General features: G+C 40.9%; 52 protein-coding genes and 2 pseudogenes (2 of these 54 cut by a window edge). 16 read left to right on the forward strand and 38 right to left on the reverse strand.

What is annotated here, in order from left to right:
• The 5 genes from panB to mazG all read right to left on the reverse strand — a co-directional run.
• On the reverse strand, window positions 1–544 hold the 5' portion of the coding sequence (gene panB / locus EXE29_RS06665) for a 3-methyl-2-oxobutanoate hydroxymethyltransferase (protein ID WP_120364264.1). 266 nt of this gene lie to the left of the window's left edge; 544 of the gene's 810 nt are visible here — the first part of the coding sequence; it begins with the start codon at window positions 542–544; the stop codon falls past the left edge of the window.
• 42 nt (window positions 545–586) lie between these two features.
• Window positions 587–1,075, reverse strand: a complete 489-nt coding sequence (folK, locus tag EXE29_RS06670) for a 2-amino-4-hydroxy-6-hydroxymethyldihydropteridine diphosphokinase (protein ID WP_117007884.1) — start codon at window positions 1,073–1,075, stop codon at window positions 587–589.
• Window positions 1,072–2,532: a polynucleotide adenylyltransferase PcnB gene (pcnB, locus tag EXE29_RS06675; protein WP_120364263.1), complete on the reverse strand. Its 1,461-nt coding sequence runs from the start codon at window positions 2,530–2,532 to the stop codon at window positions 1,072–1,074. Before pcnB ends, folK begins: the two co-directional genes overlap by 4 nt.
• Before the next feature lie 134 nt (window positions 2,533–2,666).
• Complete coding sequence (locus tag EXE29_RS06680; protein WP_106986105.1) at window positions 2,667–3,065, reverse strand: ComEA family DNA-binding protein; 399 nt, start codon at window positions 3,063–3,065, stop codon at window positions 2,667–2,669.
• A complete protein-coding gene (gene mazG / locus EXE29_RS06685; RefSeq protein ID WP_106986104.1) occupies window positions 3,043–3,837 on the reverse strand; it encodes a nucleoside triphosphate pyrophosphohydrolase in 795 nt (264 codons plus the stop codon). Before mazG ends, EXE29_RS06680 begins: the two co-directional genes overlap by 23 nt.
• 94 nt (window positions 3,838–3,931) lie before the next feature.
• Between mazG and EXE29_RS06690 the strand changes: the two genes are divergently transcribed.
• Complete coding sequence (locus EXE29_RS06690; RefSeq protein ID WP_120364262.1) at window positions 3,932–4,702, forward strand: SDR family oxidoreductase; 771 nt, start codon at window positions 3,932–3,934, stop codon at window positions 4,700–4,702.
• Between the two features lie 55 nt (window positions 4,703–4,757).
• Here EXE29_RS06690 and EXE29_RS06695 read toward each other — a convergent pair whose 3' ends face one another.
• The 15 genes from EXE29_RS06695 to EXE29_RS06765 form a co-directional block, all read right to left on the reverse strand.
• Window positions 4,758–5,396 (reverse strand): 4'-phosphopantetheinyl transferase family protein, encoded by a 639-nt coding sequence (locus EXE29_RS06695; protein ID WP_106986102.1) that lies wholly within the window; start codon window positions 5,394–5,396, stop codon window positions 4,758–4,760.
• Window positions 5,397–5,502: 106 nt separating this feature from the next.
• Window positions 5,503–6,912 (reverse strand): ribosome biogenesis GTPase Der, encoded by a 1,410-nt coding sequence (gene der, locus EXE29_RS06700; protein ID WP_117007880.1) that lies wholly within the window; start codon window positions 6,910–6,912, stop codon window positions 5,503–5,505.
• 174 nt (window positions 6,913–7,086) lie between these two features.
• Window positions 7,087–8,235, reverse strand: a complete 1,149-nt coding sequence (bamB, locus tag EXE29_RS06705; RefSeq protein WP_120364261.1) for an outer membrane protein assembly factor BamB — start codon at window positions 8,233–8,235, stop codon at window positions 7,087–7,089.
• On the reverse strand, window positions 8,232–8,930 hold the full coding sequence (locus EXE29_RS06710) for a YfgM family protein (protein WP_106986099.1): 699 nt from the start codon (window positions 8,928–8,930) through the stop codon (window positions 8,232–8,234). Before EXE29_RS06710 ends, bamB begins: the two co-directional genes overlap by 4 nt.
• A gap of 29 nt (window positions 8,931–8,959) precedes the next feature.
• Window positions 8,960–10,255: a histidine--tRNA ligase gene (hisS, locus tag EXE29_RS06715; RefSeq protein WP_106986098.1), complete on the reverse strand. Its 1,296-nt coding sequence runs from the start codon at window positions 10,253–10,255 to the stop codon at window positions 8,960–8,962.
• A 3-nt stretch (window positions 10,256–10,258) separates the two neighbouring features.
• Entirely contained in the window at window positions 10,259–11,377 is a 1,119-nt protein-coding gene (gene ispG, locus EXE29_RS06720; protein ID WP_106986097.1) for a flavodoxin-dependent (E)-4-hydroxy-3-methylbut-2-enyl-diphosphate synthase, read from the reverse strand.
• Between the two features lie 24 nt (window positions 11,378–11,401).
• Window positions 11,402–12,190 carry a helix-turn-helix domain-containing protein gene (locus EXE29_RS06725; protein WP_120364260.1) on the reverse strand — a complete coding sequence of 263 codons (789 nt, stop codon included), beginning with the start codon at window positions 12,188–12,190 and terminating at the stop codon, window positions 11,402–11,404.
• The gene (gene pilW / locus EXE29_RS06730) at window positions 12,181–13,005 is read right to left on the reverse strand and encodes a type IV pilus biogenesis/stability protein PilW (protein WP_120364259.1); all 825 of its coding nucleotides are present in this window, start codon (window positions 13,003–13,005) and stop codon (window positions 12,181–12,183) included. Before pilW ends, EXE29_RS06725 begins: the two co-directional genes overlap by 10 nt.
• Before the next feature lie 15 nt (window positions 13,006–13,020).
• Window positions 13,021–14,256: a dual-specificity RNA methyltransferase RlmN gene (gene rlmN / locus EXE29_RS06735; protein ID WP_117007872.1), complete on the reverse strand. Its 1,236-nt coding sequence runs from the start codon at window positions 14,254–14,256 to the stop codon at window positions 13,021–13,023.
• 123 nt (window positions 14,257–14,379) lie between these two features.
• Window positions 14,380–14,811 carry a nucleoside-diphosphate kinase gene (gene ndk / locus EXE29_RS06740; protein ID WP_106986093.1) on the reverse strand — a complete coding sequence of 144 codons (432 nt, stop codon included), beginning with the start codon at window positions 14,809–14,811 and terminating at the stop codon, window positions 14,380–14,382.
• Between the two features lie 110 nt (window positions 14,812–14,921).
• Complete coding sequence (iscX, locus tag EXE29_RS06745; RefSeq protein ID WP_106986114.1) at window positions 14,922–15,122, reverse strand: Fe-S cluster assembly protein IscX; 201 nt, start codon at window positions 15,120–15,122, stop codon at window positions 14,922–14,924.
• Window positions 15,123–15,257: 135 nt separating this feature from the next.
• Complete coding sequence (locus tag EXE29_RS06750; protein ID WP_106986092.1) at window positions 15,258–15,809, reverse strand: phosphatase PAP2 family protein; 552 nt, start codon at window positions 15,807–15,809, stop codon at window positions 15,258–15,260.
• A gap of 54 nt (window positions 15,810–15,863) precedes the next feature.
• Window positions 15,864–17,147, reverse strand: a complete 1,284-nt coding sequence (locus tag EXE29_RS06755) for a glycosyltransferase family 4 protein (RefSeq protein WP_120364258.1) — start codon at window positions 17,145–17,147, stop codon at window positions 15,864–15,866.
• 101 nt (window positions 17,148–17,248) lie between these two features.
• On the reverse strand, window positions 17,249–19,066 hold the full coding sequence (locus tag EXE29_RS06760; protein ID WP_120364257.1) for a sensor histidine kinase: 1,818 nt from the start codon (window positions 19,064–19,066) through the stop codon (window positions 17,249–17,251).
• A gap of 287 nt (window positions 19,067–19,353) precedes the next feature.
• Complete coding sequence (locus EXE29_RS06765; protein WP_120364256.1) at window positions 19,354–20,169, reverse strand: XAC2610-related protein; 816 nt, start codon at window positions 20,167–20,169, stop codon at window positions 19,354–19,356.
• Between the two features lie 180 nt (window positions 20,170–20,349).
• Between EXE29_RS06765 and EXE29_RS06770 the strand changes: the two genes are divergently transcribed.
• Both EXE29_RS06770 and EXE29_RS06775 read left to right on the forward strand, forming a co-directional pair.
• On the forward strand, window positions 20,350–20,637 hold the full coding sequence (locus tag EXE29_RS06770) for a hypothetical protein (RefSeq protein ID WP_106986087.1): 288 nt from the start codon (window positions 20,350–20,352) through the stop codon (window positions 20,635–20,637).
• Window positions 20,637–21,848 carry a hypothetical protein gene (locus tag EXE29_RS06775; RefSeq protein ID WP_106986086.1) on the forward strand — a complete coding sequence of 404 codons (1,212 nt, stop codon included), beginning with the start codon at window positions 20,637–20,639 and terminating at the stop codon, window positions 21,846–21,848. The genes EXE29_RS06770 and EXE29_RS06775 overlap by 1 nt, the downstream gene beginning before the upstream one ends.
• A gap of 750 nt (window positions 21,849–22,598) precedes the next feature.
• On the opposite strand, the gene ilvC is transcribed toward EXE29_RS06775, so the two are convergent.
• The 3 genes from ilvC to EXE29_RS06790 all read right to left on the reverse strand — a co-directional run bounded on the left by ilvC (window position 22,599) and on the right by EXE29_RS06790 (window position 25,942).
• Window positions 22,599–23,615 (reverse strand): ketol-acid reductoisomerase, encoded by a 1,017-nt coding sequence (ilvC, locus tag EXE29_RS06780; protein ID WP_106986085.1) that lies wholly within the window; start codon window positions 23,613–23,615, stop codon window positions 22,599–22,601.
• 111 nt (window positions 23,616–23,726) lie between these two features.
• A complete protein-coding gene (gene ilvN / locus EXE29_RS06785) occupies window positions 23,727–24,218 on the reverse strand; it encodes an acetolactate synthase small subunit (protein ID WP_106986084.1) in 492 nt (163 codons plus the stop codon).
• The gene (locus EXE29_RS06790; RefSeq protein ID WP_106986083.1) at window positions 24,215–25,942 is read right to left on the reverse strand and encodes an acetolactate synthase 3 large subunit; all 1,728 of its coding nucleotides are present in this window, start codon (window positions 25,940–25,942) and stop codon (window positions 24,215–24,217) included. Before EXE29_RS06790 ends, ilvN begins: the two co-directional genes overlap by 4 nt.
• 700 nt (window positions 25,943–26,642) lie before the next feature.
• On the opposite strand from EXE29_RS06790, the gene EXE29_RS06795 reads away from it, so the two are divergent.
• From EXE29_RS06795 to EXE29_RS06830, 8 genes are all read left to right on the forward strand, one after another.
• The gene (locus EXE29_RS06795; protein WP_106986082.1) at window positions 26,643–26,999 is read left to right on the forward strand and encodes a DUF4124 domain-containing protein; all 357 of its coding nucleotides are present in this window, start codon (window positions 26,643–26,645) and stop codon (window positions 26,997–26,999) included.
• A gap of 178 nt (window positions 27,000–27,177) precedes the next feature.
• Complete coding sequence (leuS, locus tag EXE29_RS06800) at window positions 27,178–29,799, forward strand: leucine--tRNA ligase (RefSeq protein WP_106986081.1); 2,622 nt, start codon at window positions 27,178–27,180, stop codon at window positions 29,797–29,799.
• A gap of 207 nt (window positions 29,800–30,006) precedes the next feature.
• On the forward strand, window positions 30,007–30,564 hold the full coding sequence (locus EXE29_RS06805; RefSeq protein WP_106986079.1) for an LPS-assembly lipoprotein LptE: 558 nt from the start codon (window positions 30,007–30,009) through the stop codon (window positions 30,562–30,564).
• A 12-nt stretch (window positions 30,565–30,576) separates the two neighbouring features.
• The gene (gene holA, locus EXE29_RS06810; protein WP_120364255.1) at window positions 30,577–31,560 is read left to right on the forward strand and encodes a DNA polymerase III subunit delta; all 984 of its coding nucleotides are present in this window, start codon (window positions 30,577–30,579) and stop codon (window positions 31,558–31,560) included.
• Between the two features lie 173 nt (window positions 31,561–31,733).
• Window positions 31,734–33,062, forward strand: a complete 1,329-nt coding sequence (locus EXE29_RS06815) for a MacA family efflux pump subunit (RefSeq protein WP_117008115.1) — start codon at window positions 31,734–31,736, stop codon at window positions 33,060–33,062.
• Window positions 33,063–33,064: 2 nt separating this feature from the next.
• The gene (locus EXE29_RS06820) at window positions 33,065–35,044 is read left to right on the forward strand and encodes a MacB family efflux pump subunit (RefSeq protein ID WP_120364254.1); all 1,980 of its coding nucleotides are present in this window, start codon (window positions 33,065–33,067) and stop codon (window positions 35,042–35,044) included.
• Window positions 35,045–35,054: 10 nt separating this feature from the next.
• The gene (locus EXE29_RS06825) at window positions 35,055–36,470 is read left to right on the forward strand and encodes an efflux transporter outer membrane subunit (protein WP_120364253.1); all 1,416 of its coding nucleotides are present in this window, start codon (window positions 35,055–35,057) and stop codon (window positions 36,468–36,470) included.
• A 431-nt stretch (window positions 36,471–36,901) separates the two neighbouring features.
• The gene (locus EXE29_RS06830; protein ID WP_120364252.1) at window positions 36,902–37,834 is read left to right on the forward strand and encodes an IS5 family transposase; all 933 of its coding nucleotides are present in this window, start codon (window positions 36,902–36,904) and stop codon (window positions 37,832–37,834) included.
• 74 nt (window positions 37,835–37,908) lie between these two features.
• On the opposite strand, the pseudogene EXE29_RS17900 reads toward EXE29_RS06830, so the two are convergent.
• The 8 genes and pseudogenes from EXE29_RS17900 to EXE29_RS06860 form a co-directional block, all read right to left on the reverse strand.
• A pseudogene (locus EXE29_RS17900) lies at window positions 37,909–38,179 on the reverse strand (RHS repeat domain-containing protein); the annotation flags it as partial.
• Window positions 38,180–39,153: 974 nt separating this feature from the next.
• A pseudogene (locus EXE29_RS06840) lies at window positions 39,154–41,028 on the reverse strand (RHS repeat-associated core domain-containing protein); the annotation flags it as partial.
• 30 nt (window positions 41,029–41,058) lie between these two features.
• A complete protein-coding gene (locus EXE29_RS17905; RefSeq protein WP_458363382.1) occupies window positions 41,059–41,829 on the reverse strand; it encodes a hypothetical protein in 771 nt (256 codons plus the stop codon).
• Window positions 41,830–41,874: 45 nt separating this feature from the next.
• Window positions 41,875–42,015 (reverse strand): hypothetical protein, encoded by a 141-nt coding sequence (locus EXE29_RS17910; RefSeq protein ID WP_434061878.1) that lies wholly within the window; start codon window positions 42,013–42,015, stop codon window positions 41,875–41,877.
• A gap of 7 nt (window positions 42,016–42,022) precedes the next feature.
• Window positions 42,023–42,700: a hypothetical protein gene (locus EXE29_RS06845; RefSeq protein ID WP_106986073.1), complete on the reverse strand. Its 678-nt coding sequence runs from the start codon at window positions 42,698–42,700 to the stop codon at window positions 42,023–42,025.
• Between the two features lie 8 nt (window positions 42,701–42,708).
• Window positions 42,709–44,592 carry a hypothetical protein gene (locus EXE29_RS06850; RefSeq protein ID WP_120364251.1) on the reverse strand — a complete coding sequence of 628 codons (1,884 nt, stop codon included), beginning with the start codon at window positions 44,590–44,592 and terminating at the stop codon, window positions 42,709–42,711.
• 2 nt (window positions 44,593–44,594) lie between these two features.
• Window positions 44,595–47,390, reverse strand: a complete 2,796-nt coding sequence (locus tag EXE29_RS06855; protein ID WP_171406255.1) for a type VI secretion system Vgr family protein — start codon at window positions 47,388–47,390, stop codon at window positions 44,595–44,597.
• A gap of 219 nt (window positions 47,391–47,609) precedes the next feature.
• A complete protein-coding gene (locus EXE29_RS06860) occupies window positions 47,610–48,389 on the reverse strand; it encodes a tRNA threonylcarbamoyladenosine dehydratase (protein WP_106985179.1) in 780 nt (259 codons plus the stop codon).
• 178 nt (window positions 48,390–48,567) lie between these two features.
• Between EXE29_RS06860 and EXE29_RS06865 the strand changes: the two genes are divergently transcribed.
• Window positions 48,568–48,819, forward strand: coding sequence for a hypothetical protein (locus EXE29_RS06865; protein ID WP_106985178.1), 252 nt, complete (start codon window positions 48,568–48,570; stop codon window positions 48,817–48,819).
• Window positions 48,820–48,881: 62 nt separating this feature from the next.
• On the opposite strand, the gene orn is transcribed toward EXE29_RS06865, so the two are convergent.
• A complete protein-coding gene (gene orn / locus EXE29_RS06870; RefSeq protein ID WP_106985177.1) occupies window positions 48,882–49,439 on the reverse strand; it encodes an oligoribonuclease in 558 nt (185 codons plus the stop codon).
• 122 nt (window positions 49,440–49,561) lie between these two features.
• Here orn and rsgA point away from each other — a divergent pair, with 122 nt between their 5' ends.
• The 4 genes from rsgA to secB all read left to right on the forward strand — a co-directional run bounded on the left by rsgA (window position 49,562) and on the right by secB (window position 51,891).
• A complete protein-coding gene (gene rsgA / locus EXE29_RS06875) occupies window positions 49,562–50,620 on the forward strand; it encodes a small ribosomal subunit biogenesis GTPase RsgA (RefSeq protein WP_120364249.1) in 1,059 nt (352 codons plus the stop codon).
• A gap of 94 nt (window positions 50,621–50,714) precedes the next feature.
• Complete coding sequence (locus EXE29_RS06880) at window positions 50,715–51,122, forward strand: rhodanese-like domain-containing protein (RefSeq protein WP_106985175.1); 408 nt, start codon at window positions 50,715–50,717, stop codon at window positions 51,120–51,122.
• Between the two features lie 18 nt (window positions 51,123–51,140).
• A complete protein-coding gene (grxC, locus tag EXE29_RS06885; RefSeq protein WP_106985174.1) occupies window positions 51,141–51,395 on the forward strand; it encodes a glutaredoxin 3 in 255 nt (84 codons plus the stop codon).
• Window positions 51,396–51,435: 40 nt separating this feature from the next.
• Window positions 51,436–51,891: a protein-export chaperone SecB gene (gene secB, locus EXE29_RS06890; RefSeq protein WP_106985173.1), complete on the forward strand. Its 456-nt coding sequence runs from the start codon at window positions 51,436–51,438 to the stop codon at window positions 51,889–51,891.
• 151 nt (window positions 51,892–52,042) lie between these two features.
• Here the strand turns inward: secB and EXE29_RS06895 are convergent, their stop codons facing one another.
• The 6 genes from EXE29_RS06895 to EXE29_RS06920 all read right to left on the reverse strand — a co-directional run.
• Window positions 52,043–52,849, reverse strand: a complete 807-nt coding sequence (locus EXE29_RS06895; protein ID WP_120364248.1) for an enoyl-ACP reductase FabI — start codon at window positions 52,847–52,849, stop codon at window positions 52,043–52,045.
• Between the two features lie 125 nt (window positions 52,850–52,974).
• A complete protein-coding gene (locus tag EXE29_RS06900) occupies window positions 52,975–53,787 on the reverse strand; it encodes a TatD family hydrolase (protein ID WP_120364247.1) in 813 nt (270 codons plus the stop codon).
• 3 nt (window positions 53,788–53,790) lie between these two features.
• Window positions 53,791–54,744 (reverse strand): RsiV family protein, encoded by a 954-nt coding sequence (locus EXE29_RS06905; RefSeq protein ID WP_120364246.1) that lies wholly within the window; start codon window positions 54,742–54,744, stop codon window positions 53,791–53,793.
• Between the two features lie 133 nt (window positions 54,745–54,877).
• Complete coding sequence (locus tag EXE29_RS06910; protein ID WP_120364245.1) at window positions 54,878–55,714, reverse strand: hypothetical protein; 837 nt, start codon at window positions 55,712–55,714, stop codon at window positions 54,878–54,880.
• Window positions 55,715–55,822: 108 nt separating this feature from the next.
• A complete protein-coding gene (locus tag EXE29_RS06915) occupies window positions 55,823–57,415 on the reverse strand; it encodes a peptide chain release factor 3 (RefSeq protein WP_106985168.1) in 1,593 nt (530 codons plus the stop codon).
• 218 nt (window positions 57,416–57,633) lie between these two features.
• Window positions 57,634–57,671, reverse strand: partial view of a GntR family transcriptional regulator gene (locus EXE29_RS06920; protein WP_120364244.1) — the 3' portion only. 646 nt of this gene lie beyond the right edge of the window; only the last 38 of its 684 coding nucleotides appear in the window; the start codon falls outside the window, past its right edge; it ends in the stop codon at window positions 57,634–57,636.

Consider the following 57,671-nt stretch of genomic DNA (forward strand, 5'->3'; position numbering starts at 1 on the left):
GAACGCATTCCAACAACAAAATCGCAGCGCCTGCATCAACCACAGCTTTACAGTCTGCAATAAGCTGATCTGCTGTTTCACGTGTACGGGCTTGGACTTTATAGCCACCAAATACGTGTACAGATTGAGGTGTTAAACCTAAATGCACACATACAGGAATCCCGTTACGTGTCAGCGTTGCCACAGTTTCTGCTAACCATGCCCCACCCTCAAGTTTCACCATGTGCGCACCGGCTTGCATAATGGTTTTTGAGTTTTCTAAGGCATCATTTAAAGTTGCATAACTCATAAATGGCAGATCAGTTAAAATAAAGGCATGTTGATTACCACGGCGCACTGTTGCAGTGTGGTATGCCATATCTTCAACAGTTACAGGCAAAGTCGAATCATGACCTTGAATGGTCATTCCGAGTGAATCACCTACTAAGATTGTATCAATTTCAGCAACTTCCATTGCTTTTGCCATACTTGCATCATAACAAGTTAAGCAAGAAAACTTTCGGCCTTCCGCTTTAAATTTTTTTAAGTGGCTTAGACTGATCATCTAGAATTTCCTCTTATGGCCATATTTTCAGCCAATAAAAATTTAAATTTTTGCCCAATTTCCTGCATCTAAGACAGTCAGACTGACTTGATCCAGAATGGGTAAAGTATTTAATTGTTGTCCATTTAACTGTAGATTTTCATCTAAATCGAGTAATGGAATCAGCACAAAATCACGTTCCATCACGCCTACATGAGGCACAATTAAACGCGGATGTTGAATATTTTGTTGGCCATAAATCAACAAATCTAGGTCAAGTGTACGCTCGCCCCAACGGCGTAGACGTACGCGACCAGACTCTTGTTCAAAGCGCTGTAATTCATCAAGTAATGCCAATGGTTCTAAATCGGTTTGCAATTGCACTACAGCATTTAAATAATTCGGTTGATCCTGCGGACCCATGGGCGGACTTTGGTACAGTTTAGAGACTTTAACCGTACCTAGTGTCGACAATTTATGCACAGCTTCGGTCAAAATTTGCAGAGAATCCCCCAAATTACTGCCTAAGCCAATATAGGTAATCACGCTCATTGCGTTGGTCCAAAAATCACCGTGCTCAAATCTCGTTTTACACGCTTACGTTTTAGAATTGGGTGATCTGCCGTAATTTGATCATTCCCCCCATTCACCGCCTGTGCTTTAAAGTCAGCTTGTTGCTTGGCTTTACGCGCACGACGACTACGAGGTTCTGGCTCATTCACCAAAGGTTCAATCTCAGCTTGTTGAACTTGATGTAATGGCTTAATGTCTTCTTGAGTAGCACCTTTACGGCGCCCTTTCGCACGTTGGCGATTGTAGTCCGCAATCGCACGTTCTTTTTCATCTGTGCTAAGTGTTTGGTAAGTATCCCACCACACACCCATGCCTTGAGTCGTTTGATCACCCGATTTTTCACGTAGCAATAAAAAGTCAAAACCCGCACGGAAACGTGCATGTCCAGACAATGCTTCAATTTGCTGCGGTTTTGGATTAAGCAAACGCGTCTGCATCTCCCAAACTTCACGAATAAAAGTTTCTGCAAAACGTGGAATAACAGTACGTGTCGCTTGACGTTTAAGCACATCTAAACCAGCCTGAGCACGAGCTTCAGCAACAACTACGCCTTTTTTCGCATAAAACTCACAACGCTCAAGGAAAGGCTTCCACAGCAACACTGCATAGAAAAATGCAGGATTGATGGTCTTACCAATTGAGATACGCTGGTCTGTGTTTTTGGCTGCGCGCTCGATAAATGGCGTGATATTTGGCTGGATATCCGCAAATAACTGATGCCAGATCTCGAATTCTATCAGCATTGGCATGACACGGTTTAAGTGTCCCATCGTGAAGAGTTTCTGGGACTCATCGTATAAACGATGTGGAGACACATCACGGAGTAATTGCGCAGTTTCAGGTGTAAAGACATCCAAAATGCTTTGATCGATAGAGAAGTTTAATTTCGCTGCAAAACGCAATGTGCGTAACATACGCACAGGATCTTCTTCAAAACGAAGCATTGGATCGCCCAATAAACTTAACTTTTTCGCTTTGATGTCTTCATAGGCATTACAAAAATCGAGCACGATACCTTTGCGTGGCTGGTAATACATGGCATTAATTGAAAAATCACGTCGTGCAAAATCTTGCTCAATGGTTCCCCAGTTATTGTCACGTAAAATCATGCCTGCAGCAGAAGTTACTGCTTTTTTCGGAGGTGCACGAAAAGTAGCAACTTCAATGAGTTCACGACCTGAATAGACATGTGCCAACTCAAAGCGACGTCCGATAATCCGACAACGTCGTCCGAAGACTTCTTTAACTTGTGATGGTGTGGCATTCGTCACCGCATCAAAATCCTTAGGATTCAGACCCAGCATTAAATCACGTACACCACCGCCGACGATATAAGCTTCATAGCCTGCCTTAGTTAAGGCATCAATCACATCTAATATGGAAGAAGGTAATTGTGCGGTAGATAAACCGCATTTGGACGCGCGCAAAGTTTGCAAAAGACGCTGTCTCCTACGTCTGGACGTAAAAATTTTAAGATGCCGTAATCATATCTCTAACACAATCAAAGGGCAATTTGATTCTATCAATCCAACCGTATTGCCTAGATTGGAATTTTCTACAATTGTAATATTTACAAACTTAAGCGCGCTCTATTTTTGGCATACAAAGCAGGCCCTATACCTTTGACTTGTTGGATTTCTTCAATGCTTTTGAACTTCCCGTTTTGGCTCCGATACGCAATGATTGCCTCAGCTTTTTTCTGACCAATACCGTGTAATTGTTGTAACTGCTCACTATTCGCAGTGTTTAAACTCACTTTGGCGCCTGAAGTATTCGCATGTAACGTAGGTTTAGCCAAATAATGCTGTGCCGTAGCATCTGGGGTTTTCAAGCGCTGATCATGTGCCTGTTGCGTCGCTTTCCACTGCGTGTAGTCTGCAGTTTCAGCTTTAGCCCAAGACATGCTCAGTGTCATCAAAATCATTAACCAAAGAAGAAGCTGTGCTTTATTCAATCCGCCCTGTTTCATGCTGTGCCTGCTGTTTTAAGTGTTGTTTTGCCTGTTCCCACAGCTGATCCATTTCAGCCAGTGACAGGTCTTCTATATTGTTATTGTGTAATGCAACCTGTGATTCTATATATGCAAAGCGTGAGCGAAATTTTTGAATCGTGCCCAACAATGCAATCTCACTAGAGATGCCTAGTTTACGACCAACATTCACCAGTGAAAATAAGCAATCGCCAAATTCATCTATAATTTCATCGGAATTTTGCGAAGCCAAAGCCTCTTGAAATTCTGCCAATTCTTCTTCGACCTTGCCATACGCCTCTTGCACATCTGGAAAATCGAACCCTATTTTGGCAACTTTTTTTTGGATCTCTTCTGCTTGATTCAATGCAGGGCCAGGTTTAATTGCATCTAAGCGGGATGCACTTTTTCCAGCACGTTCCTCTGCTTTAATTTTTTGCCAAAGCTTGGCAACATCGTCCGCATTGAGCTGGCTAAATTGCTCGGCTTGAAACACATGCGGATGACGACGAATTAATTTTTCTGAAATCGCATTCACGACATCATCAAAGGTGAAAGCCCCCATTTCACTATACATTTGCGATTGAAACACCACCTGTAAGAGCAAATCACCAAGTTCATTTTTGATCTCATCAATATGACCTTCACGAATTGCCGCTTCAACTTCGTATGCTTCTTCAATGGCATATTGAGTGAGGCTTTGTGGCGTTTGTTGTTGATCCCAAGGGCACTTCATCCGTAGCTCTTGCATAATATTCAATAAACGTTCCACATTTCACCTCAGTGTTTTTCATGTTGCTCAAGATTTCCTCATTTTATTTTGTTATGCTCAAAATCGCATAGGGAAAATAAGGAGAATCATAAAAGTGCAAAGTATATTTATTAGTGGGGCAGCACAAGGCATTGGTGCAGCAACCGCACAATTATTTTATCAACAGGGCTATAAAGTCGGTATTTACGACATTAACGTCGTACAAGCTCAACAACTGGCTCAGCAACTTGGCCCCCATGCCAAAGCAGGCTTACTCGATGTCAGCAATGCTCAACACTGGGAAAATGCGCTCGCAGAATTTAGCACTTGGGCAGGTGAGCTCAATATCTTGGTCAATAATGCAGGAATTCTCTACTCTGGCCCCTTTGAAGAGACTGAACTCAGTACTCACCTTAAAACCGTCGACATTAATATTAAGGGCGTTTTGACGGGTTGCTATTTAGCATTGCCCTATTTACGCCAAGCATCTTTTGCACGTGTGATTAATCTATCTTCTGCTTCTGCCATTTATGGTCAACCCGATTTAGTCAGCTATGCCGCATCTAAATTTGCAGTCCGAGGCCTGACCGAGGGTCTAGATATTGAATGGCAAAAATACGGGATTCGCGTGTTCGATATTATGCCTTTATTTGTACAAACCAATATGGTGAAAAACATGAATGCAGGGAGTATTCACAATATGGGGGTACACTTAAGTGCTACAGATGTTGCACGGCAAATACTACACACAGTCCAATTAAAAGATACGCCTTTTACCGTCACGCATCATACAGTTGGCCTAAAGGCCAAAGTCCTCATGACACTCTCCAATGTAAGCCCACAGTTTGTTAATCGAATGAGCAATCTTTGGATTAGCAAAAAATAGTTAAGCAATCCACTGCACAGCATCTTGCACGTGATTCAGACTTCATTTAAACAAACTAAAGGTGCGAATGAACTGCAATCACGGGCAGGCGAAAACCCTGACAAGAACGTTCTGTACGCCAAGCCACACTAAGCATAGCTTTTCCAATCACATAACATTGATAAGCAAACACCCCAAGTTCAGGATGACTACATATTCCACTGTTTTGTGTAGCATGAGCTTGTGTGTTCAGCTCATGTAAATTCAGGCGAATGCCGAGCCCTGATGCCTTTAATACAGCCTCTTTAATGGTCCAAACCTTAAACCAATATTCCGTATCCTCTGCTAAATCGCGCCAATGTTGTATTTCTTCGGGATGAAATGCGTGTTGAGCCAAAGCAGCAAAGCGCACAACACGATCAAGGTCTTCCACATCAACCCCCAAATCTGCCACACGATGGCTCGTGGCTAAGGCATAATGTTTTTGACTGTGACTATGATTAAAATAAAATTTCGGATGTTCAAGCAAATAAGGTTTGCCATATTCAGTCCGTGCAAAATCTGTATTTTGAATAGGTTGCTCAAGCACTGCTGATAAATAACGATTGCGCATTTCGGCTGTCATTACTTTGCGATGTTGTACTTGTTGCTGACGGTTCAGCTGTAAATCTGCTAATTGTACAATCTGCTGTAGATCAATCCGAATCTGCGCCATCAAGCTGACCTCAATTTCATGTGTGTAAACCAATTTAACTCACCAATCTCTAGTCTAGCCCAAAGCGCAAAAAGCCTGCAATTGCAGGCTTTTTGAGATCAACGAATTAACGTTTAAATTTCTTTTCAGCTTTCTTAAACTTCTGAACATAACGGCGTTTACGTGCCAAAGTACGTTCATCCACTTGAGATTTACGACCTTCAAATGGGTTTTCAGAGGTTTTAAATTCGATCTTCACTGGCGTACCTTCAAGCTTGTACACTTTACGGAACACGTTTTCTAAGTAACGACGGTAATCCGCAGGTGTTTTATCCACTTTGTTACCATGGATCACAATCGTTGGTGGGTTTTGACCGCCAATATGCGCATAACGCATTTTGATTGCACGACCTTGCACTTTCGGTGGATGGTGCGCATCTGTCGCATCATTCAAAATTTGGGTGATTTTTGCTGGTGAAACCTTCAAACGTGATGAATCATACGCACGGTGAATTGAAGGATAAAGATCGCCAACACCTGTACCATGCAAAGCAGAAATCAAATGAATTTTTGCCCATGGAATAAAGTCAAAACGACGCTCAACATCAAGTTTACATTGCTTACGATCATATTCAGACATATTGTCCCATTTATTAATCGCAATCACCATCGCACGACCCGCTTCAATGGCATAGCCAATCAAGTGTAAGTCTTGCTCAACAATCCCTTCACGCGCATCGACCACTACCACAATCACGTTGGCATCTTTCATCGCTTGTAAAGTTTTAACAATTGAGAACTTCTCAATCATTTCATCCACTTTACCTTTACGACGTACACCAGCAGTATCGATTAATGTGTATTTACGGCCATCACGTTCAAAAGGAATATAAATCGAGTCACGCGTTGTACCTGGTTGGTCAAATGCAACAACACGATCTTCACCCAATAAACGGTTTACTAGCGTAGATTTACCCACGTTTGGACGACCAATGATCGCAAGGCGTAAGCCTGTATCTTTGTCATGTTCTGCAGCATCTTCATCTTCAGGTACGTCTGTAAGGACTTCCTCAAGCATTTGTTGTACGCCACGGCCATGGCTGGCTGCAACCTGCAAAGGCTCACCCATACCTAACTTGTAAAATTCAACAAGTGCGGCTTCAGCATGTACACCATCAACTTTGTTAGCAACAAGATAAACTTTTTTACCTAATGTACGTAGCTCACGAGCAATCTGTTCATCAGATGCCAACAGTCCCGCACGAGCATCGACCACAAAAATGATCATATCTGCTTCGTTGATTGCAGTTTTTGACTGCTCAGCCATGTATGAGTCAATACCACCTTCATTTTCGCCAATACCACCAGTATCAACAACAATGAATGATTTATTTTGATACGTTGCATCACCATATTTACGGTCACGTGTAAGACCTGCAAAATCGGCAACAAGTGCATCACGGCTCTTAGTAATCTGGTTAAACAACGTTGATTTTCCGACGTTCGGACGACCAATGAGCGCAATTACGGGTTTCATAGATTAACCTTTATTCAAGATCAGCCAGCTAGGTCTGGTCTGAACATCAGAAAGTTTGGGAAGAATAAGAATTGGATTTAGGCCCAAAAATAAATAAAAACACGGGGTATTGAATAACAATCACCCCGCGTTCAAAAATACGGTTGGCTTATTTTAGCATAAGCCAACGAAAAATTAACGGTTCTGCCAAATGCTCATTGCACCCTTACGCGTCGCAACAAATAATTGATTGTCGATTACGCGTAAAGTACGGACATCACCGCTGGTTTTTGCACGGCCAATAATATTTCCTGTGCTCGGATCAATCAAGTGTAATACACCATCCAAATCACCCACCACAAGGTTTTGACCTAACATTACAGGGTTACTGAGTTTACGATTCAACAGCTGATCGTTTTCCCAAAGTTTATGACCTGTGGTAATTTCATAAGCCGTGATTTTGCCATCATTTTGCGCCACAAACACACCGTTACCTGAAACTTCTGGGCGCTGCGTACTGCTCGCATCTTCACTCCAAATCACTTGTTGGCTCACCATATCCATCACAGTCACTTGACCTTGATAGCTGGTTGTTACCAAAAATTGACCTGCAACTGTCGGCTCACCATCAATATCAACTAAACGCTGAATATCCGAACGGCCTTCCGTTACTGCCATACGACGTTGTAAACGCGGTGCGCCACTTAAAGCATCAATAGCATAAATATAAGCATTTGCTGAGGCAATCAATACATTTCGAGCATCCAGCGCGACAGGTGCTGCTTGGCCACGCAAACTAAACTGTACGTTTGGTAAGCTGTATGTCCACGCTTGTTTACCTGTATCAAGCTCATGCGCATAAACCGTACCATCGTTGGCTACGGTAATTACACGACCCGCATGAATCAACGACGGCGCAAGAATTGCACCAGACAATTGTGCTGTCCACTTTTGTTCGCCTGTCGCTTGATCCAAAGCAAACAATTGACCTTTCTGGTTACCCACAACAACAAGACCTTCGGCTGCTTCTACACCAGAACTCAAACCTTGTTTGCTGACATTTTTCTGCCAAAGACGTTGTTTACCTTGATAAGCCTCAACTTCGCCCTTTGGATTAATGACATACACTACACTGTTGTTTGAATCCAAACGTAAACGTAATGGGTCTGCTTCGCTGGTCGATGCAACACTGGTAGAAAATACAGAGCTCAGTGTTTGTGGATTGACTAATTTTGGTAAAGGATTTGGCTTTGGCTCTTCTACCTTTGGACCTTTACTTGCACATCCGGTTAGTGCAAGTGTTAAAACTGTCAATGCACACGCAAATTTGTATTTTCTATTCATTCAGCTTCTTCCACATGTGTATCTAATATCGGGCGTTCAATTTCTGGATCATCAACTAAAACGCCTACACTTTCGAGTTTAATTTGTAAAATTTGGCGTTCTTCTTTACGTTCTACCAACGCATCCCATGCACTTTGATATACTTTTTTAGCATTTTCAATATCATTTTTTGCAACATACACATCACCACGCGCTTCATCAGCTGTTGCTTTAAAGGCAGGATCAGTCACAGCTACTAAGGTTTTTAAGGCCTCATCATATTTCTTCTGTGCCAATTGTGCATAAGCCAAACGTAATTTCACGACTTGTACTAAGCCTTGATCATCTACTTTTGAGTTTTCAACTTTTTTCAATGCTTTTTCAGCACTTGCATAGTCTGACTTATCATAAGCCAATTTCGCCATCAGCAATTGTGCTTGAATTGCCTGAGCTGAGTCAGGTGCATCTTTTACAATTTTATCTGCAGATGTCGACAGTTGAGTAAATGCATCACCCTGTGCAGACTGCGCATCACCAATCAATTGTTGCACTCTGGCTGTTTCCACTTGGGACTCAGCCAGATTTTTCTTCTGCCAATATTCCCAACCGAAAAAGGCAATCAACGCAATTAAAATCCCGCTAATAATGGCAGAACCATACTTCTTAGAGAATGATTTCAAGTTATCAAGCTGTTCATCATCACTTAATGCGCTCATGTGATTCCCTTTTCCTTATCTGTTATGGCTTATTTTGAAGAAATTTGTTCGATAATAAATGGCACAATGGCTGAAACAGCAACTTCTGTTTGTGTCGCTGTTGCAAGCTCTTTCACCAATAATTGCTGAGCATCCCACTCTCGTTCACCCAGAATCACAGCGAAAATTGCACCCGATTGATCGGCTTTTTTCATTTGTGATTTCATTGAACCCTGTGAGCCTACTTTGAAGCGAATCGCCGATGTCGCAGCATCTAATTGGTCACGAATTTGCTCTGCAAGCACCAATGCTTTAGATTGATATGCAGGTTCAGAAACCAAAAATACTTCACAATCACGGACTGGTGTATTGTCTTCAACTTGTTCAAGAAGAAGCAATAAGCGCTCCATACCCATTGCAAAACCGACTGCTGGTACAGATTGATCTGGCTTGCCTTTCAACTGCCCAACTAGACCATCATAACGACCGCCTGCACACACTGTACCCTGTGAACCCAAATGCGTTGTAGTCCATTCAAATACAGTTTTGTTGTAGTAGTCTAAACCACGCACCAATTTTTGGTTAATCACAAAGCTTATACCAGCATCTGTTAAATACTGCTGTAACTGTGCAAAATGAGCCAAAGTTTCTTCACCCATAAAGTCATGAAGTTTTGGTGCATTTTCAAGAATGCTTTGTGTTTTTGCATCTTTAGAATCTAAAATACGAAGCGGATTGGTAGTCAAACGACGCTGTGAATCTTCATCTAAATCTGCTTTGTGTGCTTGAAGAAATTCAACTAAGGCTGCACGGTAGTTTGCACGTTCATCAGACTCACCCAAAGTGTTGAGTTCAAGTTGAACTTTATCTGCAACACCCATACGCTTCCAAAGACGCGCTGTCATAAGAATCAATTCAGCATCTTGATCTGGCGTTGAAACACCAAAAGTTTCTACACCAAATTGGTGGAATTGACGATAGCGACCTTTTTGTGGTTTTTCATAACGAAACATCGGGCCGACATACCACACTTTTGGCGTCGCACCACGCAAAAGGTTATGTTCTAGCATTGCACGCACACAACCTGCAGTCCCTTCAGGGCGCAAGGTTAAAGACTCAGGTGGCTGACCTTTGTCTAAAAAAGTGTACATTTCTTTTTCAACAATATCTGTTGCATCGCCAATTGAACGCTTAAACAAATTGGTTTGCTCAACGATAGGCAAACGAATTTGTTGATAACCGTATGCATCCATTAATGATGCTAAATGCTGTTCTAAACGTCTCCACGCAGGAGTTTGCGTTGGGAGAATATCGTTAAAACCTTTAATTGCTACAATTGAACTCATGACCTACTCAGAACTGGTGCGAATGATTTCTTTAGATTTCGCTTCTTCAAGCGCTAAAACACGTTGACGAACCATCGCTTCAATTTCGTCAACCAATTGATTGGTGTCGATTAAATGACTCTTTTCGCCATTACGATACACCAGTGAACGCGGACTTGCACCCACCACGCCAATATCAGCTTCTTTAGCTTCACCAGGGCCATTAACTTTACAGCCAATCACCGAGACATCCATTGGCGTACGTACATCTTCAAGGCGTTCTTCTAAAGCCTGCATCACAGAAATGACATTAAACTCCTGACGCGAACAACTCGGGCACGCAATAAAGTTAATGCCATTTGAACGCAAGCCCAGTGATTTTAAAATATCAAAACCAATTTTTACTTCTTCTTCAGGCTCGGCTGCCAATGAAATACGCATCGTGTCACCGATGCCTTCCATAAGTAAACCGCCCAATGCAATCGCTGACTTGACTGAACCTGTGCGGTAAATTCCCGCCTCAGTCACACCCAAATGAAGTGGATTATCAATTTGTTGTGATAACAAACGATAAGCATCCATAGTTAAAAATACATTCGATGCTTTGACCGACACTTTAAATTCATGAAAATTTAAGCGGTCTAAAATATCAATATGGCGCATTGCAGATTCAAGCAAAGCTTGGCCTGTAGGCTCACCATATTTTTTTTGAATATCTTTTTCGAGTGAACCTGCATTCACCCCAATACGCATAGAAATATCGTGATGACGTGCTGCGGCCACCACTTCACGGATTTTTGCTTCCGAGCCAATATTACCCGGATTAATACGGAGGCAATCTGCGCCAAAGTCGGCAACTGCCAGGGCAATTTTATAGTCAAAGTGAATATCGGCAACCAATGGCACATTCACTTGCTTACGAATTTCACCAAAAGCTGCTGCCGCTTCCATGCTCGGCACAGAAACACGCATGATATCTGCACCCGCATCTACACAGCGCTGAATTTGTGCAACTGTTGCATCTACATCACAGGTTTCAGTATTGGTCATGCTTTGAATACTGATTGGTGCGTCACCACCTACATACACCGAACCGACACGAATTTTACGAGTTGGGCGGCGCTTAATCGGATTTTCAATCATTGTTCGAATCTGCTCTGTTATGCCTTAACGAGATAAACGGAAGTCTGCTCGACCATTTACGGTATACGGCGACAATGAAATATTTTCATTATTGAGGCTTAGTGTCACGGCTTCTGCATCATCTAAACGAATTTGGAATGGTGATTCACCATGTAAAGTTAATGTCGTAGCTTGGCGACCCGTCGCCAGCACTTTACCCGTCGCATCAACAATATTCACTGAGGTTGGGCGACTAAAATTCAATTCTAATTGCTCGCCAGATACAGCCGATGAACCATCCATATTAATGACTTCTACGTCAGAAGTTTTAACTGGCGCACCTTCATTATCAGAAGATGTAGATGACATATTTTGTACAGCCATCACGATTGCCGCCAACACCACCAATACCACAATAGCCAACGCACCACGTTTCAACCACTTGCGATTACGATCGCGGTTAGAACCTGGCAATTTGCCCATAATTTTAATTGGAGAGTTATTTAAAGCATGATTTGGCAAGAGGCCCGTATCATTGGCATAAATTTCATCAAAACGCTGAATGATATTGGTCGCATCAACTTTTAAAAATTTTGCGTAGGTACGGTAATAACCTTTAATAAAGGTTGCTTCAGGTAATGACTTATAGTCATCCTGCTCCAATGCCATCAATGTCTTTACAGGAATGTTTAACTCCTGCGCAACTTCATCTAAATCACGTTTTTGCGTGACACGAATCTGGCGTAGGTACTCACCTGGACGCTGAACATTTCCTAACGCATTTGGGGCTGCGCTCGAGTTATTCGATTGCGGTGAATTAGGATTTACTTCCATACGGCCTCAGTACTGTACTGTAATTGCAAATAACGTTGGTATTCTGGACTTTCCGGGAATAAAGCACGTAGCTGGTTCACTAAAACCTGCTGACCAATGTTGTCTTTATTCGCACGCGCGGTACGAATACCAATCCAAAGCGCACGTGCACTTTGGTTGTTCTGACCTACTGTACGCACAAATTGTTCATACATTTGTGTCGCATCAGCAGTCTGCTGGTTCAAATAAAAAATTTCTGCCAACTCTAACATCGAAACATAAGAATCACGATTAGCTTGCAAGGCTTGCTTGAATGTTTTTTCAGCACTCGCAACATTACCTAATTTAAGGTAAATACGCCCTGCATTTTCCAGCGCTCTTGCACGCTGATCATACCCCAATGTAGAACCGGCGATATTCAACTGTTCAAGCGCATCATTATAGCGTTCAAGTTGATATAAATACGTACCATAGTTGTTACGTACTTGCGCATTTTTAGGCTCAGATGATATGGCGCGTTTAAAATAACCATCCGCTTTTTGAATATTGGCTTTACTTCCTTCTTGCTGTAAAAGCACACCCATCATCATATTTGCTTGTGCATCACGGCTATTTGCTTCTAAGGCTTGGTCAAGCTCACGTTTTGCCGAGTCGAGATCGCCATTCTTAATATATTCAGCAGCCATTTGAGTTCTTACTTTTGCTGCTTTTTCAGGGTCCTTTTTGACTACCCCGCCACTTGCACTATGAATACCCGTAGTTTGACACCCTACCATTGCACTCAACGCAATACATAGTGATGAAATTAAAGCAATTTTATAAGTCGACTTTCTCAATTGGCTGCCTCTTTGTTATCCTTGCGAGCGCAGAATCTCATTCTTTGCCGCAACTTTCTTTTTCCATTGCTCCGCACGACGAGTACGGTCCGCAACTTGCCCCACAAGTTGTCCACACGCAGCATCAATATCATCACCACGTGTCTGACGAATCGTACACACAAATCCAGCATCAGACAAAGTTTTTTGGAAAGAAATAATGCGGTTACGACTTGAGCGACCATACGGCGCATGCGGGAACGGGTTAAAAGGAATTAAATTAATTTTACTCGGCAGGTTTTTGAGTAATTTAATCATTTGTTGCGCATGCTCTGGATGGTCATTTACACCATCCAACATGACATATTCAATCGTCACATGTTTACGTGAACTTTCATTGCCATCTTTAGCAATATAACGCTGACATGCTGCAATCAATTGTTCTAGTGGATATTTTTTATTGATTGGCACCAATTCGTTACGAAGCTCATCGTTTGGTGCATGTAATGAAATCGCCAATGCGACATCAATATCTTTCACCATCTGATCGATTTTAGGCACAACACCCGAAGTTGATAAAGTCACGCGACGCTTTGACATGCCATAAGCAAAGTCATCCAACATGGTACGCATAGAATTCAGCACTGCATCGTAGTTAAGGAGTGGTTCGCCCATCCCCATCATTACGACGTTGGTCACCGAACGCTCACGCTCAAGAACAGGCACATCTTCCATATAAGAATAGTTTGCCATCCATAGCTGACCAATGATTTCAGCCTGATTTAAATCACGCTGGAAGCCTTGTTTACCTGTAGAACAGAATGAGCAATCTAGTGCACAGCCGACTTGTGAAGAAATACACAATGTACGGCGTAAACCACTACGGTGTTCAGCAGGAATGAGAACAGTTTCAACTAAAGAACCTGCACCCTCACCCACGCGGAATACCCACTTACGGGTACCATCTTTAGAATAGTTTTTATGCACCACTTCTGGCGCTTTAATTTCAGCAATTTTTTCTAGTTTTTCACGCAATTTGCCTGAAATATTGGTCATTTCAGCAAAATCAGTCACAAAAAATTGGTGCATCCACTTCATCACCTGCCCAGCACGGAACTTCTTCTCCCCCATATCTTCGAAGAATTTTTCCATTTGTGGACGTGACATGCCAAGTAGATTCACTTTTTCCACAGACTTTTGCTGCGTTGGAGCGGATGGAGATTGTTGCTGTGCATCAGAAACAGCTGATGTAGCGACTACTTCAGTACTCATGTGTAATTACCTAAACCATGTCTAAAGATGAAAGGAGAAGCTCAATAAGTGAGCAAAGGATTATTCAGGGAATAAAAAAACCAGATAAGTATAATAACACTTATCTGGTTTGAATACTTCGAATTAACGAGTACGTGGAGCAATCTCAGTTTGAGCGAAGAAGTAGTTAACTTCACGATCAGCAGATGCTACAGAGTCAGAACCGTGAGCAGCGTTTTCGTCGATGCTTACAGCGAAGTCAGCGCGGATTGTACCTGGAGCAGCTTCTTTAGGGTTAGTCGCGCCAAGGATTTCGCGGTGAGCAAGAACTGCGTTTTCGCCTTCAAGAACAGAAACAACAACTGGACCAGAAGTCATGAATGCAACTAGGTCAGCAAAGAAACCACGTTCTTTGTGCTCAGCGTAGAAGCCTTCAGCTTCAGCTTGAGTCAAGTGTTTCATTTTAGTTGCAACGATTTGAAGACCAGCTTTCTCGAAACGAGCAAAGATGTCACCGATGTTGTTTTTAGCAACTGCGTCTGGTTTAACGATAGATAAAGTACGTTCGATAGCCATGGTAGGCTCCTTAAGTCATAATGTTGACAGGAAAATTTGGCGCATTATACCGAATAATGCGCTGTTTTCTGCTTTTGAGATGTAAAAAAATTGCTTTTTTCGACGCAGTGTTAACTTGCTTCGTCTATCCAAGCCATTTGAATCGCTTCCAGTAAACCTTCAGTCGATTTTTCTGGGTTATCTGCAAAGTCTGGCAAAGCGCACACCCATGCATGTAAATCAGTAAAGCGAATCCATTGTGGATCCACATCTGGATGAGCTTCATAAAGCTCAATTGCGATATCAATCGTATCTGTCCAGCGTAAGCCCATGTGCGCCATCCTAACATCCAATAAACGATGCTGTACTTTAGCAAATTTCTAAATTGCTGCCTAAATTTTCAATCAATAAAGCCTCATTTTTTATTGTCATGGCAGATTTTAATGCCCCCACACCACAACATTGGCTTAAAGCATAATATGTAAAACGGGTGCACATAAAATAATGGCTATCGCCACCACAGCACCAATCAATGCCCCAATGACCACATCGCTAGGATAGTGCAGCCCTAAAACCATACGCGACAAAGCCACCAATACGGTAAAAGGCAACATCAAGATGAGTAAAATCGGCTGTACCCACCCCAATACAGTCGTCACCATCACCGCATGTAGGGTATGCCCTGAGGGAAAGCTAAAGTGGTCTAAAGGGCGCTCGCCCAATCGAATCACTTGATGCACTTGATAAGGCCTTGGCCGTACGGTTTTTTGTTTGAGCAACTTATATATACCAGTTCCCAGCAAACCACTCAGTGCAATGTACAGCAATTGAAATGCATACATCAGTCCTTGTAGCATCCACACAGCCATCAACATGAGATACCAAAAAACTCCATCGCCCAAGCGACTAATCATTTTAAAAAAGTACGCGATTCGCTCTGAGTGAGAAAACGTATTGAGATAAATACAGCCTTTTAAATCGAGATCAAGCATTCTTATTTTTGCATTTTTGAATTTCATGGCTCTCTCCTCAGGTGGTCAATAACCTTCCTGTTATCGCTTCATAAAGCAGGATTAGCTTGGTGCAATACTTCGCCTAGCAACACTATATAAAGCCTGCTCAAATTGTTGTACAGGATGCTTCCATCCAACATGTTGCACATCTGCTTGTGCTTGTATACCCATGGTTTTTAATACTTCTCGTGCAGGTAGCTTCTTAATCAATTCGCTAAATTGGGTAAGTTGCCCCAACCCCGCTAACCAGCCCGTATGCCCAATTTGCACATATTGCTGCGCACATGCATTGTCATAAGCCACGATGGGCAATCCGCTGGCCATCGCCTCTAACACTACATTACCAAAGGTTTCAACTTGACTTGGAAAGACAAAAACATCAGCACTGGCATATACTTCTGACAATGCAATACCACTCAAGCTTCCCATAAAAATAATACGATGCCCCTGTGCTAAACGTTGTAGCTTTTCGCGCTCAGGACCATCTCCCACAATAACCAAACACTGCGTTGCTGTTTGTTTGGTTTGCTGGGTAATAAAAGTCTCAATCAGTACATGCAATTCTTTTTCTGGCGATAAGCGCCCGACATAAAGCAATACTGTAGTCTGCTCATTGACTTGCCACTGCTGACGCAAACCAGTCGAAGCATATTTAGGGTGAAAAACATCGACATCTACGCCTCTTCCCACCACAACCTTGGGACAAGTCACGCCTAAGGATTGTAGCGACTTTGCCGTTCCCTGACTGGGTACACAGGTCAATTGCGTACTGTTATGAAACCAACAGAGATAACGTTGTATTGGCTTAAGCAAAAAGGCCAAATCAAAGAACCGACTAAAATCTTGAAATGCAGAATGAAAGCCACTTGAGATTGGAATTTTCTTATTTTTAGCCGCTTGCAATGCCGCCAAACCCAGTGGACCTTCTGTCACAATATGTACAACGTCAGGTTCAAAACTTTCAATACTACTGGAAACTTTTAAATATTGTGGCCAGCCAAACTTTAATCCCGGATAACGCGGGATGGACTGCGCCAACACCAAACACTCCTGATAAGGCTTAAAGCTCAAACATTTACTTTTTTGTTGTGGGCGTATTAATAAAATTTTATGGCCTAACGCTTGTAAACCTTTACACAATTGAAGCAATGACAGTGCCACACCATTAATTTCGGGTGGCCATGTTTCAGTTACAATGGCAATTTTCAAACGAGGTCTTACCAAATCATTCAGCTCACGTCTATCCGCTTTGAGATGATTTGAATTCTTATTTTTAAAATAAAAGCGTAGGTTTTCTGGAAATTGCTGTTGCTTGAGCAGGCTTGTCGCTGTTTGATCTGACATAGGCCACCTATTTATCTTTTTTGTTTTAGCCTACTGCCCTTTCTTTGCATTTTAATGTGGATTTAATGACACTTTTTTGACAATACATCAGCCTTTTATCCTCAGAGTTTTTTACGCACTGTAATGCGTGTACAACCTGGCGTCGATTCAACCTCAAGCGTCGCATTGATTTTAATCAATCTAGTACTCATGCTTCGTAAGCCAACACTCAAGCCCGATTCTTTCACTGCCGTGGTATCAAAGCCAACGCCATTATCCTGCACAAAAGCAATCAGCTCTTGATTATGAAAGCGCATGCTTACATCCACCCGATCTGCATAACTATGTTTCAGCGCATTCGTCAGACACTCCTCCAAAACCCGTTGTAGTGCAATACAATCTGCTGGAGTAATTGCACCTTGCCAATGATCTGGAAATTCCCAACAGACAATTACACCCAGTTCATCAAACAACTGATTAAAACGGTGACGTGTCGGCGCAACCCACAACGTTGGTGTTTCAGGAACAGAAGTATTTAGGCTTGATCCACTATCAATCACAAGTCTAAGGTCATCACGCAAATGCTTAAGTACAGATAAAAACTGATGGTTATTCAAATTTTCACGGGTATGTTCAATCGAGGCCATAGAACGCACCAATGAACTTCCCAATCCATCATGTAGATCATGTGCTAATTGAATTCGTTCCTGCAATTTAGCATTTTTCAGCTCCAGCTGGTGACTGTGGTTCAAACTATCCTCTAGCTCTGTGCGTACCTGCTTCACCTTTAGGGCGAGACGTGTATTAAATCTCTCTACACCATTCATACTACGGGTTAAACGTAGGGCAAAAATACACGCTAAAATCACTGCAGTAAAAGGTGATGCATAAACAATTAATAAATTTCCCTCATGTAGGTAAATACTCAAACCATCATGCAACGACAAGGGCAAGTACACACAAAACATCACCAATGCTAAACAATAAGCTTCAGGCTGTTTAGAACGATATGCAACAACAGGATAAACAATACAGTTAAGCAAATAGATGCCAACTGCCACAACAAAACTCACTTTCAATAAAAAATCGAGATATTGAACAGGCATAAATAAAGTGAGCGATAAAAAAACTATAGCCAACCAAAGCAATGTACGCTCTAAGCAAGGCGCCCTGAAGTTGGCAAAACGCCAACTATATAAACAGGTAAAGCAAACAAATACTAAAAAAATTAAACTTTGAATGCGCGCAAAGTCCAATGTTTTCAGTGCAAATAATGGCTCTGTAATGAGCTTCATCCCAATATATAGTACCCAAAGCAAGGTTGCTAAAGCATAGTATCCAAATGCACTTTCCTTGCGCCTAAACAACCAAACAAAAGCAGCAATTAATCCAAGTGCAACCTCCAGACAGAGTGTGTAGGTCAACAAGTCTCGCATTTCAAGCCAATAATGTTCGTGCTTTGCCATGACGGACTCATAGTCCCCCAAATGAACAAAGCCAATTCCTGGATTGAGCTCAGAAACACCTTCCACACGTATATAAACTGTATTTTCACCTGGCTTTAAAATACCGACGGGCAACATCCAGCGTCTAGGGATGTTCAAGTTACGAGATAAAGGTTCTTCAAGTGATTTGTTTTGCCATAGAAAGTGGTCATTAATGTAGACCTGCCCAGCCATATTAATAAAACTGACTGACAGCATCATGGGCTGATTTTGTTTTTCGTCACAATGAAATTGCCAAGTCAGCTTATACCAAACTGTACCGCTAAATTTTGGCCAACGGTCATTCCAATAATCTGGCGTACTTGAAATTGTTTGCCACTGTGATATTTGTGGCCGACCTTTAGCATTTGGACCAATTCCTTTTGCACTTTGAATCTGCTTAAGTTGTGCATGGCATTTGGTGGCCTGTTGATATGCTTGTACTTCAGTCGTCATGAAAATCGACCACAGTAAAAAACAAAGACTCAGTAATATTTTAATTAAGCTTCGCCCTTTCACATTAACAATACGAGTGAAATTTAGGCAAAAAATACAAGTTGTATAATGGCAAAACGCCAAAAGCGTCACCTTATTTTTTAAAATTATAAAGTCGCTCAATCATACTTAGATTTACACAAACAATACAATAAAATTATAATAATATTCATTATCATCTTTATTTGATTTTTATATAAGACCGATCGGAATTCCCTTTCCTATTTATTTATCATCCTTTACCTGAATTATTGCATCAAATACATCAAGCCATTTTTTACCTGATATAACTGTCCTTCACCAAAATCTATTTGTTGCTGATCGCCACGCAAACGTGGAAAACCAATCAATGCATCCAACTGCGCTGAACGCTGAAATTGATGTGTTTTAGGATTGAACATCCAATAAATAAATCGCTTATCTTCTATTTTTTTACCATTGGACACATCTGAAAGCACCACATCATAGTAGCCATCAAAATTTATATCCATATAGCCAATGCTATTGGCAAAGGCTGTAAAACCCGTCAGGCTTTGTAAGACTTTATTGCTCTTTTTATCAATCACATCAACTCGGGTTAAAGCTTTTCCAGATGGGTATTGCGGATCATCTACACCATAAAACTTAAATACCACCACTGGCTTATCAGGTGCTTTAAAAGCGGGCTCAAAACTAAGTGATGTTGCACCTACTGGCGTATTCCAACTGGCTTGCATAATGCCCGTGTTTGCATTTAATTCGCCACTTAAGGTTTCATTATTAGGCGTGGCCATACCTTCCGCGCGCTCAGCGAGTAAATTAATTTGATCTGCTTTTTGCGTGCCTTTGAGTGCGTACGCTGTAGAATTTGACTCGTCATATAAGGTGCCGTGTGGATTCCAAATACCCGCATACAAATCTAAAAAATACTGATTGTCTGTTGAACGTAGCATTCGAAGCATCGACACTCGGACATTATTTAAAGGCTTAAGCTGTTCACTGCTTATTCCTGATGATTCAGGTTCAGCAAAAGAAAGACTAGGGAGAAATAAGGCAATGATACAAAGCAAAATTTTATTGTTCATTGTGAAGCCACACCCAAACAAGGAATGAATAATGTGGAATTTATCACACTTTAAAACACTAAAATGTATAGTCTTTGCTTAACCATTCGATAAGCTAAATACTGGTTAAAGTGCAAACCATTGTTTTCTCACAGCACATAAATTAATCTAAAAGCCAATCAAATAAAAAATATAACTTGAATGAATTTTAAGTCCGCCCCTGAACGTGAAATTTTAAGCTTTCAGCCACACCTGCTTAAGCTCACAGAAACAGACAGCCACCATCAGACGTGGCAACTCCCTCCGGAACTTCAAGAAAAAACGGGATTGAATGAAATTTACATCCATGAAAAATGGGCTGAATTTAATCATAGTTTAAAAATTGGACAATCTTATCCCGTCAGCATTTATCAAGGTAAGTTTCAAGATTATTGGATTGAAGCAAAAACCTTTCAACAACTAGGGCCGATACAGGAGTCACAACCATAATGACACCTGTACATACAATTCGGCATACTGTTTGCACCAACAAAGAAGACCAAGAGCTGCTTAAATATCAGCTATTAAATCAAGCTAAACGCGATTATAAATTATCAAAAATCAATAGATTTTTACTTCATAAAAATATGCATCCAATATTGATTTTAGTTCTTGTTTTTCTAGTTGGATATGGCAAAGATCAAATCTTATTTGGAGTTTTAATTCAACCTTACTATTACGTATTTTTTGCACTCGCTCTGCTGCATCCAATTTATGAAGCATGGATGGATCGTAAGATCAAACGGAAAATTAAACGCGAAATCGATCAATCTGCTTATTTTTCTACAACAGGCACAATCAAAAAAATAATCTCGCATCACCCCAAAGACAATCTGATTGAGTTTGAAATTAAATATCTCCATCCAAAATTTCAAACTATCACACGTGTTTTTAAGCATTTCTACCAAGCTGATATTTATAATCCAAACGATTTTAAGAATCGTGAAAGTTACATTCTTTCCTTAATCAATCAGCCTATCACACTGTATTTATCTGCTGAATCAGAAACATTAATTCAGTTGTATTTACTCAATTCAACAGAATCAGCTGTATATTTTAAGAAAGGCAAATTTTTTCAAAATCGCGCTCGATGGTGGTTCTTCCATCATGGCCCACTGCTTAGCCCAATTTGTTTACATCCTGATGATCTGAGAAAAATTTACTTATACTATTCAGAACAGGATCAACATTGGCATTACAGCTTTCACGGTGAAGCCTTTGAAAATATCACCCTGCATTCTCAGATTATCAATCTTGGTGATTTTGAACTTGCGCTCTCACAAACTTTGCCTTCTTTCAATCATGTGCAGTATCAGACGATTAAAGCTAACCACCCCGAACATCCTCAATTAATTTGGGAGAATAAAAACCCGCTGAGCCATGCCGAAAAGAGAGCTTTACACAATAAACTTGCCGTCAAATTAAGCCTCTATGCGACTGTACTGAGTGTATTGGCCATTACGGTCTTATACTCAACACTGTTCAAAGTAATTGATGACATTATTCTGAATATTTTGCTCGGCTTGCTCAGCACTGCAGTCATAGCCATTAGCTTCATCTATTTATTTTATGCGCTATGCCAGCATAGACATTATCTGGCAGCAGATCAGCAAGTGGCGCTGTTTCAAATTCAACCGCGTAGAAAAGAAAACCTGATGTAAGAAAGAAATTCATCATTTTGTGCAGCTATTTTTATCAAATCACATTAAAAGACCCACTCAAAATGAGCGGGTTTTTATATTCAAATCAATTGATTCAAGAAATTAGTTTTTCTCTTTATCAACAATTTTGTCCGCCTGAATCCACGGTACGTAAAGCAAGGAAAGCACTGCTTTACTTGCTTTAGAGGCACGTAACCTTCGCCTTCAAGCATTTAAAAAGCCCCTGTTAAAAACAGAGGCTTTTTGACTGACTTAGAAATTAGAACTTAGTTCTTTTCTTTGTCTACGATTTTGTTCGCTTGAATCCAAGGCACGCAAAAATAGAAAAGTATGCTTTTCTATTTTTAAGGCACGTAACTTTAGACATTAAAAAACCCACTCAAAATGAGCGGGTTTTTATATTCAAATCAATTGATTCGAGAAATTAGTTTTTCTCTTTATCAACGATTTTGTTTGCTTGAATCCAAGGCACGAAAATGATGTAAGCATCGCTTACATCATTTGAGGCACGTAACTTTGATACTATATTCAATAAGGCATAAAAAAAGCCCCTGTTAAAAACAGAGGCTTTTTGACTTAGAAATTAGAACTTAGTTCTTTTCTTTGTCTACAATTTTGTTCGCTTGAATCCAAGGTACGTAAAGCAAGGAAAGCACTGCTTTACTTGCTTTGGAGGCACGCAACCTTCGCCTTCAACCATTTAAAAAGCCCCTGTTAAAACAGGGGCTTTTTTGACTCAGAAATTAGAACTTAGTTCTTTTCTTTGTCTACGATTTTGTTCGCTTGAATCCAAGGCATCATCGCACGTAACTTGTTACCAGTTACTTCAATACCGTGAGCAGCGTTTTGACGACGGCGAGCAGTCATTGAAGGGTAGTTTAAAGCACCTTCGTTGATGAACATTTTCGCGTATTCGCCAGATTGAATGCGTTTAAGTGCATTGCGCATAGCTTCACGAGACTGTTCGTTAATCACTTCAGTACCAGTTACATATTCGCCGTATTCAGCGTTGTTAGATACTGAGTAGTTCATGTCCGCGATACCGCCTTCGAACATTAAGTCAACGATCAATTTAAGTTCGTGTAGACATTCGAAGTAAGCCATTTCTGGAGCATAACCAGCTTCAACTAGAGTTTCGAAGCCCATTTTAACTAATTCTACTGCACCGCCACAAAGAACTGCTTGCTCACCGAAAAGGTCAGTTTCAGTTTCTTCACGGAATGAAGTTTCGATGATACCTGTACGGCCGCCACCTACGCCTGAAGCGTAAGAAAGAGCAAGGTTACGAGCGTTGCCAGAAGCATCTTGGTGAATCGCGATAAGATCTGGAACACCTGAACCGCGTTGGTATTCAGAACGTACTGTGTGACCAGGCGCTTTAGGCGCAACCATGATTACGTCAAGGTCAGCACGTGGAACAACTTGGTTATAAAGAACAGAGAAACCATGAGCAAATGCTAAAGTAGCACCTTGCTTGATGTTTGGTTCAATTACGTCACGGTAAAGCTGAGATTGGAACTCATCTGGAGTCAAAATCATTACTACGTCAGCTTGTGCTACAGCAGCAGGAACTTCAGCAACTTTAAGACCAGAATTTTCAGCCTTTTTCCAAGAAGTAGAACCAGCACGTAAACCTACAGTTACGTCAACGCCAGAATCTTTAAGGTTAAGCGCGTGAGCATGGCCTTGTGAACCATAACCAATGATCGCTACTTTCTTAGATTGGATGATAGATAAGTCGCAGTCTTTATCGTAAAAAATTTGCATTGCTGTCTCCGCTAAAATGCTTTTTGTTTCCTTAACTCAACACATTGATGTTTTTTGATCTTCGCCGTGCTGAGCGCCTGCCCTTTCAGGCAGGCATGTATGTTTAAAAAATTAGATTGTTAAAACTTTTTCGCCGCGCGCGATGCCCGAAACACCTGAGCGTACAACTTCAAGAATGGTATTTTCAGCCAAAGCATCAATAAAACCGTCAATCTTTTCAGTTGTACCCGCGATTTGAATCGTATACGTCGTTGGTGTTACATCAACTACTTGGGCACGGAAAATATCTGCTGTGCGTTTGATTTCAGCACGTGCTGAACCTAGCGCTTTTACTTTAATCAGCATCAATTCACGCTCAATGTGCGCACCTTCAGAAAGATCCACTACCTTTACAACTTCAACAAGTTTGTTCAACTGCTTGGTAATTTGCTCAATCTTGTGGTCATCACCATAAGTCGTCAAAGTCAGGCGTGAAAGTGTCGAATCTTCAGTTGGCGCTACGTTTAAAGTCTCAATGTTATAGTTACGTTGAGAAAATAAACCCACCAAACGTGAAAGCGCGCCTGCTTCATTTTCTACAAGTACAGAGATGATATGTCTCATGATGTGCGCTCCCCTTTGCCTAACCACATGTCTTTCATTGACTGGCCAGCAACTAACATTGGATAAACGTGCTCTGTACGATCAACCATCACGTTGATGAATACACATTTATCATTAATTGCCATTGCTTCAGCAAGCTTAGACTCAAGCTCATCCGCATGATCAATTTGAATGCCTACGTGACCGTATGCTTCCATCAATTTAGGGAAATCAGGCAATGACTCTACATAAGAGCTCGAATGACGGCCTTCGTAGTTCATATCCTGCCATTGTTTAACCATACCTAGCGCACGGTTGTTCAAGCATAGAATTTTTACATTTAAGCCATATTGCTTACATGTAGAAAGTTCTTGGATACACATCTGAATGGATGCTTCACCTGTAATACAAACAACTTGTTGATCTGGGAATGCAAGCTTAGCAGCCATTGCATACGGCAAGCCCACACCCATGGTGCCTAAGCCACCAGAGTTAATCCATTGGCGTGGACGCGTATATTTGTAGTACAGCGCGCCGAACATTTGGTGCTGACCTACGTCAGAAGTAATGATCGCTTGGCTATTGGTAATTTTGTCCAATGCAGCAACAACTTGTTGAGGCTTCATTGTGCCGTCAGTCGGCGCAACGATTTTTAAGCCATGCGCTTCGCGCCATGCATTGATTTGCTTCCACCAGTCCGCAATTGCTTCAGGGTTTGGCTTAGAAACATTCAGCTGTTTCAACTGCGCTAACATTTCCTGAAGTACAGGTTCAACTGCACCTACAATTGGAATGTGCGCCATAATTGTTTTTGAAATCGTCGCTGGGTCGATATCAATATGAATGACTTTGGCGTTTGGACAGAATTTAGCTGGATTGTTTGTTACGCGGTCATCAAAACGCGCGCCAATCGCTAAAATCACGTCAGCATTCGCCATCGTCATATTGGCTTCGTATGTACCATGCATACCCAGCATGCCCACAAATTGTGGATCAGTACCTGGGAATGCGCCTAAGCCCATTAAGGTATTCGTAACTGGATAACCCAATAAATGCGCAAGCTCTGTCAATAAAGCTGAAGCATTGCCCTGTACAACACCACCACCCGTATAAATAATTGGGCGTTTAGCGTTAAGAAGCTCTTCAATCGCTTTACGGATTTGACCTGAATGACCACGGTGAGGTGGCTGGTAAGAGCGCATCTTTACTTTTTCAGGATATTCGTAAGCGAACTTTTCTGCAGGATTGGTCGCATCTTTTGGAATATCGACTACTACTGGACCTGGACGACCAGATGAAGCGATATAAAATGCTTTTTTGATAATTGCCGGGATTTCGCTAGCATGACGCACTTGGAAACTATGTTTTACAATTGGACGAGAAATACCGACCATATCAGTTTCTTGGAATGCATCTTCACCAATTAAGTGACTCGCAACTTGGCCTGACAAAATCACCATTGGGATTGAGTCCATGTAGGCTGTAGCAATTGGAGTGACTGTATTGGTCGCGCCCGGACCTGATGTTACGAGAACAACACCAGTCTTACCTGTTACACGTGAGTAAGCATCTGCCATGTGGCCAGCAGCTTGTTCGTGACGTACGAGGTAATGGTTAATTCTTTCTTGTTGAAATAGCGCATCGTAAATATGCAGTACTGCGCCGCCTGGATATCCAAAAACATGTTCAACGCCTTCGTCCGCTAATGCGCGAACAAGCATTTCACCACCAGATAAAAGTTCCAACGTGATTCACCCTAATCTTTTTTCGTCGGCAAATGGGAGGCATTTGCGACGCTCATTCATTGATTGTCTGCACTGTTATAGCACACAAATTTCATAGTTTTCATAGCAATAAGAAAAAAATCTGACCTGCTTGCTGTTTGAGCAATATGGGGCCTAAAACATGTTGGGATAAACATATTTTGTTGGCTTTGTTCATCTTCTCGGCTAGAGAAGAAGTCCATTGCTAAAATGTACTTATTCGAAGGGTGATCGATCTAAGACATATAAAACTAAAGACAGCATTTTTGTGGTTTAAACCCTTAATGTCAAGTTTAAAAATTAGCTTTTTCTTGTTTATTTAGAGACCGTATATTTTTTAATCTTTGCGAAATAGCGCACAATCTCGTCCTACACTGATTTTTCGTCATAAATCCTTAAAACAAATAAAAAACTTTTATATATTGAATAAATAATTTAAATATAAAAATGATTTTTTATTTGCCTCGCCCTAAGTTCTGCTCAATTCAATCTATATGACTATTTAAATCTTGATGAATTTCCAAGCAATAACAGCCTATTTTAAAAGCATTGTATTTAATAAACACCACTCATCTGTTGTCATACAAAAAGACATAGCGTGTTCATAAAAAATGGCGCAAAATTTCCTTATAATTTTCATTATCATGATTTGTTATTGAATAAAAAAGGACATCTAATCGACATGAAAAATACCTATACAACGATTGGCTTATTTGGCCTTTCAATTGCACTAGCGAGTATCGCACCAAGCACATTTGCTCAAAATTTTTATAAATGGGTAGATGCCAAAGGTTCAACACATTATACGGCGACACCACCACCAAGTAGCGCTAAGAAGAAAAGCAAAGTAGAAACGTATGGCTGGAAAACAACACCTGCAGCTAAAGCAAACAATGCATCTGAAAATGAGCAAGTTGTTACACCTCAAACTGCCCCTGCCACAAATACATCGAATAACAATCAGCAGAACCAACCTACACCCATTCCACACTTAGGCCAATCAACCCCACCTGCTACAGCCACAGGAAATGCACGTTAAACCACTTGGCTTGCTCCATTAAAAAGCCACAGCCTTTAAGCTAAACAGTGACAACTCACTTTGGTTTATAGGAATCGGTGGCTTTTTCCTATTTTAAAGCATCGCCAAATTCACTTTTAGGTATGTTTTGCGCTATGCTGTGTCACAAACTTTTTAACCATTGTTCCTATATACGTATATGACTACTCACATCGACCCTGAATATCAAGCGAGCGCGATTGAACCTCAAGTTCAACAAGCTTGGGAAACCAATAAAGCATTTAAAGTTGCCGACCAAGTAGAAGGCCCACGTCGTTATATCCTCTCGATGTTCCCTTATCCAAGTGGCAAGCTTCACATGGGTCATGTGCGTAACTATACGATTGGTGACGTAATCAGCCGTTTCCACCGTCTCAAAGGTGAAACTGTACTTCAGCCTATGGGTTGGGATGCTTTCGGCCTGCCAGCAGAAAACGCAGCGATTGCCCACCAAGTTGCCCCTGCAAAGTGGACTTTCGAAAACATTGACTACATGCGCAACCAGCTGAAAAAACTGGGCTTGTCTGTAGATTGGGACCGCGAGTTTGCAACCTGCACACCTGAATACTACCGTTGGGAACAATGGTTATTCGTACAGCTTTATAAGAAAGGCCTAATTTACCGTAAGCTTTCTACAGTAAACTGGGACCCAGTAGACCAAACTGTTTTAGCGAACGAGCAAGTTGAAAATGGTCGTGGTTGGCGTTCGGGTGCATTGGTTGAAAAACGTGATATTCCAATGTACTACTTCCGCATTACTGACTATGCGCAAGAATTATTGGATGATCTAGACACATTAAAAGACGGCTGGCCACAGCAAGTTCTTACGATGCAACGTAACTGGATTGGCCGTTCGCAAGGTATGGAAATTACCTTCCCTTCTGCAAATCCAGCAGTTTATGCAGACAGCCTCACTGTTTATACCACACGTGCAGATACACTAATGGGTGTAACCTATGTTGCAGTTGCTGCAGAACACCCAATGGCGTTAAAAGCTGCTGAAACAAACCCAGAATTGGCTGCATTTATTGAAGAATGTCGCATGGGTTCTGTTGCAGAAGCAGACCTTGCTCAAGCTGAAAAGAAAGGCATGGCAACAGGTCTTTCTGTAAAACACCCAGTAACTGGTGAAGAAGTTCCTGTTTGGATCGCAAACTACGTATTGATGTCTTATGGTTCAGGTGCGGTGATGGCGGTTCCATCACACGATGAGCGCGACTTCGAATTTGCTAACAAATATGGCTTAACCATCAAACAAGTGATTGATGCCAAAGGCGCTGATGATGCTGACTTTGATGCAACAACTTGGCAAGAATGGTACGGCTCTAAAGAAGGTAAACTAGTCAATTCAGGCGAATTTGACGGTTTAGATTTCCAAGGTGCATTTGATGCATTCCTTGCAAAATTAGAACCTGCTGAACTTGCAAACTCTAAAGTTCAATTCCGTTTACGCGACTGGGGTGTTTCTCGTCAGCGTTATTGGGGTTGTCCAATTCCAATGATTAACTGTAATACCTGTGGTCAAGTGCCAGTACCAGAAGAGCAACTGCCTGTTGTACTTCCAACTGACGTGGTTCCAGATGGTTCAGGCAACCCATTGAACAAAATGCCTGAATTCTATGAAACGACTTGCCCATGCTGTGGTGGCGACGCACGTCGTGAAACAGATACCTTGGATACATTCGTAGAATCTTCTTGGTACTACGCACGTTATGCATCTCCAGACTTCACTGATGGCATGGTAAAACCTGAAGCGGGACAAACTTGGCTTCCTGTAAACCAATATATTGGTGGTGTTGAGCACGCGATTCTACATTTACTTTATGCACGCTTCTTCCACAAATTGATGCGTGATGAAGGCGTGGTACAAGGTAATGAACCATTCACTAACTTATTAACACAAGGCATGGTGCTTGCAGACACTTACTACCGTGAAGCTGAGTCAGGCAAGAAAACATGGTTTAACCCTGCCGATATCGAACTTGAAAAAGACGAAAAAGGTCGTATCACTTCTGCGAAATACAAAGAAGATGGTCAAGACGTGATCGTTGGCGGTCAAGAGAAAATGTCGAAATCGAAAAATAACGGTATCGACCCGCAAGCCATTATTGACCAATACGGCGCAGATACTGCACGTGTATTCATGATGTTTGCTGCACCACCAGATCAATCACTTGAATGGTCAGATGCAGGTGTTGAAGGTGCGAACCGTTTCTTGAAACGTGTTTGGCGTTTAACCACAGGTTTCCTTGAAAAAGGCAATGCAACAACTGCAATTGATAAGGCAAACTTATCAAAAGATGCACAAGACCTACGTCGAAAAACGCATGAAACCATCCAAAAAGTGGGGGATGACATCGAGCGCCGTCATGCATTTAACACTGCTATTGCAGCGATGATGGAATTGCTGAATGCAAACAACAAGTTTGAAGCAAAAGATGATAACGATGTTGCGGTTGCCCGTGAATCTATCATCGCATTATTAACGTTGCTTGCACCGTTTGCACCACACTTAAGCCAAACATTATTGGCTGAGTTTGGCATTGAATTGACCGCTACTGCATTCCCTAGCGTTGACGAATCTGCGTTAACACGCAACACACAAACAATTGTAGTTCAAATTAACGGCAAACTTCGCGCTAAGTTAGAAGTTGCAGTTGATGCGTCTAAAGATGATATTTTGGCGATGGCAAAAGCACTTCCAGAAGTTCAACAATACTTAACGAGCCCAACTAAGAAAGAAATTGTTGTGCCGAATAAGTTGGTAAACTTGGTGGTTTAACAGCCTTTAAGCCTCCCTTTACAAAGGGAGGTTTGGTGGGATTTCGTCAAAAATAATCTCCCCTAACCCCTCTTTACGAAAGAGGGGAACTAAAAGGAATAAACAATTCCCAAACAAAGCCCGTTGCCAGCCAACGGGCTTTGACTTTACAATCCCTACAGAATTTAATTTATATAAATCGCGTTTAATAACGACAGAGGACACCGCATGCATTTGGTTCAACGTGTTGCTGCAATTGTATTAACCTTGGGTCTAGGTGCAAGCCTTACAGGCTGCGGCTTTCATTTGAAAGGCACGAACCCAAATGTTGCACCTGTAACTTATGCCAACATGAGCTTGGCACTTCCTAAAAATGCAGATGACCTCGAAGAGAAACTTCAGATTTATTTAGGTGCTGCTGGCGTTAAAGTAAGCAATGACAGCAACAACTATGTGTTACGTGTGCTGGAATACACCCCGCGCCGTCTTGAGTTGAATGGCAAACTGATTGAAACCCTATTGCGTCTGAATGTCACCTTCCGCATTGAAGATGCACAAGGTAACCCCGTAACTGAACCACGGACGGTAATGGCAACTCGTACCTACCAATATGACGTAGCAACTGTAAACACGGATGATCAAGAACAAACTTATTTAAACAAAGTAATTATTGATGATGTCGCACAACAAATTGCGCGCCAAATTTCATCGAATCGTTTACCACCCGCTGTACAGCGTACGAATGCTCCTGTGAGTGTTACGCTACCTGCAACTGCTGCGGAATAAGCTTTAAACCGTATGAAGCTCGATTATCTACAAGCCCTAAAACGTATTGATGAAGCTCGAGGTGCTTGGGTCTTACATGGCCAAGAACCTCTACTTGAGCAAAACTTAATCGATGCCTTTCGGGCCAGCTGGCAAAAGCAAGAAATCGAGCGTCAACGCTTTGATATTACAAGTGTAAGTGATTGGAAAACCGTCTTTAATGCACTCAATAGCTTATCGCTGTTTTCGAGTCAGTTGGCCATTGAAGTGCATGGCAACATTAAACCTGATGCCAATGGGCTAAAAGAACTCAAAAGCTATTTACAGCATAATGAGCATAATCTCTTATTGGTGGTCATGCCCAAGCAAGATGCCAGTAGTTTAAAAACCGCTTTCTTCCAAACGATTGATGCCAATGGTGTTAACGTCGCGTTGACCGCGAACTATGCCAAAGATCGTCAGCAAATTTTGGCGGTTGAAGCTCAAAAGCTAGGGATAAAATTAGCCAATGATGCATGGCAATGGGTAGAGCAACACCATGAGCATAATCTATTAGCCGCCAAAAATAGTTTAATGCGCGTGAGCGACACCTTTGCTGATGTCGACATCATTCAAATTGATCATTTATATTCATGCCTACAAGATCAATCTCGCTATACCACCTACGATCTAAACGATGCCATGCTACAAGGCAACTTGGCGCAGTCGATTAAAATTTTTCAGTATTTAATCGCCTCTGGCGAACCGATGAGTCTCATCTTGTGGAGCATCAGTAAAGATATGCGCTTATTGATGGCGCTGTTTGAGCAGCCACAAAACGCCTTACAGCTGGGGATTTGGAAAACTAAAGTCAGCTTGTATCAACAAGCCTTACGTCGCCTCAATCCTAATGTTTTTTTAGCATGGCCTGCACTTTTGTTACGTATTGATGCATCAATTAAAGGTCTTGGCCATGAAAACCCAGAGCACCTTGTACAACAGGCGATTGCCAGCCTATGTGGTCGAAGCCTGTTTTAATTTATATCAACCTCATGTGTAGACTCAATGATCATTGAGATTGAGTCTGCTGACTTCTTAAACACTCAGCTTCTTTATAATAAGAATCATTTCTGTTTGTATAAAAAATTCACGATTTATCCGTAATTAAAATCTATACTTGATCTATTCTCATTCAAATTCTCCAACTAATCATGCCGAAAATAAAACCAGCGAAACTGCTTATAGCAATCATTTGCACTCTCGCCATAGCCCTTACGGCATGGTACTTTTTTAAACCTAAACAACAACAGCCACAGTTTATTACTGCTGAAGTTACTCGCGGCGATTTAGAGAACTCGGTATTGGCCACAGGCGTATTAGAAGCGACCAAAATGGTCAGCGTCGGTGCTCAAGTGTCGGGGCAGGTAAAAAAAATGTATGTGCAACTGGGTGATCAAGTCAAACAAGGCCAGTTGATTGCACAAATTGATTCTGTACGCCAACAAAATGAATTAAAAACTGCGGAAGCCAACATTAAAAATCAACAAGCACAGCTTGCTGTAAAACAGGCGAATTTAGCCAAAGTCGAAGCTGAATATCAGCGTCAGCAAGCCATGTATGCGCAAGATGCAACATCACGTGCAGAACTTGAATCGGCACTGGCCAGCTACAAAACTGCTCAGGCTGATATTGTGGCAATTAATGCACAAATTGAACAATCTCGCTTAACCTTAGCAACGGCCAAAGAAGATTTAGGCTACACACAAATTGTTGCACCGATGGATGGCACAATTGTCGCAATCGTGACTGAAGAAGGCCAAACGGTGAACGCCAACCAAAGCGCGCCAACGATTGTGAAGTTGGCAAAACTGGATGACATGACCATCAAAGCTGAAATTTCTGAAGCAGATGTGATGAAAGTGGAAAAAGGCCAGCGTGTTTACTTCACAACACTTGGTGACAGCGAAACCAAACATTACGCCACTTTACGCCAAGTCGAACCTGCGCCCTCTTCAATTAATAATGAAACCAGTAACAGCTCTACCTCATCATCAAGTACAGCGGTTTACTACAATGCTTTGTTTGATGTACCCAATGCAGACGGCAAGCTACGTATTGATATGACCGCACAGGTTTATATTATTTTAGATGAAGCGCGCAATGTACTGACTGTGCCAGCAGCTGCCATTCAAACATCTAACCGTCCGCGTAAAGCGCGTAGCGATGCCGACAGCAGTGCCTCAGAAGCAAGCAACAACCCAGATGCGACTCAACGACCTAAACGCTTAGAACTAAGTGCAGAGGAAAAAGCCTTAGTAAAACAAGGCAAAGCATCTATGGCAATGGTTCGTGTTGTACAAGCAGATGGCAGCGCGCAGCCTCAACCTGTATTAATTGGTTTAAATAACCGTGTCACTGCACAAGTCCTAAAAGGTCTAAAACAAGGCGAAAAAGTCATTATTGCGGATGGAACTGATACCAGCAATGATTCGGCTAAACGTAGCAACAGCCGTGGTGGCGCTGGCCCAATGAGAATGTAATCATGAGTCAAAATCAACAGCCTCTACTAGAGGTCAAAGATCTGACACGTGAGTTCCCTGCGGGTGAAAGCACTGTTCAGATCTTAAAAGGGGTGAATCTTTCGATTTACCCTGGAGAATTGGTGGCGATTGTGGGCCAGTCCGGCTCGGGTAAATCAACGCTGATGAATATTTTAGGCTGTCTCGATCAGCCTACAGCGGGTAGTTATAAAGTTAAAGGGCGCGAAACTCGCGAACTTGAAGCCGATGAACTGGCACAGCTACGCCGTGAATATTTTGGTTTTATTTTCCAGCGCTATCATCTATTGGGTGATTTAAACGCTGCAGGCAACGTCGAAGTTCCAGCCATTTATGCAGGTGTAGATTCGTCTGAACGACAAACCCGTGCAAAGGATTTGCTGACTGAACTTGGCCTAGGTGAAAAAACCCAAAACCGCCCAAGCCAACTGTCTGGTGGCCAACAGCAACGTGTATCCATTGCACGTGCGCTGATGAACGGCGGCGACGTGATTTTGGCCGATGAACCCACAGGTGCATTGGATAAAAATAGTGGCATTGAAGTCATGCGCATTTTGCGTGAACTGAATGCCAAGGGCCACACGATTATTTTGGTGACCCATGATCATAATGTGGCAAAGAATGCCACCCGTATTATCGAAATCAGTGACGGCAATATTATTTCCGATCAGCCCAATGTGCCTGAAATTGATGGCGAGACATTGGTACAACAAGAATTGCAGCCGGCCATCAAAAAAAGAACTTCGGCATGGCGTTCGGGGATTGATCGTTTAGCCGAAGCCTTCCGTATGGCGTTGTTGGCCATGAATGCGCACCGTATGCGTACCTTCTTAACCATGCTGGGCATTATCATTGGTATCGCCTCTGTGGTTTCAGTTGTGGCTCTGGGTAATGGTTCACAAAAGCAAATTCTGGAAAATATCAGCAGTTTGGGCACCAACACAATTACGGTGTATCAAGGTCGTGGTTTTGGTGATAACTCCCGCTCCTCACAAGTTAAAACCTTGATTCCAGCAGATGCTACGGCGTTGTCTGAACAGCCTTATGTTGAAGGCGTCAGTCCGACGGTCAGCAGCAGTGTTACAGCACGTTTTAAAGATACGGAGGCTTCTGCTACCGTCAATGGGGTAAGTGAAGACTACTTCTATGTTAAAGGTATGGAGTTCGCCTCTGGACAGCCATTTGATAAAGAAAGCGTGACTGAACAAACTCAGGACGTGGTCATTGATGACAATACCAAAAAGACTTTTTTCAGTGATGGCAGCAATCCCGTTGGCCAAGTCATTTTACTGGGCAGTGTCCCCAGCCGAATTATTGGTGTAGTTGAAGCGCAAACAGGCATGATGGGGGGCAACGACAGTTTAAATGTGTATTTGCCCTATTCGACAGTGATGAGCCGTATGCTAGGCCAGTCCAATGTGCGTAGCATTATTGTTCGGGTGAAAGACGAATATCCAAGCGCTGCCGCGGAAAATGCGATTTTGAATCTGCTGGTGCAACGTCATGGCGCGCAAGATGTGTTTACCCAAAACTCAGACAGTATTCGTGAAACCATTCAGCAAACCACACAAACCATGACCCTTTTGGTTTCTGCTATTGCGGTCATTTCCCTTGTGGTTGGCGGGATTGGCGTAATGAACATTATGCTGGTGTCTGTGACTGAGCGTACCCAAGAAATTGGTGTGCGCATGGCGGTTGGCGCGCGTCAAAGCGATATATTGCAACAGTTCCTGATTGAAGCAGTTTTAGTCTGTATTTTAGGTGGCATTTTAGGTGTACTGCTCTCCTTGGGTATTGGGCAACTGATCAGCCATTTTGCTGGTGGCACCTTCCAAATGGCGTATTCAACGACATCTATCATCGCAGCATTTGTCTGCTCTAGCATGATCGGTATTGTGTTCGGTTTCATCCCTGCACGTAATGCCGCCCGCCTTAACCCTGTTGATGCTCTGTCTAGAGAATAAGGAAAACATAATGCAAATGAATTTAACTAAACTTGCAGGCGCCCTGATTCTCGGAGGTAGCCTGACGGGCTGCGCAGCGATGGTGAAATCGCCATACGAACAGCCCGCGGTAAATATGCCTTCCAGCTTTCAAAATAGCAAAGCCATGAGTCAGCAAATACATGCAGATGCTTCTGCAGATCAGTGGTGGACATTATTTAATGATGCCCAGCTGAATCAGCTGGTGGATCAAGTCTTAAATGCCAATACCGATTTGGCAGTTGCAGGCATTAACCTGCACCAAGCGCGCATTCAGGCGAAACAAAACCAAAGCCAGCAAGGCATCCGCATTGGCACAGCAGGCGCTTCCGTTGGACACCGTTTTAGCTTAGATGGCGATGGTGACTCTTCAAATGGTATTTCATTGAACTACCCTGGGCTCAGTTATGAGCTGGATTTGTTTGGCAAACTGGCAAACCAAACTGAAGCTTCGCGCTGGGAAGCTTTAGCCTCTGAACAAGACTTGCAGGCAACTGCACAAAGTTTAATTGCCACGACAGCCAATCTGTATTGGCAGCTAGGCTATTTAAATGAACGCTTTGCCGTTGCGCAGCAAAATTTAGCCAGCACGCAAAAGACTTATGATTTGGTTAAAGTTCAATACAAAGCAGGCGCTGTATCAGGTTTGGACTTAACATCTGCCGAACAGGCCGTACAAAGCCAAAAAGCAACCCTAAGTCAAATTGAGCAGCAAAAGGTCGAGACGCGTACTGCATTGGCCGTTTTACTACAGCGTCCTGTACAGCAGTTAAATATTGCAGAACCTGCACGTTTACCGCGTAAAGCCCTACCAAATATTGCAGCGGGCCTGCCTGCGGATCTGCTGTCGCGCCGTCCAGATCTAAAAGCATCAGAATTACGTTTACGTAAGGCTTTAGCAACGAAGGATGCGAATAAAGCCAGTTATTACCCTTCAATCAGCTTAACTGGCGGTTTAACAACTGGCGGCAGCAGTACATCATTGACTGAGGTTTTATCCAATCCTGCAGCCATTTTAGGTGCTGGTTTGTCTTTGCCATTTTTACAATGGAATGACATGAAACGTGATTTAAAAGTCAATGAACTGGAATATGAAAAGTCGATTATTCAGTACCGTCAGACTTTATATGCAGCCTTTGCAGATGTAGAAAATGCGCTGTCGGCGCGCAATGAACTGGACAAACAGGTACAGCTTCAAGAGCGTAATGTGCAGCTTGCAGAAAAGACTGAGCGTTTGACTGAAGTGCGTTACCGTAATGGTGCGGTCGCCCTGAAAAACTTGATTGATGCGCAGAAGACGGCTCGTGATGCACGTTTGTCTTTGGTGCAAACCAAGCAGAGTCAATACAATGCTTATGTGACTTTGATGCAGGCGTTGGGTGGCAGTCCGATTAGGCAATTGCCATGATTTTAAAAAGCCCGAAAGGGCTTTTTTTTAAAAGAAATTCCAAAACTTCAAGTAATTATCAAACCCGTGACCTCGCGTTTGCGCGATAAACTCAATAAAAGAAGTAAAGCACAACAACCCTATATAGGCACATAAAATACAAATTAAATAGTGAGTGAATCCAAATTTATTTGAATTCAAACTGACACCTTCAACCTTATGAGCACTACGATCATCTAATTTAAAAAAATAATTTCTATTAAATAAATGAATAAATAAGTTTCCTAACAATGAAATAATATAATAAAAGAGAAAAAAAGATCGGGCATAGTCAATAATTTTATTCCTTTTTAAACTTCCAACTTTATCAACCACATATTAATATTTAGAATCAGAATGGCTTTGTTGCACAAACCTATCGTTAAGGGCTTATTCCACAATATAATTTCCAAATGAACAAGCCTGCACCTAAAATTTATCGTACCACCAATTGGTCTTCTTATAATCGAGCATTAATAAATCGAGGAAATATTTCAATTTGGTTTGACACTAAGACTCAATGGTATGCGCAGCCAAAAGGCAAGCATGGACGAAATCAAACTTATTCCGACACAGCCATCCAATGCTGTCTAATGATTAAATCTTTATTTCGCCTTTCTTTACGTATGGTCACAGGTTTTGTTCAAAGTCTGATTAAACTCTGTGGATTAAATTGGACAGCACCAGATTACAGTACGCTTTGCAGAAGACAAAAACATATTGATATTGCGATTAGTTATCAAAAAAGCAGTGGTGGGCTTAACTTGCTAGTAGACTCTACCGGTCTAAAGTTTTTAGGTGAAGGTGAATGGAAAAGGAAGAAACATCAGCCTGAATATCGTCGTCAATGGCGTAAATTACATATTGGTATAGATGCTAAAACTCTCCAAATACGTGCAGTTCAGCTTACAACTAACAATGTAAGTGATTCACAGGTACTTGGTGATTTACTCGATCAAATTTCCTTAGATGAGCAGATTGACTCTGTTTATACGGATGGCGCTTATGACACCAAACAATGTCGTCAGGTCATTGCAGATCGGCAAGCGCATGCGGTGATTCCTCCAAGAAAAAATGCGAAACCTTGGAAAGATACAAAGGTCAGCTCGCTAGAACGAAATGAATTACTTCGTACTGTTAAACGGTTTGGCAGAATACTATGGAAAAAATGGTCAGGCTATCATCGCCGAAGTTTGGTGGAAACCAAGATGCACTGCATCAAATTATTAGGCGATAAACTCAGTGCAAGGAACTTTAATAGCCAAACCAATGAGATCCATGCACGTGTAGCAGTGTTAAATAAATTTACCGAGTTAGGTCAACCACATACCCAAGTTATGCCTTAAATTTGAGTAGATATGGGCAATCTTAATTTTTACATCTTTGTGCAACAAAGCCAAGCAGTGCTTTAAAATTTCTCAGGCTCATAATAACGGTAACGGTTATAATGTAAGCCTGTTTCGCCATCCTTGCGCTTAAATCTGAGCAGTGCTCAGATCTTGCTCATGCCCTTGAAAACGAATATTGGTTTGTTCAAGTAAATTATGAGAAGCCTTTATTTCTAAAGCTTCACCCCATACATCCTGCTTAATTTCCCATATACATTCACCTAGCTCATTGCTCAATGTTTGCGGTGTACCAACTTGGTCACAATGATAGAATGCAAAACGTTCTAATTCGGCCTTGTTCTTGAAAACTCCAAAAGAATCAGCTAGGTCGAAAAATTTATTTGCTATTTAAATATCTAGAATATGAAGGAATCAAATATCTACCATTAATACTTATAAAATAGAAATACAATATAAATAGAACAGGTGATAAAAAATAATATTTAGACATAAGAGAAAAAGATACTACCCCAACACCCAAAAATAAATATAAGTAAAACAAAAAAACATTCAAAAGAAACCTATTGCGCGAATAAAAATTCCTTTTGCACTCTAAGAAACTATATACGTTATAGGATAAAAAAAATAACCCACCATATGTTATCAAACCTGGAGTTACCAACAAAATAATCACGGCTATGAAAAACCTAAAAATTGAATCAGCTGGCAATTTAATCAAAACATAAAGCAATATGTATAAAATTAATAAAGCTATATAGTAAAAATATTTAAGATTATTAAAATCTGATCTACTTAAGCTCAATCTAAGATCATTATTCACAACTATCACCCAATGCCTTATTTATTCCTGCCTTCACAGCAGATCCACCCAAAACACCACTACTGTACATTCCTCCAATTAACAGACCCGTAACAGCTCCTCCTGAAACTTTTCCTACAATTACTTGTTTACCAGTATAGGGACCATATTTATTAGATTTTATTACTGCAGTTGACTTTTTATACTGTTCAAGCATAGCTGAACCAGTCGTCCAAGTTTGTAAACCCGTTTCTTTAGTTATAGCTTTACCAAAAAGCCCACCTAAACCAGCAGAAATAAGCCATGGAGCATCTAAGGGATTTAACTGTAAAGCAGTATTAACCGTAGCTGCAGTATATTTATTTCCATTTATTTTATCTCTAAGATATGAAACTGCTGGAATGTCTGTAAGCTGAAACCCCATAGTATCAGTATAATTATCAAATGTTTGATCAATAAAACTTTTATCCTTAACGTAGCAACCACCTGTAAACTCCACGACTGCCTTTCCAAGGCTATTTTCTTTTTTTAATCCCATCCTATCTACCCATTGATTTGGATTCCTGACGTATTTGGAATTATTCATCCCACCTAACAACCCAATCGGATCTTTACTCACATACCTTGCACTATGCGGCTCATAATAACGGTAACGGTTATAATGTAAGCCAGTCTCTCCATCATAATATTGGCCTTGAAAACGAATATTGGTTTGCTCAAGTAAATTATGAGAGGCCTTTATTTCTAAAGCTCCCCCCCATACATCCTGCTTAATTTCCCATATACATTCACCTAGCTCATTACTTAAGGTCTGAGGTGTACCAACTTGGTCACAGTGATAAAAAAGCACCCGCTCCAATTCAGCTTTATTTTTTCGTGTTTCAGTTTTCCAAATCGGATCTTTATAAACCAAATAATCTTCATGCTGAAATTGAGCATAGTCAGGCGTTTCTAAAAGCTTGATAAAACCTGTATAGCCCGTTTGCAGCAGCGGTACAAAACTCTGCGGTTCATAGACATAATGCTTGGTGTAGTTTTCTTCGACGTCATGAGATTGCTGTGACTCCCAAATCATCAAGTCACCGTCCCAGCCAAATAAGGTCAGGGTTTGCGCATTTTGATTTTTCTTGTATAAACGCCGTCCAAATACATCATACCCATATTCGGTCACTTGACCATTATGATCACTGCGAATCAAACGGTTCAGATTATCCCACGTCAGTTTTAATCATTTGCCTGCATGGCTGCTTTCAATCACATTGCCTTGTGCATCGTATTTATAGTTTTTACCCTTATATTGAGCGATCAAATTACTTTTCGCTTGAGACGCTTGTGTAGCAAGGGAGTCAATCAAATTCCCTGCAGGGTCAAAAGTAAAGCTTTCCATTTTATGCATACTTTTGCTCTGTATCAAACGGCCAACCGCATCATATTGATAATTCAGCTTGCCTAAACGGCTGTCGTCCACCTGCGTGAGTAGATAATTTTGATCATAATGATACTGCCGTTCCGCCTGATGCTGTACTCGCCCTAGAGTCTCTTGCTCTGGCTGAATCAGCTGCGAACTGAGTAAACCTACATCATTATAATTTTTGCTTTGAACCAATCCATTGGCGAGCATCCGCGCTGTTTCACGGTGCAAGTCATCGCGCTGAAATGCCACCATGTCTTTTTTATTTAACGCAATGCCATAAATATGCCCTGAACCATAACTCAAATTGCTTTGAACCTGTCCGTCAGGGCGAATCGTTTGAGCTAAATTTCCCAGCACATCATATTCATAACGCAGCACAGCCGTCAGCGGAGTGAAATGCGGCACTTTATAATGCTGATGCTCACGGACCAATTGGCCAAGCGCGTTGCGATAAAAATCGATTTGACTGTCTTTATTCGTCGCCTTACTCAATTGATGATTCATGTTGTATTCAAATTCTTCTATTTGACTTACACGAGTTTGTACATGGGTATAAGTTTTTGAAGCGATTGCGCCATCAGCAAAATATGCAAATTGAGTAAAAACATTCGGCTGACGGATTTGGAACAGCTGACCGTTTTCATTGTAGCTATAATATTTTTCTTCGCCATCGAAAGCCTGTTCACGCGCCAATTGACCATAACGGTTATATTCAAATAAATATTCTGCATAGTTTTGATTGATCAGCTTTTGAATACGACCTTGCTGATCCCATTGGTAGCCAATTTGATGACGGTTCGCATCTATACGCTGTTCGAGCAAACCCGCAGCATTATAACGGTACTGCGTGCTTAAACCTTTGGTATCCGTATGCTTGAGCAAACGCCCTTCTTCATCATGCTCAAATTGTTCTTTTAAACCATCAGGGTAGACAATTGCTTTAAGCTGGCCTTTGTCTTTGCCATCTGAGCTGTAGATATATTTGACTTGCTGCGCATCAGCAGACTGCTAGGCAGTCAGTGCGCCTTCTTCATCGTATTCCCATGCGCTTTCTTTACCTGAACAATCGCTATATGCGGTCATTTGCCCCAAATCATTGTATTGAATTTTTTTAGCGCCGCCTTTGGCATCAATGATTTCGACAATTTGATTATCGTTGTTGTATTTATATTGCGTGCTATGTCCTAAAGGATTAATTTCCTTCGTTACATTACCGTCTGCATCGTATTCTTTTTTCCAAATATGACCTTCAGGATCTTTGGTTTCCGTCAAATTTCCTGCTTCATCATAGGCAAAACGGATGATGCCTCCATTCGGCTGTACAATTTTAATTAGCTGATCTTGCTCGTTATAAACTTGTTCTGTTTCTAGGCCTGCAAAATCAATTTGACGGGTAATGCGTTTTTGACTGTCACGCGATAGCCATTTTTCACGGCCATCGGCTAAGCGTGTGCGATAGGTGAAACCATCTAAGTCAAAATAGTAATAGGTCGGCACATCATAAGCATCATAGACCGCAACTTGGCGCAATCGCGGATGCCACTCCAAACGGGTCTTAAAACTGCCGTCATCTGCCCATTCCGCTATGGCTTTGGCATTTGCTTCTTTTGATTCATATCGAATATTATGCCCGCGCCCTGTACGGTCGGCATAACGGGTCAGCTGATGCGCATCATTATATTCATAGCTGCGCACGTGACCATTTTGATCTACGGCCTTTATTAAATTGCCTTGCGCATCATATTCATAACGTGACACTGGCTCTACCTGTCCATCCACAAAAGCAGCAATGAGTTTTACTTGATCATTAAAGGCAAACTTGAGCTAGTGCTTGCCACGCTTCAATTGAAAATCAATGCCTTGAAGATAAGCTTGCTGTTCAAACAACAGATAACTTAAGGCAACTTTTTCATCTGTTTCTTCATTAAATTGCTGAAAAAAATTAAAGCCCGCCAAATACCGCATTAAAAAACTAAACTTCTTTGTCTATCTTAAGTAAAAAATTATAAGGTATCATCAAATAAAAGAATGTTTTATTTAAAATATAAAAAGCTATCAACAAAAAAACAGCAACAATAAAAATAGGGCCAAAATACTCATCATTTTTTAAAAAACCATTCAGAAAAATAATCAACCCCACTTGCATACCTAAAAATACCATTATTGGTGCAAATTTATTTTTTTTATTAACTAGACCATCAAAATACTCATAAAACTCATGCAAAGTCATTTCTTCAGGATTATTTATTTTATCTAAAAGAAATTTATCATAATTTTCATTGTTTTTTAAATTTTTAGAAAATAAAAAAACAGATAAAATAAAATAAAATAAAATTCCAAAATATAAAAAAATCGGATTCACCTCAATTAACAATGTAAAACCAATAATAAAAAACACAAAAGATACAAAAATATGCCCTAATATCCTATGCCTAGAATATGATATATAGTTTTTTCCACGCTTAAGTTTGAAATAAAAAAATAAAACCAAAATAAAGTAAAATAAATAAATAAATTTTAATAAATCCTTCTCAAATCCACCATTAATTGTTAAGGCAAATAAAAAACCAAAAACACCTATAGCAACATTTAAAATAAATTGATTTTTTATAAAGAAATCAGAATCAAACTTTGTTAATTTTATAGACATAATAATTCTCAAAATAACCAGGATGGCAATGTATAATTAAGCCCTAATAACTTATTTCCCTTTTCAGTTATTTCCACCATCGTGTTTTGAGTACAAGTCTGTAAATGATTGTAAAAATCCCTTACTCCCTCAGTAAAACCAAATTTTTCATCAAAGTAGTCGAGGGCCCATCCGATTGCAATACCAACTAATACTCCGACACCAATAACGACACCAATTGGACCTCCACCAACTACAAGACTTACAATTAGAACGCCTAACCAAGTTCCAACTATTGTTTTTACAGCCATTCCCGTAAGATTTGCTAAAAGATCTGTAATATCTTTTTGGCTAGTAGGTAATTTTGCCCATTTTTGAATTTCAATAGCTCCACCTACAATCAAACCTGCTAGCGATCCTTTGACCGTTCCCTTCGGGCTAAAATCAAAAGCAACCTCTCTTGGCAATACTTGAGTTAGCACATCTTTGGAGTTTGCTGCAAACTTTGCATAATGAAAATATGCACGCCCTCTGATTAAACCAATAAAGAATAGACCATTATGATTACCCAAATTTTTTATAATAAATACAGCTTGTGAAGCAGCAACTCCCATAACATTAAAGAAAGGTTTAAAAAATTTATCAATAATACTTACTCGTTTTGCCACATCTAGTGAAGCTGTAGCGACACCTACGCTTACATTCCACCAAGTAGCACTATTATCAAATGAAAATGTTTCTTTTATGCTTTTCCAAATACTCTTAAACTCTTTATCATTACATTTTTTAGGATCTTTCATATCCTCTAATGAAAACTTCTTATCTGGCCCATTATAATTTATATCAATACAATATTGAGCATATTCGTTACCATTATAATCTTGCTTATTAGATTTTCTTCCATCAACCAATGGTTGTTTTAAAATCGAAATTGTCTTTGGCTTTTCATTAGACTTATAAATCTTTCCATCTAATGCCCCGATATTTATCATTTCAATTTCTTTTCCATTTTTATCACTTATAATTATCCCCCCTTTAAATCTCGCAGGCACTTTAAAAATTACTTCCTGCCCATCTTGCCAATTTATAAAACTATTTTGCTTTAATGCATTATTAAATAACACACCACCATCATCCCTTTTAGCAATATAAGTTTTACCTTTAGATAATGATAATAATACTTTAATATCTCTAGAAAATTTCAACTCATTAATTAATGCTGTACTCTGATTTTCCCTAGGCTTAGTGAAAGTTTGTAAAGCATTTCTATCTATTTTCCATTCTCGATACAATTTATCAGAACCAACTGCTATTGCACGTTCCTCTCTGATAATTTCTAATTTAGTTTTTTTATGTCTCAGATAAATATCCAAGTATGGCCGAGTATAAAATCTACTCCGAAAATTATCAACTGAAGACCCTAATGAAATTAATCCCTTATCAGTAGATATAAGATCCGTAAATCCATTTGTATTGAAACTCGACCAATCTTTTATAATCAAAGATTTACCATTCTTATCATTTTCTTTTGCTAAAATCTTGTATTCAAAATGATTTTTATCTAACAACTTCCCAAATGGATCAAAAATTTTAAGTTTAAAATACCCCTTTTCAATCTGAACTGTTTTCACGTTTTCTTTTAAAGAGGTTTCAACTTCTGATAAACTCACTTCATACGTTGGAATCTCATAATATCCTTTACTTGGATTAAATAACTCTATTCTAATTTTTACAGGCGTTTTTGAGGATATTAAAACCGTATAACCATCTTTTGATGCAAAAATATTTTCTACAATTGGTTTATCTCCACCTTCCGAATAAACAATTCTATATTTTGCCCCCCAAAAACCAACTGATTGCGCGTATCTATCTTTAAGTACTACTCTAAATTTAGCTTTATAAGGCTTAGTCATTTTTATTTACCTATTTCTTCTTGAAATGATAAATCATTTTCAAATTTTCCATCAAAATGAATATAAAATTTCTGGCTTTGATCAGTTTCAATTAAATGTGTTTCACCATTGGAATTTGTTTTACCACTTTCCACATCTCCATTTTCATAGAAAATAAAATAATTAATATTCTTTCTTAAATTATTATCTGAATCTTTAATAATAAACTTTTTAGAATATGCTTTGCCTTGAGATATTTGAGGTAAAAAAGGAATTTTATAATCTTTTTTAGATCCTGTTACAAACTGATGCTGCCCTGCCTTTGCTTCAAATTTCCCACCAGTAGTCGAAAAAACACCAGATCCATTAATTTTGATCTGTGAACCGCCTGCAGTTAAATTAATCTCTTTCGGGCTGGTAATATAAATCGTATCTTCGGTTGAAATAATTTGAATGCCTTTACGTGCAATCAAATCTGCACCATCGCCCTGAGCCTGAATCTCAACCTTTCCTTTACCAGCAAAAGCACGTAGGCCTTCTTGCGCTGCAAATAAGCTAATCTTCTTACTTGCATGTGCAATTAAACTCTTTTGAGTACTTAAGTTAATGCTGTCACTCGCACTTTGGCTGATCTGCCCATCTGCAGAAATATGAATATCTTCATTTGTACTCAAAGCGATAGAATTGGGTGAAGCCAAGACCATTACAGCTGTTTTAAAGGCATCAGCCTGTTTCGGATCGGTTTTACTTAAGCTATCAATAAAACCCTTAATATTATCCAATACTTCTAATGGATCAGTTTGCTGATTCTTAGCCACCTCACTGAGCGCTTTACTACTGTTTAAACTCCCTTCCAATTGCTGTTTTGCTTCTTGGGCATCCAAGTGCATGCCTGAGGCTTGCCCTTGTGAATGTGTACTGAGTAATAAACCTTGCCCTGCCCGAACTGCGCCCCACTGATCAGTCCGCAGTTCAAAGCCCTCGCCTCGGTCTGCACTGCTTTCTTTATCTTTCGGATGACTGAGCTTACCTAAATTCAGCTGCGCTGCGCCATGACTGCTTTGCAGTTGTGTTGATATTTGACCTGTAGTGTCATCAAAACGAAGCTGTCCAAAACCTTGCCCTGCGACCTCTTTGGAACGGATACCTGCAATTTTTTTGGTGTCTGGCAATTGTCCTTTATTATCAAATTTGGTTGGGTTACGTGCTCCTTCATGAATACGTCCCACCACAAAAGGCCGGTCAATATTGCCGTCAAAGAAATCGATCACCACAATTTCATCTATGCGTGGTAAGAACCGTGCGCCATAGCCATCCCCCGCCCATGGGGTTAAAACATCCACCCAAGCAGAGTCCGTATCGGTATCATTACTGCCTGCGCCACCATCATGGCTGTGGTCATCGCTACGAGTGAAAAGGAAGCGAACTTTAATCCGCCCCCACTCATCGACATGAATTTCCTCACCTGCTGGCCCAACCACTTTTGCACGCTGTGCATAAGCATTTGGGCGATGCTGTTCGATGTGATACTCAGGGACAAATGCAATATTACGTCGTTGTAAACTCAGCGTATTGGCTTGTCGTTCATCTTCATCTGCCAAATTTTTAATTGACCATTGGCTCTGTTGAATCAGCTGATTGACTTGTGTATTCAAATCTTTCGGTAAGTTGTTTTGATTATAAAAAGATTTTCCGACAATCAAAAACTCTGCATCTGCACCGCTGTGTTGGTCTATTTCTGGATGTTCTTGTAGCTCAAACCAATAACCGACATGGGTATCACGCACCGTACTCTGTGCACTAAATTGTTTTGCTTGAAGCGCATGATATTGGTTCAGTTGTTGATTGAGACGCTCAATTTGCGAACCGCCCGAAGCCGTCGCCCCATCTTCACCGTTCAGGTCTTGCATCCACGCTGGGCTGGCATGCCATGCCTGTTCTAAACCCAAGCTTGCATTATCTTGATTATCGCTATGTTGGTGGCTACTTTGTACAGAACCTGCGCCTTCTTCTTGACTCAGGCTATCTGCTTGCCAGCGTTGTACATGTACTGCGGTAGGTTGCAAGCTACGCTGTGCAATAAAGCTCGTAATACTGTCTTGTTGCTCTGTAGCGCTACTGCGATGAAAGCGTATAGAACGACGCGCAAGTGCGCTGTATTGGCTATTATCATCAATTAAACGTAACTTTTGTGGCTGAATGCTCTCTGAAGCATGCATCACCCTATTTTGCGTTTCATCAATCAGCCAATTGATACCCTCACTGCGCAGTAAACGCGTTAAGAAGTCATAATCCGTCTCATTCGACTGCATCATAAATGGACGAACATCATATTCGCGTTGTAAGCCTGAAGTATCTAAACTTAAAGCGGTGGCAAACAGTGGGCTTTTTTGTTGCCATTCTTTAAAAAGAAGTTGCACCACCTCAGGTACAGATTTATTCATAAACACACGACTATTACGACGCTTATGCCATAAAGATGTTGCATCTTGTACGCGGAGTTTATACAGCGTTAATGAGCCGTCACTTTGCCCTTGTACAGCTTCCGTAATAATGCCTGAGGTACGGATCAATTGTCCGCGATCAGAGACTTGATCGACTGCGACTTGAGCACCCAAAAAGTTTTTTAAAGGGATGAGTGCATCTGTCGAAAGGCAAATGAGTTCTGCACTCAAACCTTGGTTAATTAAATGTTCGCCATCAATGCGCTGTAGGAAAACTTGTGTGTTTAAGGCTGGATTAGAAAACTGAACATGAATAGCACGCTTTTGTGGGCTTAAGCCTAATTTTTCTAATGCAGCAAAGATATGACTTTGCATAATTATTATCTATTATAAAAATTTGATTTTTTAATTCGAGCGTATTTTAAGCAAATTTTAAGCTTCTTTCCAAGCCCTTAATTATTTCTTTTTATCAATACTTCGTAAATTGATGAGTTTATTTGATTATTATTTGTAATTGTTTTGGCCATGTCTGATCTTGGTTTAAGTCGTTTCCAAGATACACGTTGACATGGCACTCATAACTCAATACCTGATTTAGGCTGACTTAGCTTTGCTTGCAAGGTGATCTAATTTTTTTAGCACTTCAGCCACAGCTACCATGGCAAAGCTTGAGGTAACCACCACAGCAGAACCATAACCACCACAGCGTAAGCCTGCACTTGGGCAGACATCTGCACTTGAAAATGGGTTATCTATTGAATACACACAGGTAATTCCAAACTTATCTTTAGGCTTTTTACAAATGCCTTTACTCCGCAGTTGTGTACGTAGTTTTGCCAACATAGGGTCTTGTTCTGTCTTGGATAAATCTGCCACACGAATTTTAAGCGGATCGAGTTTACCCCCTGCTCCACCCGAAACAATCAGAGGTACTTTGTTAAAACGACAGTGCAACATCAGGGCAAATTTGGCTTTCACATCATCAATACAATCTAATATCAGATCTGGATTGCCCGCCAAAAGCTCTGTGACATTTTCTGGCGTTAAATAGTCATCGATTAAATTAATTTTAATTCGAGGGTTGATTGCACGACAGCGCTCAGCCATCACTTCAATTTTTTCATGACCTAAAGTCGTGCTCATAGCAGGCAACTGACGGTTAATATTGGATGCAGCCACTACATCCATATCAACCAGCGTTAATTCGCCAATACCTGTACGTGCCAGTGCCTCAACTGCCCATGAACCTACACCACCAATACCAATGACCATCACATGGCTTTTTTCATAATGATTAAAGTTTTCTTCGCCATAAATTTTAGCGACGCCAGCAAAACGGCGGTCATATTCATCATCTTGAGGTAAGTCGGTCATAAAGGTTCAAAACAGCAAAAACAAGAGCGCTAGTCTAACAAATTTAGTCTGTGTTGACTGCGCTAATATTTTCACAGCACAGCTCGCTTGCGCTTGTTTGATAAATTCCGCACAATTATTTTGATTAAAATTTAAACTAAAATAATTTAAACAATGTGAAATTCAACGGTGCAAGCTGATGACGTTTTTTACTTTTTTATTGTGTCTCAATGCTTTGCTTATTTTGGCTTATGCGACACTCATTTTAATGTATCAAAAGAAAAATCTAAATTTAAGTATCATTATTCGAGTGTTATTTTTAACTCTATTTAGCTTGGTCGTATTTGCGCATTATGAAAGTGAGCAGCAATTTATTGTGATGCTGTGTTTATGGGTCATCTTTGAAGCCTTTTATTTAAAAAAAATTCATCATGCCCAATCTGGCAAATAAGGTCTTGCACAACTCGGCACCATAAAAAAAGAGGCTTTCGCCCCTTTTTGCTCCACCACAACTTAGTCTTTATTCATAATAAAGAAGTATTCACGGTAGTATTTGAGTTCTGCAATCGAATCGCGGATGTCATCCATTGCCAAGTGAGAGGCATTCTTTTTCAAGCCACCCATAATTTCTGGACGCCAGCGTTTTGCCAGCTCTTTAACACTTGAAACATCTAGGTTACGGTAATGGAAGAATTGCTCAAGCTCAGGCATTAAACGGTGCATAAAGCGGCGGTCTTGGCAAATTGAGTTACCGCACATTGGTGAAGTTTTTGGGTTTACCCACTTTTTCAAAAATTCTAAAGTCTGCTGTTCTACATCTTGCGCAGACAATTTACTACGGCGTACACGTTCAATCAGACCTGATTGACCATGCTGACGTGTATTCCACTCATCCATCGCATTTAAAATGATATTTGATTGATGTACCGCAAGCACAGGCCCCTCTGCCAGAATATTCAAATTATCATCCGTCACAATCGTTGCAATTTCAATAATTTGATCGTTATCTGTATCGAGACCTGTCATTTCTAGGTCAATCCAAATGAGGCGAGTATCCGGTGTGCTGCTCATAAATGTGCAATCTTATTAGGCATAAAAAATCTATAGTAGCAAATTTATTGGGCCTGCGCTGTAATTAGCCCCCGCTTCATGCTATTTTTGCGGTCTAGTTTCCATGGTTTTTTAGGACACGAATGGCCTTAATTCGCAAGCGCCGCCTGACCGAACAACAGCAGCGCCGCATTCAAAAACAGCATAAATCTCGTCAAGAAGACATCGATACATCGAATGATCTTGAGGGACTGGTGGTACAACATTATGGGCGGCAACTTGAAGTTCAAGCGCTCACTGAACCTGCTGTTCATGCCGAAAAGCCAACTGTTGCTGCCGGTGAACCTGAGCCATTTTGGAAAGCGATTGAATTGGGCAGTATCTGGCGCTGCCATACTCGGACCAATTTAGAAGCATTGGTAACCGGTGACCGCGTGAAATGGCAAGCCGACCCCAATACGGGCCTCGGGATTATTACCGCAATTCATCCACGCCAATCATTGCTTACACGTCCAGACCGCTATCACAAAGTGAAGCATGTAGCCGCCAATGTCAGTCTGATTGTGATTGTATTTGCTGCCTTTCCAGAGGTTGCTCCTAGCTTGATCGATCGCTATTTAGTGGCCTGTGAAGATGCCAATATCCCTGCATTATTGGTGCTCAATAAAATGGATTTGGTCAAAGAAAACGACCCTATTCTAACGATTGTGCAAGAGTATAAAAACTTAGGTTATGAAGTTTTACTGACGCAGTCAGATGGTGATTTATCGGAATTGGCTGGTCGTTTAGCTGGCGAAACCGTTGTATTCGTGGGGCAATCTGGCGTAGGCAAAAGCTCACTCATTAATACCATTGTTCCAGATGCGCTGCAAAAGACCAACATCATTTCTGAAAACTCAGCACTAGGGCAACATACCACGACCTCGACACGCTTAATTTCCTTTGGTGAAAATGCTGCCTTAATTGACTCCCCCGGAATTCGTGAATTTGGCCTCTGGCATTTAGATACAGAAAATGTGCAAAATGGTTTCCCTGAGATTCATAATTTACTCGGGCATTGCCAATTCCGTAACTGTACCCATAAACATGAGAAAAAATGTGCGTTGCGTATTGCTGCCGAAGAAGGTCAAATTTTGCAACGTCGCCTAGACAGCTTCTTACGTTTAATTGATGAAATTACGGAAGCTCAGCAAAAAAATTAGTTTTATTCTGTTGCAGCACTTGAAGCGGTGATTTTGATCACCATATTTATGAGCTATACTCTTGGCAATTTTTGAATTGTAATTTAGGTGACTTGTGGAACGTTGGTTCGAATTTATGGGGAATCACCCCTTCTTATTTGGAACGCTCGCTGTATTGGTAGTGCTGTTCTTTATCCTTGAAGGCCAACGTAATGGTCGTAAAATTTCACCGCAATCATTGGGTATTTTAGTTAAAGCTAAAAATGCAATGTTGATTGATTTACGTGATGCTAAAGATTTCCGTGAAGGTCATATCAGCGGTAGCCGTAACATTCCATACAGCCAAATTACAAAACATCTTGATGAACTTAAAACTTCTGATCGTCCATTAGTATTCGTCTGTAATTTGGGTCAAGTCGCAGGTTCAGCTTTACAACAAGTTGGACACGCAGATGCTTATCGCTTAGATGGTGGCATCAGCAACTGGAAAGCTCAAGGCTTACCTTTGGTTAAAGCAAAATAAAGATTGAGGAGATTTAACATGGCTGAAGTAACGATTTATTCTACTACTGTTTGTCCATACTGCATTCGTGCAAAACAGCTCCTTGAGCGCAAAGGCGTAGCTTATAAAGAAGTTAATCTATCCAATGAAGCGCCTGAAGTTCGTGTTGAGTTAATGCAACGCACTAACCACCGCACTGTGCCACAAATCTTTATTGGTGAACAATTTATTGGCGGTTTTGATCAACTTTATGCTTTAGAGCGTGAAGGCAAACTCGATGATTTATTGGCTTAATCGCCAATAAACATCATCTCTTCATATTAAGGATTAAAGAATGAGTGAAGAACAACAAGCTCCACAATTAGCATTAGAGCGCATTTACACTAAAGATATTTCTTTTGAAGTACCTGGGGCACAAGTTTTTACTAAAGAATGGCAACCTGAGTTAAACATCAACCTTTCTTCTTCTGCAGAAAAAGTTGACCCAACTCATTTTGAAGTTTCTTTAAAAGTTGTTGTTCAAGCAAACAATGCGGGCGATACAGCATTTATCGTTGATGTAACACAATCAGGTATTTTCTTGATTGATGCAGTAGAAGAAGAACGTCTTCCGTACATTCTTGGTGCATACTGCCCGAACATTTTGTTCCCATTCTTGCGTGAAGCAGTAAATGATATGGTTACTAAAGGCAGCTTCCCGCAGTTGCTTCTTACACCAATCAACTTCGATGCTGAATTCGAAGCGAATATGCAACGTGCTCAAGCCGCTGCTGCTGAAGGCCAAGCTTAATCGTAAAGCCTCAGATATAAAAAAGACCGCATTTGCGGTCTTTTTTATTGCCTTTTTAAGGGCTCCTTCTCCCTTTGGGATAAGGTTGGGATGAGGGTGAAATAACCCTCTCCCTAGCCCTCTTCCAAAAGGAGAAGGAACTGAAAGCGAATTATTCAGTATCCAGCATTAACTCAGCGCTCATACCGACAGTATTGAAGCCTGCGTCTACATATAAAATTTCGCCTGTAATACCATTTGCCCAAGGTGAACATAGGAATAATGCTGCATTACCCACATCTTCAATGGTTACATTACGGCGTAATGGTGCAACTTTTTCATTCAAGTCGAGCATTTTACGGAATGATTTAATCCCCGAAGCGGCTAAGGTACGAATTGGACCTGCAGAGATTGCATTCACACGAATACCTTCTGCACCCAAACTTGATGCTAAGTAACGTACACCAGCTTCTAAAGATGCTTTTGCCATGCCCATGACATTGTAGTTTGGCATCACACGCTCAGAACCTTGGTAAGTCAGTGTTAATAAACAACCTTGACGCACTTGCAATAAAGGCTTCGCTGCACGCGCCATTGCTACAAAGCTATAGGCACTGATGTCATGCGCAATTTTAAAGCCATCGCGGTCCGTAATTTCAGTAAAGTCGCCATCTAGCGTATGCGCAGGTGCAAAACCAATTGAATGCACAACGCCATCCAAACCGTCCCAATGTTTTGCAAGTTCTGCAAAAGCTGTATCAATTTCTGCATCTACAGCAACATCACATGGGAACACTAAAGTTGAACCAAATTGTTCTGCAAAATCATCAACACGTTTTTTTAATTTTTCATTTGGGTAAGTAAAAGCAAGTTCAGCACCTTCACGATGTAATGCTTGTGCAATACCAAATGCGATTGATAATTTGCTGGCAATCCCTGCGATTAAAAAGCGCTTACCTGCCAATAGTCCTTGTGCCATGTGAATCTCACTCGAAAAAATTTTAAAGCATAATGCCAAGTCTAAAGCATTTTAGACATTGCATAATGCACCTTTTTTTAAACTTTATCACTCCAGCTTCGCTTCAGCTCAACCAAGAGCAACATTTAAGACAATGCTAAAGCTTCCAAACTATTGCGCCATAACTGGTCTGCAAGTTTCTGTTCATCTTGCCCAAGACTTTGTGCCAAAGCCTGTAAAACATAGGGCAAATTGACAGGCGTATTTCGCGTTCGGCCACCATCACCCAACTGACAACACAGCGGTGTCATGTCTGGGCAATCTGTTTCTAATACCAAATGTTCAGGCCCTAAAGCCTGCACGACCTTATGTAGTTTCTTGGCATTTGGGTTCGTAATTTGCCCTGTCACGCCAATTTTAAAGCCTAAATGAACAAAAGCTTTCGCCTCTTCCACCCCACCACTAAAAGCATGTGCAATGCCACCATGCCGAAACTTTTGGCTTTTCAGCATTTTTAAGACTTCAGCATGAGACTTACGAATATGCAATAAAATTGGCTTTTGATAATGTTGTGCCAGCGTGATTTGACTGGCAAAAAAATACTGTTGCTGTGCAAAAATATCAGGCTGTTTATGCTGTGGCATAAAAGTATCTAAACCAATTTCACCAATGGCCACACACGTTTCTGTTTGTAAAATCTGTTCTAGATCAAACAAATGCTGTTCACGGTGCTGTTCAATATAAAATGGATGCAAGCCTGGCGCTAAATAGCTACGTGGTGCATTTGGCAGCTGTTGTACAAAATGATGACTCTGAATTAATTCTGCAAAGCGTGATTGTAAAAAACCAATATGCACCAAAGCCTCTACGCCTACCGCCTTTGCAGCCTGTGCGAGTTCAGCCCGATCGCCATCAAAGTCAGGCACATCAAAATGCGTGTGCGTATCAAATAAATACATGAATTATTTCGATGCAGTATTTGGTTGTGCTTCAGATGCAACGGTTTCTACTTTAGCTGGTAAATATTGTGCTTTAAGCACTGTTTCCAACTGAGCGTATGGAATCGTTAAACGAGGTAGCCCCACGACGTAAGGTCCAATGTCATATTCACCGTATTGTAAAATCAGACCCTCTTTAGACAAATAATAATTATCGCTCAGCTTAAATTTCCACGCCTGCTCATAATCTTGCACATTGTCTGCCAACTTGGCATCGATGACCCATGTTTTAAATGCCTCATGTGCTAATTGTTCTAAACGCGGCTTTTGCTTTGCTAAAAGTAGTGCATCTAAAGTTACTAATTTTTTACTTTTGAGATCAAAGTTATAATACTGCTGTGCCGACGCGCCATGCGCTCCGCCCAAATAGCTACTGCTATTCAAAACAACAGTCGCAATCGGCTCACCTGAATTTAAGATTTTAGGCTTAATCATCAGACTGATTTTTTGGGCTGAGCTTAAATTTTTCAGCTCTTTATCCAACGCCACAAAAGCCTGTAGATAGGGTTCAAGTTGCTGCTGCATTTTCACTTGTGGTGTTTGTACATCGGCCAGTGATTTTGCCTCGGATGCTACCTGAGCTTCACTGGCTGCTAGGTTTGCCTTTTTCTGTTCAGGCTCTACAGAAAGCATTGCTCCCAATTGCTGTAAAATTTGCTGATCAATAAATTCATCAATAAAGCTTTGATTACTGTTTAAGCGATCCAACGAAATTTCAGGGCAACTTTTGCCATCACACTCAGGCAATTGAATTTTTAATTTTTCTGAATCACCAATTAATTTGGCACTGAGGTCTGGCGCAGGCTTGGTCGCTTTTTCAGGCTCTGCCTTAGGCTCAGCTTGCTGTGGTTGACATGCAACTAAGCCCATGGACAACACTAAAATGCTGAATAATCCTATATTTTTATGTTTTAACATTTTATTAACCTATAGCCTAAAGGTGCGCTTACATCATGTCAGTGATTGCGTGCTTTGTCATTTTCCATACACAAAATGCACCTATTTCCATCACTAAACCAATACATATTTATATCAGATTTCAGCATTTTACTTAAAACATGGAAGGGTAAATATCCGCTTTTAATACTTGTTGGGTTTGTTCTTTGGTTAAATAAATATCCAACTGTTGCCCGTCTTTGACAATTTCGTTAGAACGATAATGCAGACCAATACCTTCTTGGTCAAAGAACCAGTCTGCCTGTCCCCAATATAATTTTTTAGGTGCATCCTTACGCACCAATGTATTTTGTTCTTTGAGCCATTGGGCATAGGCTTTTTGTACAAAAGCGTCCATTTTAGCCTGTTGTTTTGGCTCTATAATATCAAGCGCGGTTAAATTTTTTTGCGTACGGCGGTCCGCGACAAAAAAGTAATACCGCTCTTTTACTTTAATATTTTCTTGGGCACTATCGACCCCCACTTGCATCAACACAAATTGATTCCGCTGATACGGAATTCGCGTATATACCGCCAACTCATAAGCATGATTGGCCTTAAATTCAGCTTGCCATGCATCCGATTTTTTAACATAAGCATTTACAGCTTGTTGCAAACTCATTTGTTGCTTTAAGCCAATTTGGTCTTGAATCACTTGCGCCTGCTTTTGTTCAATCCACGTATTTAACCAGCTATCTTTGGTTTTTAAGGTTTGAATTTCTAACTCAATACAATTTTTAGTTTCGCAAAAAGGCAAAGCGATTTGTGCTGTTTGTTCTTGAATATTTAGGTACGGCAATACTTCTGCTAATTCTTTTTTGGGTGTAGCCTGTACTGGTTCTGAAGCAACCTTAGCATCGGATGCTGGCTGTTTTGCGCGATCATCACAGCCACTCAATCCAATACTGAGTGCGATGAATGACAAAAAGGCGGTGTGCTGAAGTAGCTTCATAACAAGCAAATAACCTATAAAAGTTAAGTTAAATTTATCACAAATTAAAACAGCTTCCTAAGAAGCTGTTTTCAATAAATCAGATACTGGTAAAACTAAAGCATATTTTTAGTGTTCACGGGTATTGCGGAACACAATATCAGGATAACGCTCTTGCATTAGCTGTAAGTTCACACGGCTTGGTGCAAGATAGGTTAAATGACCACCACCATCGACAGACAATTGGTCATGTGCTTTTTTCTTAAATTCATTGAATTTTTTCTCATCATCACACGATACCCAACGTACAGTGTTGATGCTGACAGGCTCGTATACACAATCCACTTTGTATTCTTCTTTCAAGCGGTATGCAACCACTTCAAACTGAAGTACACCGACAGCACCAACAATCAAGTCGTTACTGTTTTGAGGCATGAACACCTGTGTTGCACCCTCTTCCGAAAGTTCTTTTAAGCCTTTTTGTAACTGCTTAGATTTTAATGGATCTTTTAAGCGTACGCGACGGAACATTTCTGGTGCAAAGTGTGGAATACCTGTGAATTGAAGCTTTTCACCTGATGTAAAGGTATCGCCAATTTGAATGGTCCCGTGGTTATGCAAACCAATAATATCACCCGGCCACGCCTCTTCTAAATGCTGACGGTCGCCTGCTAAGAAGGTTAATGCATCTGAAATACGCACATCTTTATCTAGACGTACATGCTTCATTTTCAGGCCTTTTTCATATTTACCCGAACAGATACGCATAAAGGCAATACGGTCACGGTGTTTTGGATCCATGTTGGCTTGAATTTTAAATACAAAGCCTGTGAAGCCTTCTTCAGTCGCGTCCACTTTACGGTCTTGTGTTGGATGTGCTTTTGGTTCTGGTGCATAGTTACTAAATGCATCTAGTACATGGTCTACACCAAAGTTGCCAAGCGCAGTACCAAACAATACAGGCGTTTGACGACCCGCTAAAAACTCTGCACGATCCAATGGTTCATTGGCCATTTGTACAAGTTCTAATGATTCTTCAAACGCTGCCCAAGCCAACTCGCCTACTTTTTCACGTAAGTCTGGGTAGTCATAGCCATCACGGATTTCAATGTCTGTAATGGTTGAACCAAAGCCTGCTTTATATACATAAAACTTTTCTTCGATAAGGTTGAATACACCAGCGAAGTCACGACCTGTACCTAAAGGCCAAGTTAAAGGTACACATTTAATTTTGAGGACGTTTTCAATTTCATCTAGCAATTCTAATGGCTCACGAATTTCGCGGTCCATTTTGTTGACGAATGAAATGATTGGTGTGTCACGCATACGACACACTTCCATCAATTTAATCGTACGGTCTTCGACACCTTTTGCACCATCAATCACCATAAGTGCAGAGTCAACCGCAGTTAATGTGCGATAAGTATCTTCAGAGAAATCTTCATGCCCTGGGGTGTCGAGAAGGTTAATCATCTTGTCTTTGAATGGGAACTGCATGACTGACGTGGTAATTGAGATTCCACGTTCTTTTTCCATTTCCATCCAGTCAGATGTTGCCGCACGGTCAGACTTACGGCTTTTTACCATCCCAGCAACCTGAATTGCTTGTCCCCATAACAGTAGTTTTTCTGTCATGGTGGTTTTACCCGCATCGGGGTGGGAAATAATCGCGAACGTACGACGCTGAGCGACCTGTGTCGCTAATTCATCTTTAAAACTCATGGAAAGACACCTACTGCAGACGCGCAGCGCAAAAGACCAAATCTGATCAAATCAAAAATTGGCGATATTGTAGCAGATTTCTTTCGGTATTCCTCCACCCTCACATACACACCAAAATACATGATTACACTTTAGCAGTCCGCATTTCATCCGCTTCTTCGTCATGCCTTCAATCAACTTGGAATTCTTTATTGTTCAATTAAAAAAGACTGACCAGCTTATAATAGAGCCAACATTTCCAAGGTAATTTTTTTCA

This window comes from Acinetobacter sp. WCHAc060006 (assembly GCF_004209135.1).
Taxonomy (GTDB): Bacteria; Pseudomonadota; Gammaproteobacteria; order Pseudomonadales; family Moraxellaceae; genus Acinetobacter; species Acinetobacter cumulans.

Coding starts and splice junctions, on each gene's coding strand:
- folK (WP_117007884.1), bottom strand. CDS start 1,075: ATGAGCGTGATTACCTATATTGGCTTAGGCAGTAATTTGGGGGATTCT.
- EXE29_RS06680 (WP_106986105.1), bottom strand. CDS start 3,065: ATGAAACAGGGCGGATTGAATAAAGCACAGCTTCTTCTTTGGTTAATG.
- EXE29_RS06695 (WP_106986102.1), bottom strand. CDS start 5,396: ATGGCGCAGATTCGGATTGATCTACAGCAGATTGTACAATTAGCAGAT.
- der (WP_117007880.1), bottom strand. CDS start 6,912: ATGAAACCCGTAATTGCGCTCATTGGTCGTCCGAACGTCGGAAAATCA.
- bamB (WP_120364261.1), bottom strand. CDS start 8,235: ATGAATAGAAAATACAAATTTGCGTGTGCATTGACAGTTTTAACACTT.
- EXE29_RS06710 (WP_106986099.1), bottom strand. CDS start 8,930: ATGAGCGCATTAAGTGATGATGAACAGCTTGATAACTTGAAATCATTC.
- hisS (WP_106986098.1), bottom strand. CDS start 10,255: ATGAGTTCAATTGTAGCAATTAAAGGTTTTAACGATATTCTCCCAACG.
- ispG (WP_106986097.1), bottom strand. CDS start 11,377: ATGATTGAAAATCCGATTAAGCGCCGCCCAACTCGTAAAATTCGTGTC.
- EXE29_RS06725 (WP_120364260.1), bottom strand. CDS start 12,190: ATGGAAGTAAATCCTAATTCACCGCAATCGAATAACTCGAGCGCAGCC.
- rlmN (WP_117007872.1), bottom strand. CDS start 14,256: ATGAGTACTGAAGTAGTCGCTACATCAGCTGTTTCTGATGCACAGCAA.
- ndk (WP_106986093.1), bottom strand. CDS start 14,811: ATGGCTATCGAACGTACTTTATCTATCGTTAAACCAGACGCAGTTGCT.
- iscX (WP_106986114.1), bottom strand. CDS start 15,122: ATGGGCTTACGCTGGACAGATACGATTGATATCGCAATTGAGCTTTAT.
- EXE29_RS06750 (WP_106986092.1), bottom strand. CDS start 15,809: ATGAAATTCAAAAATGCAAAAATAAGAATGCTTGATCTCGATTTAAAA.
- EXE29_RS06755 (WP_120364258.1), bottom strand. CDS start 17,147: ATGTCAGATCAAACAGCGACAAGCCTGCTCAAGCAACAGCAATTTCCA.
- EXE29_RS06760 (WP_120364257.1), bottom strand. CDS start 19,066: ATGACGACTGAAGTACAAGCATATCAACAGGCCACCAAATGCCATGCA.
- EXE29_RS06765 (WP_120364256.1), bottom strand. CDS start 20,169: ATGAACAATAAAATTTTGCTTTGTATCATTGCCTTATTTCTCCCTAGT.
- EXE29_RS06770 (WP_106986087.1), top strand. CDS start 20,350: ATGAATTTTAAGTCCGCCCCTGAACGTGAAATTTTAAGCTTTCAGCCA.
- EXE29_RS06775 (WP_106986086.1), top strand. CDS start 20,637: ATGACACCTGTACATACAATTCGGCATACTGTTTGCACCAACAAAGAA.
- ilvC (WP_106986085.1), bottom strand. CDS start 23,615: ATGCAAATTTTTTACGATAAAGACTGCGACTTATCTATCATCCAATCT.
- ilvN (WP_106986084.1), bottom strand. CDS start 24,218: ATGAGACATATCATCTCTGTACTTGTAGAAAATGAAGCAGGCGCGCTT.
- EXE29_RS06795 (WP_106986082.1), top strand. CDS start 26,643: ATGAAAAATACCTATACAACGATTGGCTTATTTGGCCTTTCAATTGCA.
- leuS (WP_106986081.1), top strand. CDS start 27,178: ATGACTACTCACATCGACCCTGAATATCAAGCGAGCGCGATTGAACCT.
- EXE29_RS06805 (WP_106986079.1), top strand. CDS start 30,007: ATGCATTTGGTTCAACGTGTTGCTGCAATTGTATTAACCTTGGGTCTA.
- holA (WP_120364255.1), top strand. CDS start 30,577: ATGAAGCTCGATTATCTACAAGCCCTAAAACGTATTGATGAAGCTCGA.
- EXE29_RS06815 (WP_117008115.1), top strand. CDS start 31,734: ATGCCGAAAATAAAACCAGCGAAACTGCTTATAGCAATCATTTGCACT.
- EXE29_RS06820 (WP_120364254.1), top strand. CDS start 33,065: ATGAGTCAAAATCAACAGCCTCTACTAGAGGTCAAAGATCTGACACGT.
- EXE29_RS06825 (WP_120364253.1), top strand. CDS start 35,055: ATGCAAATGAATTTAACTAAACTTGCAGGCGCCCTGATTCTCGGAGGT.
- EXE29_RS06830 (WP_120364252.1), top strand. CDS start 36,902: ATGAACAAGCCTGCACCTAAAATTTATCGTACCACCAATTGGTCTTCT.
- EXE29_RS17910 (WP_434061878.1), bottom strand. CDS start 42,015: ATGCGGTATTTGGCGGGCTTTAATTTTTTTCAGCAATTTAATGAAGAA.
- EXE29_RS06845 (WP_106986073.1), bottom strand. CDS start 42,700: ATGTCTATAAAATTAACAAAGTTTGATTCTGATTTCTTTATAAAAAAT.
- EXE29_RS06850 (WP_120364251.1), bottom strand. CDS start 44,592: ATGACTAAGCCTTATAAAGCTAAATTTAGAGTAGTACTTAAAGATAGA.
- EXE29_RS06855 (WP_171406255.1), bottom strand. CDS start 47,390: ATGCAAAGTCATATCTTTGCTGCATTAGAAAAATTAGGCTTAAGCCCA.
- EXE29_RS06860 (WP_106985179.1), bottom strand. CDS start 48,389: ATGACCGACTTACCTCAAGATGATGAATATGACCGCCGTTTTGCTGGC.
- EXE29_RS06865 (WP_106985178.1), top strand. CDS start 48,568: ATGACGTTTTTTACTTTTTTATTGTGTCTCAATGCTTTGCTTATTTTG.
- orn (WP_106985177.1), bottom strand. CDS start 49,439: ATGAGCAGCACACCGGATACTCGCCTCATTTGGATTGACCTAGAAATG.
- rsgA (WP_120364249.1), top strand. CDS start 49,562: ATGGCCTTAATTCGCAAGCGCCGCCTGACCGAACAACAGCAGCGCCGC.
- grxC (WP_106985174.1), top strand. CDS start 51,141: ATGGCTGAAGTAACGATTTATTCTACTACTGTTTGTCCATACTGCATT.
- secB (WP_106985173.1), top strand. CDS start 51,436: ATGAGTGAAGAACAACAAGCTCCACAATTAGCATTAGAGCGCATTTAC.
- EXE29_RS06895 (WP_120364248.1), bottom strand. CDS start 52,849: ATGGCACAAGGACTATTGGCAGGTAAGCGCTTTTTAATCGCAGGGATT.
- EXE29_RS06900 (WP_120364247.1), bottom strand. CDS start 53,787: ATGTATTTATTTGATACGCACACGCATTTTGATGTGCCTGACTTTGAT.
- EXE29_RS06905 (WP_120364246.1), bottom strand. CDS start 54,744: ATGTTAAAACATAAAAATATAGGATTATTCAGCATTTTAGTGTTGTCC.
- EXE29_RS06910 (WP_120364245.1), bottom strand. CDS start 55,714: ATGAAGCTACTTCAGCACACCGCCTTTTTGTCATTCATCGCACTCAGT.
- EXE29_RS06915 (WP_106985168.1), bottom strand. CDS start 57,415: ATGAGTTTTAAAGATGAATTAGCGACACAGGTCGCTCAGCGTCGTACG.